Genomic DNA, 57345 nt, shown 5'->3' on the forward strand with positions numbered 1-57345 from the left:
CCTGCTGGAGGCCGGGTTCGAGACCGTGAGCGCGGACGGCAGCGCCGACATGCTCGCCGTCGCCTTCGAGAACGGCATGAAGAAGGAGCACATCCTCCGCGTCGTCCACGCCGACTGGCGCTGGCTCAACCGCGACGTGCACGGCGAGTACGACGCCATCGTCTGCCTCGGCAACTCCTTCACCCACCTCTTCTCCGAGCAGGACAGGCGAAAAGCACTCGCTGAGTTCTACGCGATGCTGAAGCACGACGGCATTCTCGTGCTCGATCAGCGCAACTACGACGCGATGCTGGACAACGGCTATTCCAGCAAGCACTCGTTCTACTACTGCGGCGAAGACGTCAAGGTGGAGCCCGCTTACCTCGACGACGGACTCTGCCGCATGCAGTACGACTTCAACGACGGTTCCACGTACTACCTCAACATGTATCCGCTGCGGAAGGACTACACCCGCAAGCTGATGTCCGAGGTGGGTTTCCAGCACATCGAGACCTACGGCGACTTCCAGGACACCTACCGCGAGGAAGAGCCGGACTTCTACATTCACGTCGCGGAGAAGGCGTACCGCCCCGGCGAGTACTCGGAATCCACGAACACGGCCCGGAGTTACTACAACTCGACGGACGCCGACACCTTCTACCACTCGGTCTGGGGCGGCGAAGACATTCACGTCGGCCTCTACAAGACCCCGGACGAGCCGATCGCGGACGCCAGCCGCCGCACCGTCGAGCAGATGGCGTCGAGGCTCGGGCTCACCGCCGACCACAAGGTGCTCGACCTCGGCGCCGGCTTCGGTGGCTCGGCGCGCTATCTCGCCAAGACCTTCGGCTGCCGCGTCGAGGCGCTCAACCTCAGCGAGGTGGAGAACGAGCGCAACCGCCAGTACACGGAGGCCGCCGGGCTCAGCCACCTCATCGACGTGACCGACGCCTCCTTCGAGTCGATCCCCTGCGCCGACTCCAGCGTCGACGTCATCTGGTCCCAGGACGCCTTCCTGCACAGCGGCAACCGCGTCAAGGTGATGGAGGAGATCGCCCGCGTGCTGAAGCCGGGCGGCCAGGTGGTCTTCACCGACCCGATGGCCTCCGACGGCGTCGACTCCAAAGCGCTCCAGCCGATCCTCGACCGCATCCACCTCTCGGACATGGGCTCCCCCGGCTTCTACAAGCGCGAGCTCACGAAGCTCGGCTTCCAGCCGGGCACCGGCGACGGCTTCGAGGAGCACCGCGAGCAACTCGCGACCCACTACGGCCGGGTGCACCAGGAGACGGAGAAGCAGGAGGCCGACGGGCTCGGGCAGAAGGTCAGCGCCGAGTACCTGGGGAACATGAAGAAGGGCCTTCAGCACTGGGTCGAAGGCGGCAGGGCGAAGAACCTCACCTGGGGCATCTTCCACTTCAAGCTGACCGACAAGTAACCGCGCAGCCGCGTGCGTTCGGCGGGCATCCCGTACGCGCGACCGGCTGAGCCCCGTACCGTGACGGGCCCGCACCCCGGGAGACCAGCCCCTCCCGACGGTGCGGGCCTGACGGCGCCCGCGCGCTCAGGCGCCCCAGCCGGGCTGCCCCGGCAGGTGCCCGTCGGCCCTGCGGATCGCGCCGCCGAGGTCGTACTCGCCGGTGCCGGGGATCCTGGGGCCCGGCGAGGGTCCCGCCGCCATCAGCCGGCCGAGGCCGCGGCGCGTCGCGGCGACGACCACGCGGTCGCCCGCCTTGAGCGGGTAGTCGGGAGAGAGCCGCCACTCCATGCCCGTACTGCCCTGCCCGAAGGGCCACTCCGCCTCGGGCGGCGACGCCTGCCCCCCGGTGTCGAGCGCCAGCACCCGCCACCCGCCACGGTGGAACGCCTGCGCGACGGTGCGCCCCTCCAACAGCGCGTTGTCGGCGACATCGAGCGCTGCGAAGACGAGGACCCGCCGCCCGACCTGGATCGCGCCGAGCACCTGCCGCCCCATCATCGCGCCGGCGAAGGCAGGCGCCGCCAGCGCGGAGACGCTGCGGCTCCGCGTCTGCGCCGTCGGGTAGGTGTCGTAGAGGGTGCGGTAGACGGTGGCGGCGAAGTCGTCGTCGAAGAGGCGCATCACCACGCGGAGTTCGGGCTTGACCTGGCGTGCGTAGAGCGACGCCTCCAGGTTGGTGCCGTCGCTGCTGGTGAGGGCGAGGAGGGCGCGGGCGCGCTTGATCTTCGCCGCCTCCAGCACCTCCCGTTCTGTGACGTCGGCGACGACGGTGGGCACGCGCTGCTCCCGCGCCCGGGCCATACCGCGCGCCTCCGGGTCGCGTTCGACGCAGACGACGGGGATCTCCAGCTCCAGCAGCCGGTCGAGGACGCGCGAGCCGACCTTGCCGAGCCCCAGCAGCACCACGTGCCCCGACATCCCGCGCGGCGGCGCCGGCATCTCGCTCGCCCTGCGGAAGGCCCCGTAGCTCTCCAGCACCACCGCCATGAGGAGCGGGAGTATCAGCATCCCCGCGAGAGCGGCGAGGAGTTGGAGGACCTGCTCGTCGTGGGGCTCGTCGACCTTCGGCTCGTTGATGGCGAAGAGGTCGAGGAGGGTGATGTACCCGGCCTTGAGGGGCGAGTCGTCGCTGAGGACCCAGTTCCACGCGGCGAGGACGAAGACGACGGCGGCGAGGACGAGGACCGAGTACCGCAGCCGCCGCGAGAAGAACTCCTTGAAGGCGAGGAGCCGCGGCAGCCTGGGCGCCCGCACCGGCTGCGGGCTCGACTGCCGGGTGATCGCCTCCAGCATCACGGCGCCCCGCTGCTGCGGCAGTCCGGCGAGGTCGGTCTCCGAGGGCAGCAGGAGCGGGCCCTCGTGGTCGGGGCCCTCCTCCTCGTCGACGTCGCCCTCGTCGGACGCCTCCGACTCCGGGAGCAGCGCGAGCGTGCAGAGCGGGTCGCGCGCGTCGGCGGTGCCGAGGGTGCGCTCCTTGGCACGCAGCAGCAGCCCCTCCGCCTGGACGATCTTGTCGCTGCCGACGACGGCCGCGGCGACGAGCGAGGGCGCCGCGGTGTCGGCATCGGAGAGGACGGTCGTCGAGGTGTCGACGGCCGTGGCGTCGAGGTGGGGGCTGCGGACCTCGACGGCGCGGTCGAGGAGGCTCTCCAGATAGCCGCCGAGCGTGCGGTTGAACATGCGTATGACGAGGCGTATTTCGGGGTTGACCCGGCGGGCGCGCAGCGCGATGTGGATGTTGAGCTGGTCGTCGCCCGAGGTGAGCGCGAGGGCGCTCGCCGACTCGACGCCGGCGCGGCGGAGCGCGTCGTCGTCGGGCACCCGTGACTCGACGGCCCGGACCGCGTGACCGGCGGGTACCGGGCGGCCGTTGGCGTCGCGCAGCGGCCGGTCGACGAGTTCGGCGATCTGCGGACCGTGGTCGCCGCCGCGCAGCGAGGGCAGGACGACGGTGACGCGCTGCCCGTAGACCGTCGCCAACTCCTTGACGAGCCGCAACGAGAGAGCGTTGTCCCCGCAGACCACCATATGTCCGGGCGGACTGCCTGCCCCTAGACTTCTGCCCATGGCCTCCACAGACCCCGCGCCGCCCTCTGGCATGACCGCTCCCATGAACATCTGTGTGTTCTGCTCCGCCGCAGAGCTCTCTGCTGTATACACCGAGCCTGCCCGGGAGTTCGCCGAGCTTATCGGCAAACGAGGTCACAACCTTGTGTGGGGCGGCTCCGACGTGGGCCTGATGAAGGTGATGGCGGACGGCGTGCAGTCGGCGGGGGGACGCCTCATAGGCGTCTCCGTCGAGTTCCTCCGCGAGACTGCGCGCGAGGACGCGGACGAGATGGTGGTCACCGCCGATCTCGGGGCGCGCAAGGCGGAGTTGCTCCGGCGGTCCGACGCCGTCGTCGTGATGGTCGGCGGCACGGGGACGCTCGACGAGGCCACCGAGATCCTGGAGCTTCGCAAGCACCGCCAGCACACCAAGCGCATCGTCGTCCTCAACACCGCGGGCTACTACGACGGCCTGCGGCAGCAGTTGGCGCGGATGGAGGCGGAGGGCTTCCTGCCGCTGCCCGCCTCCGAGCTGTGCACCTTCGCCGAGGACGGCGCCGAGACGCTCGACCTCCTCGAAGCCTGACGCCGCCCCTCCGGCTACCCCGCCGCGGCGGTGCTGCGGTCCGTCGCCGCGATCGTCGCGGAGCCGACGACGCGGGTGCCGTCGTAGAGCACGACGGCCTGCCCCGGCGCGACGCCGCGCACCGGTTCGGCGAACTCGATCCGCAACTCGCCCTCGGCGACCTCGGCCCGCACCTGCGTCTCGCCGCCGTGCGCCCGGAGTTGGGCGGTGTAGGTACCGGGCGCCGTGGGCGGGGCGCCGCACCAGCGGGGGCGGATCGCGCGGAGCGCGGTGACGTCGAGCGCCTCGGCGGGGCCGACGGTGACCGTGTTCTCCACCGGGGAGATGTCGAGGACGTACCGCGGCTTGCCGTCGGGCGCGGGGTGGCCGAGGCGGAGGCCCTTGCGCTGTCCGACGGTGAAGCCGTACGCGCCCTCGTGGGTGCCGAGCCGCTCGCCCGATTCGTCGAGGATCGCGCCTTCGGTGCGGCCGAGGCGGCGCTCCAGGAAGCCGCGGGTGTCGCCGTCGGCGATGAAGCAGATGTCGTGGCTGTCCGGCTTCTCGGCGACGGCGAGGCCGCGCCGCTCGGCCTCGGCGCGGATCTCCCCTTTGGTGGTGAGGGTGTCGCCGAGGGGGAACATCGCGTGCGCGAGCTGGCAGTCGTCGAGGACGCCGAGGACGTAGCTCTGGTCCTTCGCCGCGTCGCTGGCGCGGTGGAGCTCGCGGGTGCCGTCGGGGAGTTCGGTGACGGTGGCGTAGTGGCCCGTGCAGACGGCGTCGAAGCCGAGGGCGAGCGCCTTGTCGAGGAGCGCCGCGAACTTGATCTTCTCGTTGCACCGCAGGCACGGATTGGGGGTCCGTCCTGCCTCGTACTCCGCGACGAAGTCCTCCACGACGTCCTCGCGGAAGCGCTCGGCGAGGTCCCAGACGTAGAAGGGGATGCCGATGACGTCGGCGGCGCGGCGCGCGTCGTGGGAGTCCTCGACGGTGCAGCATCCGCGGGCGCCGGTGCGGAACGACTTCGGGTTCTCGGAGAGCGCCAGGTGGACGCCGGTGACGTCGTGCCCCGCCTCGGCGGCGCGGGCTGCGGCGACCGCCGAATCGACGCCGCCCGACATGGCGGCGAGCACCCGCAGCGGACGCCGGGGGGCTGGCCCCGGCTCGCCGGGGGCACTGGGAGCGGGGGCGGCCGCTCGGCCTGCTGCCTCGCGCTGGTGGGAGTTCGCGGCTGTCATAACGGCCCCAGCCTAGTCGGAACAGAGGACGGTCTCGAAGCCGTTGTTCATGCCGTGGACGATCAGCAGCGGCGCGGGCAGCGCGAGGAGCACAACCCGGCGGAAGGGTCGGACCGGGAGACCGGCGACCGCGGCGCGACGGGCGCCGAGGGGCGCGGGGGCAGAGCCGGCAGGCGCGCGGTGCTGCTCGGGGGCGGTGCCGCTGCTCTCGGTGGACTCGCGTACGTCTCCAAGGACGGCCTCGGCCGCCTGTGGTGGCGGATGCCCTCCCACATCAAGCCGCGCGAGGAGGGCGAGGTCGACGACGCACGCGCCGACTGGGACGGCGCCTCCCCGAGCAACTGGCGCCAAGCGAGCCGCCCCGACGACTACGGCATCGACCGCATCGTCGTCCACGTCGTCCAGGGCAGCTACGCCGTCGCCCTGAAGGTCTTCCGCGACCCGGCGCACGGGGCCGCCGCCCACTACGTCGTGCGCAAGGACGGCCACCTGGCGCAGGCGGTCCGCGAACTCGACGTCGCCTACCACGCGGGCAACCGCGACTACAACCAGCGCAGCATCGGCATCGAGCACGAGGGCTGGGTCGACCGCCCCGAATCCTTCACGGAGTCGATGTACCGCTCCTCCGCCCGCCTCGCGGCCGGCATCTGCCGCCGGTACGACATACCCGCCGACCGCCGGCACATCATCGGCCACATCGAGGTCCCCGGAGCCGACCACACCGACCCGGGCCCGCACTGGGACTGGGACCGCTATCTGCACATGATCGAGCAGGAGCTGCGGCGGGGGCGGTGACCGCCGCCGCGGGGCAGCGAACTCCGGTCCCGCGACAGGGGATTCGTCCGCGAGGAGTCGCCGTCGCCCGGGCACCCGTCGTCGGTGCGATCATGCCGATCGGCGCGACGGGGACGCGCCCGACGACCGGCTGGTCGAGCGCGCGGCCTCTGCCGACGAGCTCTCCTGCGGGGGCCCTCAGCTCAGCCCGGCGCTCCTCGCCCGCTCCACGACAGGGCCGATCGCGTCGGCGAGCGCGGCGACGTCCGCCTTGGTCGAGGTGTGGCCGAGCGAGAACCGGAGGGTGCCGCGGGCGAGTTCGGGGGTGCTGCCGGTGGCGAGGAGGACGTGGCTCGGCTGGGCGACGCCCGCGGTGCACGCGGAGCCCGTCGAGCATTCGATGCCGCGGGAGTCGAGGAGGAGGAGCAGCGAGTCGCCCTCGCAGCCGGGGAAGGAGAAGTGCGCGTTGGCGGGGAGGCGTCCTGCCGGGTCCGGGTCGCCGTTGAGGACCGCGTCGGGGACGGCGCTCTGCACCGCGTCGACGAGCGTGTCCCGCAGCTCCGTCACCTCCCGTGCGTGCTCCTCGCGGCGGCCGACGGCGTGGTGGACGGCCGTGGCGAAGGCGGCGACCGCGGGGGTGTCGAGGGTGCCCGAGCGGACCTGCCGTTCCTGGCCGCCGCCGTGGAGCAGCGGGACGGGTGCGTACGCGCGCTGGAGGAGCAGCGCGCCCGCGCCGTACGGGCCGCCGACCTTGTGGCCCGTGACCGTCATCGCGGCGAGCCCCGACTCGGCGAAGTCGACGGGCACCTGCCCGAGCGCCTGCACCGCGTCGGAGTGCATCGGCACCCCGAACTCCGCCGCCACGGCGGCGAGTTCGGGGACCGGGTTGACGGTGCCGATCTCGTTGTTCGCCCACATCACGCTGACGAGCGCGGCGCTCTCCCCGTGCTCGGTGAGGGCCGCCCTGAGATCCTCGGCGCGGGTGCGCCCGTACGCGTCGACGGGGAGCCACACGACGGAGGCGCCCTCGTGTGCCTCCAGCCACTCGACGGAGTCGAGGACGGCGTGGTGCTCGGCCGGGCTCGCGAGGATCGTCGTACGCCGCGGCTCCGCTTCCCTGCGGGACCAGTAGAACCCCTTTATCGCGAGGTTGTCCGCCTCCGTCCCGCCGGAGGTGAGCACCACCTCGCTGGGCCGGGCGCCGAGCGCCGAGGCGAGCTGCTCCCGCGCCTCCTCGACGGTACGGCGGGCTCTGCGCCCCGCCCCGTGCAGCGAGGAGGGGTTGCCGACGACCGCGAGCTGCGCGGTGAACGTCCGCACGGCCTCCGGGTGCATGGGCGTCGTGGCGGCGTGATCGAAGTAGGCAGTGTGGGCCATGGTTCCGCAATTCTACGGGGCCGCCGCGGCCAACGGTGGGGCGCGTGGTGGGGCGTGGGGGCGGGGTGGGGGTTGTGACGGAGTGCGGTGAGTGGGGGCGATGTGGTGGGGGGTGCGTGCTTGCTTCACGTGGCCGTGGTTGCGGCGCGGAAGCCGCACTCCTCCCGGCCCGATCAGCCGTACATCGCCAGGCGGTACAGAGTCGCGAGCTCGTCGTCGATGGGATGGGGATGCGGCTTGCCGGAGGAGTCGAGTCCGTTCCACCTCTGGAAGTTGATCGCGACCGCCATCTGTCGCTTGCCGTCGGCACGGGTCATGGCCAGCGTTCCACCACCCCAGACCGTGCCTCCGTGACCCCAGAAGACGCTCTGGCCGGGGCCCTCCATCGGGTGCAGGCCGAGTCCGTACTCGATCGTCCTTCCCTCTTGGGAGACGACCGGGACGGTGCGCTGCATCTGCGCCAGCGACGACGGGTTGACGATCTCCCCGGCCAGCAGCATGCCGTAGAAGCGGTTGAGATCCGCGACGGTCGATATCAGCGAAGCCGACGGCCCCACCCATGACATGTCGTAGACGCTGTAGTCGCGCGGCGGGTCGATCATGCCGAACCATGCCTCGTAGAGCCGCGAGTGCGGTCCGTTGACGTACGGGCCGACGGGGAATGCGGTGTCCCCGAGCTCGGCGCGCTCGATGACGTTCCGCGTGATGTACCGCTCGGCCGGAGCGCCGGTCACCTCTTCCAGCAGTTGGGCGAGGAGCAGGTAGTTGGTGTTGGTGTACACACCCGGAGTGCTGCCGGGGGCGCCGACGGCAGGTGCGGTGACGCCCATCTCGATCAGTTCGACGGGGTCGAACCGCGTGAGCCGGTGGTCGTCCAGGCTTTGGGGCCCGGTGTCCGCGAGGACGGGGAACGCCTTGAGGGACGGGTAGGCGTGAGGGAGGTATTCGGCGAGGCCGCTGGTGTGGTTGAGCAGCATGCGGACGGTGATCGCGTCACCGCGTTCTCCGGGAACGAGCCTCGGCAGGTACCGGCCGATCGGTGTGTCGAGACCGACCTGGCCCCCCTCGACCTGCCGGAGAATCGCGGCGGCGGTAAAGGTCTTGGTGACGCTGCCGACGCGGTGCCGCATGTCCGAGGTGACAGGGCGACCGGTGGCGATGTCGGCGACCCCGGCGGCGCCGTGCCAGACCTGGTCGTCGTCCCGCACCTCGGCGAACAGGCCCGGCATCCCGGCGCGGTGGACGTTCTCCATGGCGGCGTTCAGCTCAGCGGAATGCAGTGGGTTCCCCACGTCGTGCGTCCTCTCGTATGCGCCGGGGCGTGCTCCGTACAGCTCGCCTGACCCGGACAACGGGGCTCGAGGGGGACGCCGGTGCACCTGCTGCCAAGCCCCCTCGGCACACTCACGCACTCATTATGCACACAGTGCGTGCAACGCCAAGTGCATTGGTTAGACTGGGAGTTGACGAAAGGGGCAACATGGCAGGCCGAAGGCGCTGGTCGACCGAGGAGATCCTGGATGCGGCGGCGGAGCTGCTGCGCACGAGCGACGCCGAGTCGTTCAGCGTGCGCAAGCTGGCCGCTGCACTCGGGACCGATTCGTCCAGCTTGTACCGGCACTTCCGCAACAAGACGGAACTGCTGCGCGCGGTCGCCGACCGGATTCTTCTGGCCGCCATGGAGGGCCACACTTCCGAGGGCGACTGGAAACAGCGCATCACTTCCCTGGCCCTGCGCGTGAGAGAAGCCTTCGGACAGCAACCCCAACTCGCCACGATCTGGGGACTCTACGCGTCGAGCGGCACCGGTTCCCGGCTGGTCATGGAAGAGGTACTACAGGCACTGCGCGCTTCCGGACTGCCCGACGAGGAGGTCCCGGTGCACTATCACCGGATCGCGGTCCTCATCGCGGCGTTGATCGCCTCCGAGGCCGGGGCCGGCGCGGTCACCCCCGTCGAGCGCGAACAGGGCATGGAGCATTTCCGGGTGGCGGTGCTCGGCGCCGACCCCGAACTCTTCCCGTCCCTGGCCCACTTCGCCCGCGACATCCGCCCGCTCGGGGCGGACCGCCGCACCGCGTTCGAGGACATCCTCGCTGCCCAACTGGCCCACGTCGAGGCCACATTCCGCCCGAGCCGGCCGACCGACCCGGGGGCGTAGGCGAACACGACGACAGGCGCCGCATCCACCCGATGAGTCCGGGTACTCCGGCAGGCGTCGCCACCGCCGGCGCGAGCCGGCCCACGACAGACCGCGGGCGGCCGAGCCCAAGAAGCAACACGGGCGCGTGGTGGACAAAGCCGAGGAGCCGGGCCGGCCACCGACGTGGGCCAGGCGGCACCTGCTCAGTTCTCGGACGCCCCTCCGCCGGCGCCCCCGTTCAGCGAGCACTGCCCATGTTCCTGTCGGCTTCGGCGCCTTCGAGCATGAGCGTCACCTCATCGATACGACGGAAGCGGCCGTCGGGTGCGAACTCGCCGAACACGTAGACCTCCGTGCGCACGGTGCGGCCGTCCGCCTTGGTGAGGTGGACGGTGTGCCGGTCGGCGTAGTGAACGCCGTCGTACAACTCGTCGTGGACCTCGACGGAGCCTTCGGCCACGATGCCGCGCAGGTGGGCGATGTGCTCGAGGAAGGCGACGCGGTCGGTCCAGCGCCCGTCGGTGCGCTGACGGTAGTCGGGGGCGAAATGCCGGTCGGCAGCCTCGTGCAGGTCGAGTCCCGGCTTGAAGATCAGGTCGGTGAGTGCTGCGGCGATGTCGGTGCGGTGCATGGCGGACTTCCTCTCGTACGTTGCGTGCGCGGCGCACGCAACTGGACAGCATAATCCATACGCGTGCGCCGCGCACGCTAACCTGGGTCGATGGACACCGAGGTGGGACGTGACATCGCCGACGCCCTGGGCGTGCTGCTCAAACGCAGCACTCGGCAAGAACTGCACCGAGCCCTGACCGCCGGTATGGGCGAAGCCGTGGATGAGCTGACCTACCCGCTGCTCAGCGGCCTTGCGCGCACCGGCCCTTGCAGCGCGGCCGACCTGGCCCCTGAGGTGGGACTCGACCGGTCCGGCATCACCCGCCGGGCCTCCAGGCTGGAGGAAGCCGGGCTCGTGCGGCGCGAACCGGACCCCTCCGACCAGCGCGCCACCCTGCTCGCCCTCACCGACGCGGGAGAACGCACGGTGCAGGCGTTGCGCGAGCGCCTGTCCGCCCGTATCACCATGAGCCTCGCCTCGTGGCCGGCCGACGAGGCCGCAGCCTTCGCCAACTCCCTGCGCCGCTTCGTCACCGACGGCCCGTTCTCCCAGGCCCACCTGCGTTAGACGTCCTGGGCACAGCCCCGGGTCGCCGCAGCGGGAAGGTCAACGGACCGACCATCCGCCCAGCGCGCCAACGACCCCGTACGTTCACCGCCCGAGGGGCAGCCACCGATCAACTGCCCCACTGCTCGACCCGGTTCACCGCCTCCAGCCGCCTCCTTCCCGAGCGCCCTCCCACGAGCACGCCGGCAGCCGCGAAGCAGACCCGGCCCGCCTCACCCGCCGCCTCCACGTACCGGTCGACCGCGGCTCCGCGCGCGTGCGGGCCGAGCGGATCGAGTCCGACGGCGAGGAGCACCTGACCGAGACCGGCGAGCATGTGCAGGCGCCGAGCCGGCTGGTGGAGGCGCAAGGCGTGCGGGGTGCCGTCGAGGTGCACGAGCAAGAGGCCGCCGCCGTGGACGGTGAGCCGCGGACCGCTCTCCGGAAGGAGCGGCCCCGGCGGCGAGGCACCGAGGGCTTCGGCGACGCCGCGCATCCGCGCCTCGATCGTCGCGGCGTCCTCACCGGTGCGGCGGGCCGGCGGGTGGGTGATCAGCAGCGGCGCGAACTGCCGCCCGCCGGCGGTGAGATCGAGCCACAGGCGTACGTGGAGGGAGGCGATCAGCCCCGGTGTGGGCACGGGCGGCGCATGAGCGGTCACCTGGGACACCTCCGTCCGCCCCGGACGCTCGCCAGGGCTGCGGCGTACGCACCGTAGAGGTCGGCGGAGTCGGTGAGCCCGCGGAGGTCGCGGGGCGGCACGATCCACGACCTCGCATGGCAGGTGTGCGGCGCGATCACGCTCGGGTGCGGCACCTCGACGGTTTCCCCGGCGCCGAGTACGGCCGCGCCGGGGAGGTCGAAAACGGCGGCCGAGCCGGTCGGCACCAGGACGTCGACGCCGTACCGGGCGTGCAGCACCGGGCCCAACACGGCGCGCATGCACCGGAGTTGCCTCACCGTCTCCCAGCCCTCGGTCCTCGGGAGGCGAACGACGTCCCAGCCGACGCCGACCGGCAGCTCGGCCAGTCGGCCGTCCTCCCAGGCTGTCAGGGCGTCACGTACACCCGCCTGACAGACGCGAACCCAACTGACCGGCAAGAACACTTCGTGTGTAGAGGCGTCGGAGAGGCGTGCCCGACGAACGTGCTCGTCCGTCGTCCGACGGGGCTTCTGGGGGTTCTCAGGAGTCATGCCACTGTGCCCTGTTCGTACTCGCGCCGGTTGATGAGTCCTTGTGCGCGAGAGATATCCCGAGCTCGTCGTGGAGTTTCGCCGCGTCCGCAATCGTCATCACGAGCGCGCAGACTCCGATCGACACCCCGTCGTTCTGTAGTTCAAGCGGCAGCGCAAGCCGACCCGCTGCGGTACGCCGCAAGGCACCTGCCCGATGCAGCCGAAGTCCTTGTGCGGGATTGGCTGTGGCGGCGCGAACGCTCCGTCGCTGATGTCCCGTCACATGAGGACGGTAGAGCGCAAGGGAGAAGGCGACCCGGAACCGTCTTCCGGGTCGCCTCCGGCTCCGGGTACCGCGATCGAGCGGCGCCCCTGCTTACCCGAGCACGCCGACATGTTCGGCCAGCTCGTGCACCTCCCTCCGGGTCTGCGGACGCGGGCGCTTCAACAAGCCCTGCACCGCCTCCCGTACGAGGGGGAAGTACCGGATCTCCTCGGGCGACGCCTCCATGATCTGGCGCAGCATGTGCAGCGTGCCGAAATCGTCCCCGGTCAGCCTGTGCGCGTGCATCACCTCTACGAGGTACCTCGTGGTCCTCTCCAAGGGGAGGACGCCGCCGGGTTCGGGTACCTCCACGTCGTCGGCGAGGCGCAGCGCCTCGTGTGCGTCGCCCTCCTCTGCCGCGAGGTGGACGCCGTGCATCCGGACGTTGGTCGGGCCGAACGAAGTGTGGAAGTCGTTGCGGTCGGCGCCCAGTCGGCGGGCGATCTCCCGTGCCTGCGCGAGCAGGTCCCATGCGGTCGGGGCCTTGCTGTCCCGGACAGCCGCGATGACGCCCGCGAGGTGGAGGGCACCGTAAGCGCTCAGGTGCTCGGGGGCTGCGTCGTCGTCCGGGCGGCAGTGGTCGATGGTCCGGCGCGCGAGCTCGAGCGAGTCGCCGACCTCGCCGCTCGACGTGAGGATGCCGCACACGTTCCATGCGGCAGCGGCGACCAGTACCGGGTCCTCCGTCTCGTCGGCGATCTGCATCGCGCGGTCGGCCGCCCTCAACGACAGCGTGCGCTCACCGACGCGGCGCAGGAACACCTGGTGGAGATGGAGGAGCGAGACGAGCGCGCGCGTCGCCGTGCGTTCGCCGTCGCCGCTTGCCTGCCGCAGCGTCGCGTACGACTCCGCGAGGAGCCCGGGCAGCATCGCACCGACCGGACCGTAACGTTCCCTGTGGGTCTCGTAGACGCCCCACGCCTCGGTGACGCGTTCGTCGAGTTGATGGGGCGCCAGGGGCTCGCCGGGCAGGTCCGAACCGAGCGTCGACGGCGGGGCGTTGAGCGCGCGACGGATCGACGGGACCGAGTCGTGTTCGAGGCCGCCCGCGAGACTGAGGTCGATTGAAGGGCCGACGAGGTCGGCGACGTTGTCGATGTCGAGTTCGCGCGCGATCCTGATGAGCATCGAGAGCGAGTCGATCGCGATGACGTTGCGCTCGACCTTGCTCAGCCAGTCCTCCGACCGGCCGACGAGCCCCGCGACCGACGCCTGCGTGCGCCCGGCCTTGGTGCGGTAGTACCTGATCCGCTCCCCGGTCGTCATGGCAGTTGGATTGATCATCGCATCCCCTTGATGGGCGGAAGCACTCAACGCCCAGGGTAGGACGGCTGGTTGCCGCGCAGGTCGTGTCGCCTCACGCGGTGTCGCTCCCGGAAAAGCACCGACGGGCGCGGGCAGCGGACCGGCCTCCACCCCTTGCCCCCACCGCCCGAACCCTGTGAACTCCCCCCATGCCGCCCTCGGTCCTGTACCTGATCGCCTGCGCCGCCGCCCCCGCGCAGTACGTCGACGTCGGTGTACGTCGCGCCCAGGAAGCCGGTTGGGACGTGTGCCTCGTCCTGACGCCCTCCGCCGCGCGCTGGTGGGAGCATCGCCACGCGGAACTGGTGGAGTTGACGGGGCACCCTGTGCGGTCGCAGTACAAGCTGCCGTGGGAGTCCGACGTGTTGCCCCCTGCGGACGCCGTGCTCGTCGCTCCGCTCTCGTGCACCAGCCTCAACAAGTGGGCCGCAGGTATCGCCGACACCCTGGCGATCGGGCTCGTCTCCGAGGGGGTGCACATGGGGATTCCGGCCGCTGCCGTGCCGTACTTCAACCGGGCCCAAGCCGCTCAGCCGGCAGTGGGCAGGAGCGTCGACGTGCTGCGGGCACAGGGTGTCAACGTGCTGTACGGGGAAGGCGGTTACGCAGCGCACCCGCCCAGGCAGGGCGTCGCGGACGCCTTCCCCTGGGAGGCGGCGCTTGCGGCACTTCCGTCGTCAGGAGGCCCACGCCGGAAGTGACCAGCGCCCGCACGCGGCCGGTCAGAGCCCGTACGAGCGCGAAGCCCTCCCTCACCCCTGGTTGGCCGCCTGGAACATCCAGTGGTGCTTCTCCAACTCGCCGATGAGGGAGATGAACACGTCCTCCGTGACCGGGTCGACGGGCCCCACCTCGCGCATCCGGCCGCGGGCGCCGGAGACGCACTCGGTGAGGGCCGTGACCATCGCCTGCACGGCGTCGGAGTCGGCGAGCCAGCCCTCGGGGACGGTGCCGATGCCGCTGCCGATGGCGACCGTCTTGGAGCGGCCGTCGGGCGAGACGCCGAGGGCCGCCGCGCGTTCTGCGACGGTGTCCGAGTACTCGCGGGCCGTCTCCACGACCTCGTCGAGCTGGAGGTGGACCGAGCGGAACCGCGGTCCCGTCACGTTCCAGTGAATCTGCTTGGCCACGAGCGAGAGGTCGACGAGGTCGGTCAACTCGGCTTGCAGCGCCTCCCCCACGACCTTCAGCTCGTCGGCGGGAAGCGTGCTCTCGACGGGGTACGCCACTCCGGATCACCCTCTCCGGCTGCGGTCCGAGGCACCGGGGCGCCCGGCACCTGCTGCGTCACCCCTCCCACGCTACACGCGGCGGGACCCGGCGGCCCGTCGGCGGCGGGCGGCCCCGCTCACCTGCGACGGAGTGTGCGCGCCAGTTGTCGGGACTGGGCGACGAGCCGGTCCTTGGAGTCCCAGACCTCCGCGTCCTCCTCCAGGTAACCGCCCGCGAGGTTGCGGCTGCTGAGGGCGATCCGCACGGGCCCGGGGGCGGGCATCGCGCGTACGTGGACGGTGAGTTCGACGGTCGGCACCCAGCCCTGTACGCCGTAGTCGAAGGCGGTGGGCGGCAGTGCGTCGACGGCCATCAGCAGCGAGAGCGGGTCGTGGTCGCGCCCGTCGGCGAGGCCGAGCCAACCGCGGATCTCGCCGCGGCCGCTGGGTTCGCCGAGGGCCCAGCCGCAGGTGTGCGGGTCGAGACGGAGATCGAGGCGGTTGCCCATCTCCGGCTTGAGCTCCTCGGGGCTGTCGGCAGCCGAGAAGCACTCCGCCTGCTGCGGGATCGGGGGCGGTTCGGCCGTCGTCCCCACCTCGTCGGTGAGCGCGTCGAGGTCGCCGTAGGTGGCGAGGACGCGTATCCGCTCGGTCTCGCGGCCCTCGTCGTCGGTCTGGAAGACACCGGCGGACGCGGTCGAGGTGGTGTTGCCCGTGCGCGCCACGTCGGTGCGGATGCGCGCGGGGCCCGGGAGGGTCGCCGTGAGGTAGTGCGCGGTGACGGTGAACGGGTCGGGGTGCGGGAGGCTCTCGGCGAGGGCACGGCCGGCGACGGCGAGGACGTAGCCGCCGTTGAGTCCGTGGCCGATGCTCCAGCCCGCCGAGAGATCCACGTCGTGGACGCCGGGGCCGCCGCGGGTGACGGCGGTGTCCCGGTCGAACTCGTGGAGTGCGGTTTCTGCCATGGCGAAACCCTACCCGCCAGTAGCCGACGCACGCGCAGCCCCCGGTGCTCCCCCACTGCACGCCGGGGCGCACTGTCCGACCGCCCTGGGAACGACGTGCGCCCCTGTGTGCTCCGTGCGCCACACCGCGTCGCAACCGCTCCCGCTGCGAACGGCCAACACGCCCCTCCCGTACGTAACATGGGGCCGCGGCCCTCGGCCCGTGCCGGGCACGGGACCGCGAGGGAAGCGCGCGAGAGGGGATCTGCCATGCCCGCTGCCTCCACCGGCCCCCGGGCGCAGGACCGCACGCCGTCGGGCGGAACGGTCTCGCACGCGCCGGGTCGACTCGCCGGCGGATTCCCGGAGTTGGCCCTCCAGTGCATCGACGGCGCGTGGCGGCCGGGCAGCGGCTCCTGGGACCTCCTCGACTTCGACCCGTACACGGGCGAGCGCCTCGCCTCCGTCACCGTCGCCACCTCCCGCGAGGTCGACGCCGCCTACCGCGCCGCGGCCCGCGCCCAGCGCGAGTGGGCGCAGACCGCTCACCCGGAGCGCGCCCGCATCTTCACGCGCGCGGCGGACCTCCTCCAGCAGGAGCGCGGGCGGCTCACCGACCTCGTCGTCTCCGAGTCGGGCAGCACGGCGGCCGAGGCCGACGAGCAGTTCACAGCCGCCCGCGAACTCCTCACGCACGCAGCTCGGTTGACGGCACACCCGGAGCGCCGCGCCCTGCCGCCCGAGCCCGAAGGCGCGGCGCACGCACTCCACCGCAGGCCGGTCGGCGTCATCGGCGCGATCACCCCGTCCGACCTCCCGTTGACGGCCGCCGTGCGCACCGCCGGCTGCGCGCTGGCGCTGGGCAACGCCGTGGTGCTCAAGCCGCACCAGAGCACCCCGGTCGCGGGCGGCACCCTCCTCGCGGCGCTCCTGGAGGCGGCGGGACTCCCGCCGGGGCTGCTCAACATCGTGCTCACGGACGTCGCGGAGATCGGCGACGCGCTGCTGGAGCACCCGGTACTCCGGGCCGTCGCGTTCGCCGGTTCCGCCGCGGCGGGCCGGCGCATCGCCGCTGTCGCGGCCGCCCACCTCAAGCGCACGGTGCTCCAACTAAGGGGAAACGGCGCCTTCTTCGTCCTCGACGACGCCGACGTCGCGCTCGCCGTCGAGGACGCGGTACGGGACCGCTTCCTTCACCGCGGTACGGCGGCGGCCCGGGTCCTCGTCCACCGGTCGATCGAGCGCGCGTTCACGGCCAAGCTCGTCGCCCGTGTGCACGACCTGCGCGTCGGCGATCCGCACGACCCGCACACCGACCTCGGCCCCCTCGTCGACACCTCGCAAGCCGAAGCGGCCCCCGCCTTCACGGAGCAGGCCGTCGCCGCCGGAGCCGTCCCGCTCCTGCGGGGACGCGCCTCGGGCTGCCTCGTCCACCCCACGGTGCTCACCGCGCTGCCACCCGACTCGCCCGTCTTCCGCCAGGAGGTGCCGCGCCCCGTCCTAGCGGCCCTCCCCTTCGACGACGAGGAGCAGACGGCGTCCCTCATCGCCTCGGCCCCCACCGGCCCAGTCGGCGCCGTCCACACCGCAGAACCGCGCCGCGGCGAGCACCTCGCCCGGCTCCTCGGCACGGCGGAGTTCCACCTCAACGGTCCCCGCCCTCACGGGATTTGGCCCGCCTCGGAGGACGCGGAGACGGCGGCGGCGATGGTCCGCGGCTTCTCCGTCCAGCAGTGCGTCTCGGCGCGGGAGGGGGCGTCCGAGTAGAGCAGGTTTGGGGGATCGTCGTGTTGGTCGAATGGAGATGTGGGTGGTGTGCTGCCGTACGGCGCGTGTCACCTTGTGTCCCGGTAGGCGCCGGCGAGCGAGGCCAAAGCCACGACGAGCGCCGCCAGCCAGATGCTCTGGAGGGTGCTCCAGCTCGCATCCGTCGCCGCCCAGGCGGAGTTGTCCCCTGGTAGGAAGGCCGTGACGGTGAGAAGGACACCGAGAACGACCAAGCCGGCGGAGGCCGCATGGCGTTCGGCAACACGGCGCACCGCCCACGCCGCCCCCGCCATGCCGACGACGAAGAGGGTCGCCCCCTCGATGCCGGCGACAGCCCAGGAGACGTGACCGGGCCCCGCCAGCCACACGTCCGCCACCAGGTAGGCAAAGGTCCAGGAGAGCGCCGCAGGGACAACCGCCAGAGCGGTGCGCACCCACATGCGGAGCCAGCGGGGGACCGGGGCTGCGGCAGTGGTGTGCGCCATCTCGTCGGCGAGAGTGAACGCAGCAGCACCCCCCAGGAGCACTCCCGCGGCCCTCGTGAGGTTCTGGGACATCTGCGGATCAAGAGGATCATTCCCCGACATGGCGGCCAGCACCCAGGCGAGCAGCGGGATCAGTGGTGCGGACACCGCCAGAGGCGTCCACGAGACGGCACGAACCAGAGGCGGTACGAGGCGCCCTGCGGTGGCGATCCGATTCAACGACACGGTGGCCCCTCGCTCTTCGCCTGCGGTACGCCGTCGCTCTCCGCGCCAGCGTCGGCCTGCGGGTGCGAGCCGCTGGTGTCGGCGAGGCCGAGCAGCGAACGCGCTTGCTGCAAGTCGGTTTCCGGGCGGACGAGCGTCTTCCAGTGCGCGCCGATCCGTTCGCCGGCGTCTTCACGTCTCAAAAGCGTTCTGGCAACGCGACCGTCCTCCGCGCTGTAGCCGACATGCCCGAGAGCGGTGAGCCCCATCTCGTCGACGGTCGATTCCGGCTCGGGCGTGACCGTCTGGCCGGCCAGCCATAGCGCGACGACCGTGCGAGCCTGGCCGTCGCCGGCGCACGTGGTCGGGTCCGAGGACGTGTCCGAACCGTCGTCGAGCCCGGTGATCCGAGCCGCCAACTCGCCGGCGAGCATGCGCTGGTAGTCCTTCTCCACCTCGTCTCTGCCCCACTCGGTGCCGACGAGACCCCCGCCCTGTTGCGCGCCCGACATGGTGGTGCGGTACTGCTTCACCACGGGCACCGCGTCCCGCTCCGCAGCGGGAACCGCGGCGACGACCGGCTCCGCTGCCTCGGCCCAGAGCGGAACCCATGCGTCGAAGCCGGGCAGGTGACAGTAGCGCACTTCGGTGCGGTCCGTGCAGCTGAGCTCGGCGGCGTCCCCCTCGTGAGCGGCGGCATTGCCCGAGAGGAGCAGCGGCGCTGCCAGGGCAAGCGCCAGGGCCCCCGCCAACGCTCGGTACGCGTGCATCCCATGACGCAGCAGGGCGACCGCCGCAAGCAGCACGACGAGGGCAGCGAGATACACCGAGCGCGAGCCGGCCGGCCACTGCAGCACGTCACCAGCGAGCAGGGAGGTGATGGGCAACGGCCAAACCGTGGTGCCCTGGTCGACCGTGAGCGCGAGGAACACTACGAGTACTACCGGGACAGCGATGAGCGTGGGCATCCATCTTCCGAGCGTCACACCGAGCACAGTGAGCACTACGCTGCCCTCGACAACGGCGGGGATCTCCCAGACACTCATGCCACCGGCCACGGGCCCCGAGCCGAGGCGAAACAACACGTGGGCGCCAACGGTCACGGCGGTGAGGAGCGCCCCCGCGAGACCGCAGGCGATCGCCACGGCGAGGGTGCGGACCATGGCACCCGCCGGCAGAGCGGCGAGGGTCTGCGGCATCCCCCGACGCTGGTCGCGCACGGCACCGAGATTCGCCGTCACCATCACGGTGACCGCGATCAACAGAGCACCCGTTCCGGCGAGTTGCACCTCGTATTCGAGGTTGGCGACCATAGGCTGCCGAACGCTCAGCAGGACGGGGAGGGCGAACGCGACGGCAGCCGCGCCCCAGATGAAGGGGTTCTTCGCCAATCGAAGCAGTTCGGTCCGGGTCAACGAGGCGACCACGGCCCCGATCCGTGTTCGCCGCACCGCAGTGGACGATCCGCCGCTTTCGGAGACGACTACAGATGCCGCCTCGCCTTCGGCACCCGTCTCCGTCTCGGCGCTCACGACACCCCCGCCTGCGGAGCACGATCACCCAACAACAGCAGGTAGCCGTCCTCGACTTCGGGTTCCGCGCACTCCGCCTCGTCGGGGCGCTCGCCCAGAACACGGTATCGGCCGTCCGCAGTACGCCAGAAGAACCGTCCGCCCGGCGGCGCCTGGCGGGTCAGCCAGACCTGGTCCGCTGCATGCTGTGCGAGCCCCTGCGGCGTGCCGTCGAACAGAACACGTCCGCCGAAGAGTACGACGACGCGCTCGCACAACGCCGCCACGTCCTCAGTCTGGTGCGTGGAGAGCAGGACGGTGCGGGACTCGCCGAGCCGGGAGACGAGGGCCCGAAAGCGCATACGCTGCTCAGGATCGAGTCCGACCGTCGGCTCGTCGAGGATCATGAATTTCGGGTCACCGAGGAGGGCTTGGGCCAGCCCGAGGCGTTGCCGCATCCCTCCGGAAAGACGCTTCACCTTGGTGGTCGCCCGGTCGGTCAGGCCCACCTCCTCCAGAACTCTGCGTACCTGGACGTGGCGTTCGTCGCGGTCAGTGAACTCTTTGAGGATGGCAACGTAGTCGACGAGCTCGTAGGCAGTGAAGTGCGGGTAGTAACCCGGATTCTGTGGAAGGTAACCCAGGCGCCTACGGAGCTCCGTGCGCTGGTTACGGTCTGCCGGGTCGAGTCCAAGGGCGCGGAACCCGCCGTCGCTCGGTGACTGCGTTGTGGCGAGGCATCGCATGAGCGTGCTCTTGCCGGCACCATTGGGACCGAGCAACCCGGTCACGCCAGCGGTGAGTTCGAGGTCGATACTGTCGAGAACCTGTGCCGCGCCGTAGCTGACTGTGAGCGAAGTCAAGCGGACGCCCGCGTCTGCTGTGACCATGAGCTCCCTCCCCTGTAATCGATGTGGTGGCGGCGCAAAAATCCGACGAGCAGCAGCACTGCGGTGGCGACGCCGTATCCGGCCTGCAGAGGCGGCGCAAAGACCACTAGCTGCCCGGTGGCCAGGAGTTCACCCAGCACGACGCAGGCGATCCACAAGGCCGCTGTGCCTCCGGCCGCCACCGGCATGGGCCACCGCGTCGAGAACGCCAAGCAGGCGGCGGTCAACGACAGGGCAGGCAGTAGCCATACGGCGCCACTCAGCGGCGGTCCCGGTAGCAACGGTGTGACCAGGGCGGCCGGCACGAGGGCGACTCCGAGCACGGCCGCGGCACGCCAGAGCAGCAACCTGGGCCCGGAGAACGGAGTGGCGGCGAGCAGTTCGTGCGCCGGATCGCTTCGAGGCCCGTAGGCGAAAGCGATCCCACCGAGCGGGAGCACCGGTGCCGCAATGAGGAAAGGCAGCAGCGCCGTCTTGCCCGATCCGATGGCGTGCGCGGCCGCAACGGCGAACGCCAGCACCGCCGCAAGCCCGGTGAGCCAGGCACGACTGAGCGTGGGCGTCGCGGCGAGCAGGCGCGCCAGGTGGGATGGCACGCGGCAGGCTCTCAACAGACGTTCGAGGAGAGTCGGTGCCGGGCGCAACACCACGGCAAGAATGCCCTCCCAACTTTCCTCCATCCACTCCTCATTGACTGGGAAGACCTCCCGGCACATGGCGCACCGGTCCAGGTGCTGTTCGAGCAACTCGGCCTCGGCCGGGGTGACGTCCTGCTCCAGGTAACGGCGAAGCAGCTCCTTCGGCGCGTGCCGACCAGCTGTTGTCTCGCTCATGCAAGCTCCTCCCGCAGCCGCGCCTTCGCCCGCCGCATACGGGTCTTCACGGTGCCCTCGGGTATCTCCAGCCGGTGCGACGCCTCCCGGACCGTGAGTCCGTCCAAGACGCAGGACTGCACCACGGCACGGAGTTCAGGCGAGAGACGTGCCATCGCAGACCCTGCTTCGCCATGCTCCACGGCGCTCAACACAGCCTCTTCTGCGGAGCCCGTGACGGTGTCCGCCTCGACCGGCTCCCGCGGACCAGCTATCCATCGCGACCCCCTCTTCCTCAACGTGGACACCAGCCGGCGTCGAGCGATGGTCCACATCCAGGCGGCAACTCCGGCGTCCTCGGCTTCCCGGCTCCGCCTGTTAAAACGGGACGCACCCTTCCACACCGCGACAAAGGTGTCTTGGAGAGCCTCGTCGACAGCGTCGGCGTCACGGCAGGCGCGACGCAGGCGTGCCCTCAGCCAGGGCGCATGCCGACGGTGCAGTAAGCGCAGCGCGTCGGAGCTACCGGCGGCGACAGCCGCAACGAGCACCGCGTCATCCTCCCCGCGACCGCTCCGCGTTTCCTCCGCGGTCCCGGGTGCGGCGCGAGCCCGCGAGCGCCGCGGGTTTCCTGAGGGCCACATACTTTCTCTATCGCAGGGGGCAGGCGAAATGGTTCACGCGAAGGCTGCTGAGTTTCACCCGAGTTCGGGAAGTGGCCGGCCCTGCACGATCGCCGTGTGCAGCCGACGCAACGTGGGGCCGGGCACAGTGCCGAGTTCGTCGGCGAGCTGTCTGCTGAACGCGTGGTAAGACCGGAGGGCGTCGCTGGCGTATCCCTCGGTGTAGAGCGCGGCCACGAGTCGTGCCGTGACGGGCTCGGTGAGCGGCTCGGACTCGACGGTGCGCTCCAGAGCCTCCAGCGACCTGTTCGCCTGTCCCAGATCTCGCAAGCTATCAGCCCAGTCGAGTATCGCCCTTACCCGCTGCCGCCGGTACATCTCGCGTCGCCGCTCGGCCCAGGGGCCCGGCAGTCCGGAGAGGGCCTCACCGCGCCATAGACTCAACGCGTCCCGCAGAAGACGGACCCGCTCGTGAGCCTCCTGCTGTCCCGCCTCCTGCACCAACCGACGGAAGACCTGTGCGTCGACAGCCTCCGCAGGGGCGAGGAGCAGGTAGCAGCCGTCGCGGAAGAGCAGCCTGGGAGCGCCTGCATCGGCTTCCTGAGTAAGCAGGTTCCTGATACGGCTGATGTGGCTATGCAGCGTCCGCCTGGCGGTGGGCGGCGGGGACTCGCCCCAGATCCGACCGATCAGCTCGTCCGGGGTGGCCAGCCGACCGAGATCATCCAACAGGGCGGCCAGCAGCGTGCGTTGTTGCGGCCTCGCGTGCCGCGCCAGCGAACGGGACCCGGACCAGACCTCGACCGGCCCCAGAAGACCGAATCGCATGTTCCCCCTCCGTGAGAAGCTCCCGGGCTGGCAGAACCGCCCCCGAGCTCTCGTTTCCTCGTTTCTTCTCGTCCCCGCCGCGTGCCTGCAAGACCGATCGGTGCACCGGGAACGCGGACTCGGTGCTGTCGCTCGCTCACACGTCCATGACGACAAGATCCCGCCTGCAGGACGGCCAAGTATGTGCGGCTACGTCGACGCGGAGCTGCGGTGGTGCGTGGCGTTGAAAGTTTGCGGTCGCTTAGTGGATTTTGTGAAGGAGTCGTCAGCATAACGCCGTACCGGGCTCACATCTTCCGCCTCGTGATGACTCTGTTTCCTGATCCACGCAACCCCGAATCGTGGGCTAAAGCTGCGAGTTCGCCCAGGTCGGGCTACATCCGACCGGGCGGCAAGAATCTGTCAACAACCGCGCATACACCGAGCAGTCAGCATCGTGGGTCGCGCATGGGAGTGACAGAAGTGGCTGCGTGTCACAGCTGCCCACGCGTCTGCCGACGTACGGGGAGGGGAACAGGTGGACATCCGCTATCCGGCCTACTGTGCCGTCGATCCGCGCTACTACGACTCGCCGGAGCAGGCGGCCGACACCGCACAATTTGCGTCGCTCATATCCGTCCCTGACGGCTGGCAGCGCAGGGACAACGGCCGCTGGAGCTACTATCGGCCGGTCGACCACCTCGGCGCAGACCAGGGCTGGAAGATCCACGTGTCGGCCACTTTGGAAAATGCGACGGCCATCCTCGAACGGACTGCGCGGCACTGCTTCCGGCACGGCCTCGCCTTCAAGTTCCTGCGCTCCCGAGACGTCCTCTTCGAGCACAACTCCAAGTACGCTCCGAGGGGCGCCAGCGGCAAGTTCGTAGCGCTCTACCCAGGGGACACGCAGCAGTTGGAGGAAACCCTCAAGGAACTGGGCGAGGAGCTCACTGGGTTCGAAGGCCCGTACATCCTGAGCGACGTGCGCTGGCAGGACGGCCCACTCTACGTCCGCTACGGCAGTTTCACACCGCAGTACACCTACACCTCGAGCGGCATCCGGACCCCCGCCATCCGACGCCCGGACGGGAAGCTGGTGCCCGACAGCAGGGAGCCCCGTTTCACCCTGCCCGACTGGGTCGAAGTGCCAGAATTTCTACGCCGACCCACACGCCGACGCGTGTCCGCGAATGGCGGCGACGCTTTCCCCTACCAGGTACGCGCCCCACTGCACTTCTCCAACGGCGGCGGCGTCTACTCCGCACAACGCCGTTCCGACGGCGCCGAGTTGATTCTCAAGGAGGGGAGGCCTCACGCCGGGCTCGATCGCGGCGGAAGGGACGCCGTCGCCAGGGTCCGCAGCGAGGCCGCTGCGCTACGGGCCCTGGACAGCGTGCCCGGTGTCCCCGGCATCCACGGCCTCGACACCTACGGCGATCACGAATTCCTTGCCATGGATCGGGTCCCCGGCATCCCGATGCACTCCTGGCTCGCTATTCACTACCCGTTCACCTCGTGCGATCCAGCCGCCACCGTGTCGCAGGAGTACCACTGCCGAGTCCGTACCCTGCTCGCGAGGGTCGAGAGAATCATTACCGAGGTACATGCGCGGGGTTACGTTTTCCGTGACTTGCAGCCCAGCAACATCATGATCGACGACGAACTCGGCGTGTCCCTCGTCGACTTCGAGATGGCGATGCCGACGCAGGAGAGCGCCGCACGCACCCTGGCAACCCCGGGATTCGCCCCGCCCGGTCACCTCACAGGGGAAGCCGAGGACCTGTACGCACTCGCCGCCGTTCAGCTGTACCTCTACTTTCCCCTCAACAGCATCCTGGCGCTCTGCCCCCAGAAGGCGGGCGCCTTCATCACGGAGGCGGGTCGGCGCTTCGCCCTCAGCGAGGAGGAACTCGCCAGGATGGCACCGCTCTGCGGTGAGTGGACCGGGCCCGGCCCTTCCGGTCTCGCACCCATGACCAAAAACGTCTTTCCCAAAACAAGCGGCCCTTGGCAACCCGTCATCCGCGATCTGGCTACCTCCCTGCGCGGTGCCGCCACCCCTGAAAGGGAAGACCGCCTTTTCCCCGGGGACATCGGACAGTTTGAACATGGGGGCCATGGCTTCGCATTTGGCGCCGCCGGAGTCATTGACAGTCTCCGTGGCGCCGGAGAGGGCCGGCTGGAGGAATACGTCGAGTGGCTACTGGCACCGACCTACGGAAGACAGTCGTCGCCTCCCGGCCTCTACGATGGTCTTGCCGGAGTGAGTTACACCCTGGCGCAGCTCGGCGATACCGCCACAGCCCAGAAACTCCTGCTGCCCTGTTTAGAAGCCCGGGTACGAAGCAGCAAACTCTTCGACGGTCTTTCCGGCATCGGGCTCGTGAGCCTGCTTCTTCACCAACAGACAGGTGAACACGAATACTTAACATACGCGGACTGCTCCGCGGACGCGGTATGCGAAGCTGTCGAGCGGGGCAGCCTTGGGCTCGTTGACGAGTCACAGGACGGCGGCACCACGACAGAGGGGCCGAGCAACGCCGCAGAAGCTTTCTACGGCGGACTGCTGTACGGCTGGTCCGGACTTGCCCTCTTCCTCCTGCGCATGTATGAGTTCACGGGTCGGAGCAGGTACCTCGACCTCGCCCAACGCGCGGTCCACAGGGATCTCGACATGTGCGAGGCCTCGGCCCACGGCGCGGTGATGCTGCGGAACGAGGGGCGGCTGCTGCCCTATCTTGCCACCGGCAGCGCGGGCATCGCTCTCGTAAGTGACCTGTTGCTCGACCACCGCACCGACGCGCGCATCGCCGATATGCTCCCAGGCCTCGCCACCTCCGCCCGCACGGACTTCTGCATCGGGAGCGGACTGTTCAACGGCCGTGCCGGGTTGGTCGCCACGCTCCACCGCCTCGCTCCCAGACTGGGCCGCGAGGTGGTACAGCCGTACGTCGACAGCGGCCTGGCGGCACTCGATCTGCACGTACTCGCCGACGAGCACGGCCTGATCTTTCCCGGTGACCAGAACCTACGCGCATCCACTGATGTGGCGACGGGGTCCGCGGGCGTGCTGAGACTCGCGAGTTTCCTGGACGGGCGGTGTCCAGAAATACTTCCCTTCCTCGCCCGGAATATTTGCGACGACGCGGAAGCGGAGACGGGCTCGACGTCCCCAACGGGTGGACGTCGAGAGCACATCAAACACAGGGGGAGGTGACACAACCATGACCGACTTCATCCTTGATCTTCAGGGGATGAGCTCCGAGGACGTCGAGGTGGGCGAGCAACTCGCCAGCTCTTACACGACAGTTCTCTGCGGGCACAGCTGGACCAGCATCACCTGCTGACGGGGCTGAGTGAGGCCGGTGGCGTACCTGCGAGTGCGCTACCGGCTTCACGCTCGACAACACTTCCCTGCTAGCAACACCGACCCTGTCCCGCAGCACGGTGCCTGTAATTCCGTAGCACCTCGTCGGTCGAAATCCTCGCTGACAGCGACTGGGACGGTAGCTCAGCCGACCGCTGCTTCACTACCGTTCAGTCGCACGTTCAGGGACGCTCTCCTCCTTGTCGCCTCGCCTGCACACCCAACTCGGAACGTCCTTCGGGCGCGCCCTCCACACCGCAGAATCTCGCCTGGAGGTTCGGGATGACATGTCCTCCACGCCGCGCAGGACTGCGCGACTTCCTTCGGCACCTGCGCGGCCAGCGCGGCGCCCTTACGGCGGCCACGGGCCTGTCACTGCTCATGTCCGCCGCGTCGCTCGCCCAACCCGTCATGGTCGAGTCCTTGTTGACGCGTATGGCAGGTTCCGGTCCCGTGTTTGGCTCCGCGCTCCTGCTCGTCGGTCTTGTCGTCGCCGTGGCCGTGCTCACCGGCGGGCGCGACTATCTGCTGGAGCGAACAGCCGAACGCATAGTGCGGAAGCTTAGGGAACAACTCGTGGGACGGATGCTCAACCTCCCCGTCGGCGAATACGATCGGCGCCCGTCGGGAGATCTGCTCTCGCGGCTCGGCTCCGATACCGTGCTGGTGCATATGGTCGTCAGTTCTGGCCTAGTGGATCTCGCCTCCGGACTTCTCCTCATGATCGGGTCTGCCGTCGCCATGGCGGCGATGGACTTCCCACTCTTTCTCGTCGCCGCCGGCGGCATCGGCGTGGGCGCAGGCGGTGCGCTGTTGGTCGCCCGCGGCCTGCGACAACGCAGCGAAGACGTCCAGACCAGCATCGGAGCGTTGGTTGCGGCCAGCAGCAACGCACTCGCCGGCCTCCGCACGATCCGCGCCGCACGTGCCACGGAACAACAGTTGACGTACATCGGGCAGAGGACGGGGGACGCCTACCACGCCGGGCTCCGCCTCGCCCGGTTGAAATCGATCGTCAGTCCCCTCTCTGGCACTGCAGTGCAGGCGGCGTTTCTGGCGGTGCTCGCCGTAGGAGGCGCCAGAGTAGCGAGCGGTGCGATGGACTTCGCGCAGCTGATCTCGTTCGTGCTGTTCCTCTTCTTCCTGGTCTCCCCCGTCGGTCAGGCTTTTCGGGCTTATCTGAGCGTCCAGGAGGGCATGGGTGCCTGGCGCCGGATCGAAGAAATTCTCCGCATCCCATCGGAAACGGCACACGACAGACCCGCTATGGGAGCAGATAAGCAAGACGTAACTGTCTCCCGCCGGGAAGCGGCGGCCGCCAAATATCCTCGCAGGGCAGACGAGGACCGTGCGCACGCCCTTGAGTTTGACAGCGTGGACTTCCGCTATATCGGGGGCGAACCGGTTTTGCGTAATGTGAGCTTCCAAGTCCCGCTCGACGGCCTGACGGCGCTCGTGGGACCCTCCGGGTCGGGCAAGACTACGCTCCTGAGCCTTGTCGAACGGTTTTACGATGTCGAGCGCGGCACCCTGCGCATAGGCGGCTTGGACCTCAAGACAATTTCCCGGGACGCGCTTCGCTCCCAACTGGGCTATGTACAACAGGAGTCGCCGGCCCTCGCCGGGTCCCTCAGGGACAACCTGGTACTCCAAGCGCCGGACGCAACCGAGGAAAGCTTGCACGCCGCGCTGGCGCAGGTGCAGCTCACCGAGCTCGTCCGGCGCTCCCCCAACGGCCTGGACGCCCCGGTGGGCGAGGGCGGTGTGCTGCTGTCGGGCGGAGAACGTCAACGGCTCGCAATCGCCCGAGTATTGCTGGCCGCTCCACGCATACTCCTCCTCGACGAGCCAACCAGCAATCTCGATGCACGGAGTGAGGCAGCGTTCCGTGGCCTAATCGGAGAATTGACGAAGGCGCACACACTCCTCGTTGTCGCACACCGCCTCTCCACGGTCACCCATGCGGACCGCATCGTCGTCATGGATCGCGGCGAAGTCGCGGCGGTCGGCAGTCATGAGGAACTCCTCGAAATCTGCCCGCTCTACCGCGACCTCGCCACCGAACAGCTACTCGCCTAAGGCCTTGTTTGCGTTCACGCTCCACCGGCCTGACTGCATTTTTTGTCGAACGCCGGTGACGCACCTACGTTCCGCACGGTCGCTCTACACGCCCGTAGCCCACGCCATGCCCCGGCAGACAAAACCTGTCCCTCGAACCATCGACGTGGGCCTCTTACAACAAAGCCGACTATCCAAACGAACACGTAGTTCTTCCCTGATCCCTCATCCCCTCCCCCGCCGCCAGGCGCGCGGTGCACGCCAGTTGTAGTGGAGGGCGAGAAGCCGCAGGAGGAAGCCGAGAAGTGCGGCGAGGACCGTCGTGGCGGGGGTCAACGCGTTGCAGGCGAGGAGTACCGCGACGAGTCCGGCTCCGGCGAGCGCGGGGACGCCGTAGATCTCGCGGTCCCAACGGAGCAGCGAGGGGACCTCGTTGGCGAGGACGTCGCGGAGGACGCCGCCGCCCGCGGCCGTCGCGAGGCCGAGTGCCACGCAGGCCCCGAGTCCGAGTCCGTACTCGTGCGCCTTGAGGGTGCCCGTCACCGAGAAGAGGCCGAGTCCCGCCGCGTCGAAGACGCTGATCGCCTTGTTGATCCGCTCGATCTCGGGGTGGAGGAAGAAGACGAGCAGCGCGGCGAGGAGCGGTGAAAGGTAGTAGCCGGGCTCGGTGAAGGCAGGCGGTGGCACGTCGCCGATCACCAGATCGCGGAAGAGGCCGCCGCCGAGCCCCGTGATCTCGGCGAGGATCGCGATGCCGAAGACGTCGAGGTCGCGTCGGACGGCGAGGAGCGCCCCGGAGACGGCGAAGACGAAGATCCCGGCGAGGTCGAGCCAGTGCGGGAGGGAAGGGAGGAAGAGGTCCACGGGGCATGTCTACCGGGCTGCGCCGCACGCCGGTGCGGCGGCCGTCCCCGAGCGCAAGGCCGGGTGCCCGACGCGGGGTCAGGCACCCGGCTGCCCCTGGCCCGCGGCTCCTACACCCAGGACGGGAGCCGGGGTCAGCGGTTCACTTCTCCGGCGAGGAAGCTCCTTCGGAGCCGCCGTCCGCATCGCCGGGCTCGGTCGAACCGTCGTCCGCCGCAGCGGGCTTCGTCATCTCGATCCGCTCCCCGCCGGGCGCGGGTGCCTCCTTGAGGAGCGGCTCCGGGTGGAGGTCCTCGTGGTTCTCCGGGTGGTGGCAGGCGACCTCGTGACCGGTGCGCAGGGAGAGGAGCGGGGGCTCCTCCACGGTGCAGACCTGCGTCGCCTTCCAGCACCGGGTGTGGAACCGGCAGCCGGTGGGCGGGTCCATCGGCGACGGGACGTCGCCCTGGAGCAGGATGCGGTCGCGTCCGCCGCCGTCGGCCTTGCGGCGCGGGTCGGGCACGGGGACGGCGGAGAGCAGCGCCCGCGTGTACGGGTGCATCGGCGACTCGTAGAGCGACTTGCGGTCGGTCAACTCCACGACCTTGCCGAGGTACATGACCGCGATCCGGTCGGAGACGTGCCGGATCACCGAGAGGTCGTGAGCGATGATCACGTAGGTGAGGCCGAGCTCTTCCTGGAGGTCGTCGAGGAGGTTGACGACCTGCGCCTGGATGGAGACGTCGAGCGCCGAGACCGGCTCGTCGGCGACCACGAGCTTCGGGTTCAGCGCGAGGGCTCGGGCGATGCCGATGCGCTGGCGCTGGCCGCCGGAGAACTCGTGCGGATACCGGTTGTAGTGCTCCGGGTTGAGCCCGACGACACCGAGGAGCCGCTGCACCTCCTTCTTCACCCCGCCCTCGGGCTTCACACCCTGAAGGCGGAACGGCGCACTGACGATGGAGCCGACGGTGTGCCGCGGGTTGAGCGAGGAGTACGGGTCCTGGAAGATCATCTGGACGTCGCGCCGCAGCGGACGCATCCCGCTGACGCCCAGGTGCGTGATGTCGGTGCCCTGGAACTCGACGGTGCCCTCGGTCGGTTCGAGGAGCCGCGTGATCAGCCGGCCCATCGTGGACTTGCCGCAGCCCGACTCCCCGACGACGCCGAGGGTCTCCCCCGAGCGCACCTCGAAGTCGAGCCCGTCCACCGCCTTGACCGCGCCCACCTGCCGCTTGAACAGGCCCTTGGTGACGGGGAAGTGCTTCTTCAGACCGCTGACCTTGAGCAGCGTCTCGCCCGGCTCCGCCTCGGGCGCGACTTCGGCGGTGCCCGAAGCCTGCTGGGGGATCGTCATCGGCTAGTCCTCACTCGCAGCTCTGGCTGGTCCGACTCGGGGCGCCCGCGGCGGGGTCCGCCGGCTGAGGGGCACCGCGCCGCCGCCGTCCTCGGTGCGTCCGTCGTTCTCTTCGGGGCCTCCGGTGCGGCGGCCGTGCGCCGGGCGCCGGTCACAGCTTCGGCGCAATCTCTTCGTCCCAGATGCGGGTGCGGTCCTCCTGGGACATGTGGCAGGCGGAGTAGTGCCCGCCGCCGAGGTCGCGCAGTTCGGGCCGCTCCGTCCTGGTGACACCGCCCTTGGGGACGTCCGCGTAGGGGCAGCGCGGGTTGAAGGCGCAGCCGGAGGGGACGTTGATCAGGCTCGGCGGCGAGCCCTTCACCGGTACGAGGCGCTCGGTGCGCTCCCGGTCGATCCGCGGCATGGAGCCCAGGAGACCCCAGGTGTAGGGGTGTTGGGGCTCGTAGAAGACCTTCTCCGCCGTGCCGTACTCGACGCAGCGGCCGCCGTACATCACCAGGATGTCGTCGGAGAGCTCGGCGACGACGCCCAGGTCGTGGGTGATGATGACGACCGCGGAGCCGAACTCCTTCTGGAGGTCGCGGATGAGGTCGAGGATCTGCGCCTGCACGGTGACGTCGAGCGCGGTCGTCGGCTCGTCGGCGATGAGGAGTTCGGGGTTGTTCACCAGCGACATGGCGATCATCGCGCGCTGCCGCATGCCGCCGGAGAACTCGTGCGGGTAGCTGTCGACCCGCTTGTCGGGCTGCGGGATGCCGACACGGTCGAGGAGTTCGACAGCGCGGCGGCGCGCCTGTTTCTTCGTCACGGAGTGGTGGACCCGGTACGCCTCCACGATCTGGTTGCCGATCGTGAAGTAGGGGTGGAGCGCGGAGAGCGGGTCCTGGAAGATCATCGACATCTCGCGGCCGCGGAGCTTGCGCACCTCGTCCGGCTCCGCGCCGAGCAACTCCCTGCCGTCGAGCCAGATCTCACCGCTCAGGTGCGGGCGCTGCCGCCCGTACTGGCCGACGGTGTGCAGCCCCATGATGCCGAGCGAGGTGACCGACTTGCCGGAGCCCGACTCGCCGACGATTCCGAGCGTCTTGCCCTTCTCCAGCCGGAAGGAGAGGCCGTCGACGGACTTCACCCAGCCGTCCTGGGTGGGGAAGTGCACGTGCAGGTCGCGGACTTCGAGGAAGGACGAGGGGGGTGCGCTCGCCTTCGTCGTCTCCACCGGCTCGCCCGCCGCCGCCTCGACGCTCTGCGCGCCGGCGGCGGAGTCTGCTGCGTCGCTCATGCAAGCCTCACTCGGGGGTCGATCACGCCGTACAGGAGGTCCACGATCAGGTTGGCGAGGACGACGGCGGTGGCGGTGATGAGGGTGACGCCGAGGATCAGCGGCAGGTCACGCTCGTTGATCGCCTTCAGTACCGCCTGGCCGAGCCCAGGGACGCTGAAGGTGGTCTCGGTGAGGATCGCGCCGCCCATCAGGGCGCCGAGGTCGATACCGAGAAGGGTGAGAACGGGCGTCATCGTGGAGCGCATCGCGTGCTTGCCGATGACCACCGGTTCCTTGAGGCCCTTGGCTCGGGCGGTGCGGATGTAGTCCTCGCCCATCACCTCCAGCATCGTGGCTCTGGAGAGCCGTGCGTACATCGCACCGAAGAGGAAGGCGAGCGTGATCCACGGCAGCACCATGCCGCTGAACCACTGGGCCGCGTTCTCCTCGAAGGGGGTGAACGCGTTGTTCACCCAGCCCAGTTGGTAGGCGAAGAGCGCCAGCGAGATGAGTCCTGTGAAGTAGACGGGCAGCGAGACGCCGCCGAGCGCGACGGTCATCGCCGCCCGGTCCCAGAGCGACCCCCGCTTGAGCGCGGAGAGCACACCGATGGCGAGCCCGATGATCAGCCAGACCACGGCGGCGCCGAGGGCGAGGGTGAGGGTGACGGGCAGGCGGTCGGTGAGGACCGGCCAGATCTCCTGCTCGTTCCGGAACGAGTAGCCGAAGCAGGGCGCGGAGCAGTGGATCGTGTCACCGCCGCCCGTGTAGTCCCGGCCGACGAAGATGCCCTTGAAGAACTCGAGGAGCTGCAGGAGAACCGGGTCGGCGAGGCCCAGCTTCTCGCGGACGCCCTCGATCGCCTCCTTGTCGGCCTGCTTGCCGACGAACATCAGCGCCGGGTCGGTGCCCGTCCACTTCGGAATGAGGAAGAAGATGCAGAAGACCGCCAGAACAATGACGACCAGCATCACTGCGACGGCGAACAGCCGCCTGATGAGATATGTGAGCACTGCTCTCGGCCGCCTGCCGGCGGCCCGGCCTCCCCGGTCGGGGGAGCACCGGACCGCCGCGACGGCGGCCTTCACCTGCCCTTCGTGCCAGCGGCGGGTGACGCCGTCAGATGGTGATGTCGGTACGGGTCACTTCGGTCGTTCAGTCGGTCACTTGACGCCGATGTTGACGAAGTCGTACCAGCCGCTGAAGGCGTCGGCCGAGTAGACGTTCGTCAGCCGGTCCGAGCGCCACTGCACGACCTTGAGGTAGGTGAGGGGCATGTAGTAAGCGCCCTTCATGACCTCGTGGTTGATCTCGGCGTAGGTGTCGGCCGCCTTGTCGGGGTCCTCCTCGGCGATGGCCTTCGCGAACCCGTCGTCGATCTTCTTGTCGTCGATGAGCGCGTAGTTGTTGTTGCCGCTGTCGAGGATGTAGTCGCTGTGCCACAGCGGCAGGCCGTAGCCCTGGCCGCTGGGGAAGTCCGGGCCCCAGCCGTAGATGATGATGCCGTAGTTCTTGCGCTTGACCGTGTCGGGGACGCCGACGATGGAGGCGCCCTGCGCACCGTCGAACGCGTCGATCTCGACCTCGACGCCGATCTTCTTCAGCGACGCCTGGATCGCCTCGGAGGACTTCATGTCCGCCTTGTCGGTGTTGCGGACGGCGAGCGTGGTCTTGAAGCCGTTCGGCTTACCGCACTTCTTCAGCTCGTCCTTCGCCTTGGCGATGTCGGCCTTGCCGCCGTTCTTCGCCTGGCCGTACTGGTCCTCGCCCTTGTCGTAGCCGGGGACGACCGGGGGCAGCATGTTGGTGGCGATGTCGCCGCCGGCCGCCGGGCCGCCGCGCGCGGTCTGGACCGACTTGTGGTCGGTGCCGTAGATGACCGCCTTGCGGCAGTGGATGTCGTCGAAGGGCTTCACGCTCTTCGGGAAGACGGCGTAGGAGATGAACCCGGACTGCGGGTTGTCGACGTTGTCCTTGTTCTGGCTCAGCGCCTTCTGCCGGCCCTGGGCCTCCATGCCGCGCTGGTTGAGGTCGAGGTCGGCGTCGCCGTTGAGGAGGCGGTTGTCGCGCTCGTCGGGGTTGGTGAGCAGCGTCAGCTTGACCTGGTCGGGGAGCGCCTTGCGGAGCGGGTCGGAGCCGCGCTTCCACTCGGTGTTGCGGACCAGCGTCAGGCCCTTGTTGGGCGTGTAGTTCTTGAACTTGTACGGACCCGAGGAGAACGGCTTGAGGCCGTACTTCGACTTGGTGTCCTTGTCCTCGCGGACCGGCGCGTTGGTGGGCATGGCGAGCATCTGCTCGAAGTCACCGTTGCGCTCGGGGAGTTTGAAGACGATCGTCTTCTTGTCCGGCGTCTCGATCGCGTCGAGGCCGTCCTTGTCCTCGTACGGGCCCTTGTACTTGCTGTCGGGGTCGAGCACGTCCTTGATGTAGACGGGGCCGCCCGCGAGGGTCTTCTGCGCCCACTGCCGCTGGATGCCGTACTTGATGTCTTCGGAGGTGATCTCCTTGCCGTCCTCCCACGTCACGTCGTCCTTGAGCGTGTACGTGTAGGTCTTGCCGTCGTCGGAGATCTTCGCCGTCTCCTTGGCGAGGTCCGGCTTGAGCTCGATGCTCTTCTGGCCCGGCGCTCCCGTGTAGCTGACGAGGGTACGCGCGTAGTAGCGGGAGAAGGAGAACGCGAAGCCGTAGTACATCCTGGTGGTGTCCCAGGAGTCGGCGTCCTGGACGCCGACGTACTTGAGCGTGCCGCCCTTCTTGTCGGACGGGTTGGCGACCTTGTCGACGCCGGCGTTGTAGCCGGCCGCCTTGCCCTCGCCGTCCTCGCTTCCGCCACCGCCGCCGCAGGCTGCCGTGGCAACCAGGACCGCGGCTGTCAGCGCCGACATACCGGCCACTCTGCGCCTGGTTGAGCGTTGGGTTGTCACGATTGTGGTCCTCCGTGTAGATCGGCACCCGCTGGGACGGCGGGGCGGGGTCTCAAGTGGGGGGTCAGCGGGTCCCCTTGGGATCGAGCGCGTCGCGCACGCCGTCGCCGAAGAGGTTGAACGAGAGCACGGTGACGAAGATCGCGATACCGGGGATGATCATGTACGTCGGGTCGGTCTCGTAGAACGTGACGGCGTCGGAGAGCATCGAACCCCACGACGCCGTAGGGGGTTTGACGCCGACTCCGAGGAAGCTCAGCGCCGCCTCCGTGAGGATGTTGGTCGGGATCATCAGCGTCGCGTAGACGGTGATCGGCGCGATCAGGTTCGGCAGGAGCTCCTTGCGGAGGATGTAAGGACGCCCCGCGCCGAGGCTCCTCGCCGCCTCGATGTACTCGCGCTCGCGCAGCGAGAGCACCTGGCCGCGCACGATCCGGCCGATGTACGGCCAGCCGAAGAAGCCGATCACGATGATCATCACGAGCAGCCGGACGCCCGTGCCCTCCAGGCCCAGCATGTTGTTGGGCATGACGGAGATCAGCGAGATGATGAAGAGGAGCTGCGGGAAGGCGAGCAGCATGTCCATCACCCGGCTGATCACCGCGTCGAGCCAACCGCCGAAGTAGCCGGCGAGGGTGCCGAGGAGCGTCCCGAGGATCACCGCGACGACGGCGGAGAGGAAGCCGACGAGGAGCGAGACCCGCGCCCCGTAGACGATGCGGGCGAAGATGTCGCGGCCGCTCACCGGCTCGACGCCGAGGAGATGGTCGCCGCTGATCCCGCCGAACGAGCCGAGGGGGGTCTGGAAGAGCGGGTCGATCAGGTCCTCGTGGCGCTCGTCCGGCGACTGGCCGAGGAGCGCGGTGATCACGGGCGCGAAGACCGCGACGAGGATCAAGACGAGCACGATGACACCGCCGGTGAGCGCGACCTTGTCGCGCTTCAACCGCTCCCAGGCGATCCGCCCGGGCGAGCGTCCTTCGACGGCCTTGGCGGCTCCGTCACCGGTGACGGGTTCGACCGGAGCCGTCTCGGCTGCCGTGTCATGCAATGGTGCCGTCATCGTGGTGGGAACCCCTCTCGACTGGCGGTGACCAGCCCACGCCTGCCGCTGTGGCGGCTTGTTCGCAAGCAGTTCGTACAGAAGACCGATGGCCTCATCGCCGGGAGTCTTCATCGCGCCGGTGATCAGTCGCCAGACTTCCCCGCGAAAGGATGCGCAACTGTGATGTCGTTCGGCATCTTCCGTTATGCGGACGGAAGTTGGCGTTCTGCGGGGTTGTGCGCCCGCTTATGTCCCGGTTGGGAGCGCCCCGCGCCGCGCCTCTCCAGAGGGCTCCGCACGACCGAAAATCCCCTATTGCAAAGGGAATTGAATACGCCGGGCGGGAGTTTCCCCTCGCGCCCCGTAATGGGGACGGCGAACCCCCGCAACGCACCACGGAAACGCGGGCATCGAGCTCCGAGGGAGACCCGCGGCCCCGCGGGACACCCGTGGACGACCCCCGCCCCATCTGCCGCCCCCTGGGGGCACTTCGCGCTCACCCTCCTCGACTACCCCCGAGCCGAGCAGAGTTCACCTGCGGAACCCCCGCCGCACCGGCGCACGGACACCCTGGACGGCGCGCAACGGCGTCAGGCGCGCGGGCTGCCGTATCCGAACCCGGGCACGCTCCCCGGCACGGCGCCCGCGTGCACGTCGCGATCGAAGAATGGGCGGGAATTGCGGCGGAGCCACATGGCGACGGGATCGTAGTCGTCCGACATCGCGACGCTGGAGACCGGCAGCCCCTCGGGCGCCGCGGCCACCGACTGCCCCATCATCCGCCGGGCGCCCTCCACCGCCTGCGGGCTGTCGTCGTAGAGCTCCAGGCCGATCGCGAGGTAGGCGACGCCGAGCGCCGGCTGCACCCAGGCCCTGCGCAGGGAGCGCACGGCCGGCGTGTGGTGCGCGTTCTGGGTGAGGACGGCGTAGAACTGGGCGGCGTTCAGGGCAGGCTCGCTGATCCTGAGCGGGCCGGCCGGCAGGCGGTCGAGACCCGTCGCGATGCGCCGCAGGTCGAGCCAGGGGATGCCGAGACCGCCGCCGGGAGCGTGCGGATTCAGCCAGATCCCCCAGCGCTCGGGGAAGAGCGCCGCGGCAATCTCCTGCCCGGTGACGACCTCGTGCGCGCGGTCCCAGCCGGAGGCGGCGAGCTCCTGCGCCGAGGTGACGCAAGGCGCGTAACCGTACCCGGCGACCTCCATGTTGCCGTACTGCGCATCGGGGGAGCCGGCTCTGCCGTTCCAGAGCAGCATCCAGACCTGGCCGCGGGCGAGTGCGTTCAACAGCGCCTCGTAGGCGTCGTACCTGCCCGGCGAGACCTGACGCAGTAGTTGCTCGACGCTCTCACCCGCGCTCACCTGAGGCCGCCTTCCCGTCTTCCCCCGACACCGAGGTCGCCTGCCACCCGGGCACGCTTCGGCGCCCCCGCTCCATCCAACCAGCTTACGAGGCGGCCCAGTAGGCGTACGGCTACATGGGCGCCCCATCGAGCGACGCGTCCGGCCACGCCGCACCCTCACTGCGCGACGGGCAGCCCCTCGCGCGCGTAGAAGGGGCGCACGCACTGCCGCATCCACGCGACCATCGGGTCCTCGGCCGCGTCGAGGAAGACGAGCTGCACGGGCCACTTCACCGGCGCGCGACCCAGCGCGCGGCCGACACCCTCGTGCACCGCCTGCCGCGACGGGGCGTCGAGCGGGTCGAGTTCGACGCCGACGTAGAGAGCCGGCGGGTCCCCTTCGGCGCTCGCCAGCGCGCGCCGGGCCGAGCGCGCGGCGCCCACCTGCTGGAGCTCGTCACCTGCCGCGGAGAGGAAATCCAGCGGGTCGTCCTGCCAGTCGGGCTCGAAGAGGCGCATCCGCGCGCCCCTCGCCACGCCCGAAACTGCCTGCTCCGAGGGGGTGTTGGCGCACAGCTCGGCAACGACCTCGGGCGGCAGCGGGACGCCGACGGCGCCCCCCGGGTTGATGGCGATGCCCACCTGCGGCGGCAGCCCGCGCGCGAACTCCCTCGCCGGCGCAGCGGTGAACGACAGGTGCGCCCCCGCCACACGCAGGAACTCCTCCTGGGAGCTGAAGACCGGAACGTACGGTGCGCCGCCCAACTCGACCGTGGGCAGGTCGAGATGGGAGCTGTCGGGACCGCCGCCCTCGGGGAGCGGCACCCAGAGGCTGCTGCGCGCGAGCACCTCCAGCAGACGGGCGCCCGCCTGCTGGACGCCGAGGGAGGCGGCGAGGGTCTCCTCCAGCTCGTTGCTTGGCCAGCCGCCGCCCTGGCCGGGCTCCTCGGGCAGGCCGCCGGAGCCGTACTGCTGCGGAATGGTCATGGGAACACCCTAGAGGCTGCCGCCGACACCCCGCCCGGCCCACCCGGGGTCGCACACGGAACCCGCGCGAGGGACACACGGCCTCCGCGGCCGTCACCCTGCGGAGTCTTCCGGTTGCGCTCCGCATCGGGGGCGCCAAAGGTGGTTCCCGTCCCCTCGTCGTAGTAGGGCCACCGCGCCGGAGGCGCCGGGACGCACCGGCCGCGCAGCCGGTGGCGACGAAGGACCCACCCCGACAGACCCGAGGAACAGGTATGCGCCTCTCCAGAACCGTCGCGGCGGCGACCGCGGCAGCCGCCCTCGCGGGCTCCCTCGCACTCGCCGCCGGCACGGCCGCAGCCGGGCACGAGCCCGCGCCCCGCACCCCGAGCCACGCCGCCCCCGCACGCCCCCAACTCGCCCAGACGGCAGGCACGCTCCAGCGTGCGGACCAGGTGCTGCGCCCCGTCAGCGCGCTCCTCACCGAAGTGCTCCGCGACGGCGCCCGGCTCCCCGAGGCCCAGGCCGACCGCCGCGTCGCCGAAGCCGTCCGCGCCCTGGACACCGTCCGTACCGCCACCCCCGCGCGCGCCTCGGGACACCGCACGGCCGCCGACTCGGCCGCCCTCGTCCAGCGCGCCGCCGACCGGTTGGAGGAGCGCGTACGCGCCCTCGCCGACGCGGCGGGCACCGGCGACCGCGCCCGCGTCGACACGACTGCCGATGCCGCGCTCACCGGGTCCATGGACCTGCTCGCCGCGCTCGTCGCGGGAGGCAACCTGCCGACGGCACACATGCCGGGGCTGCCGACCCACACCGGGCCCAAGGCGCACGCGAAGGTGCCCACGGCGCCCGAACCACCCGCGAAGTCAGGCCCGTTGGGCGGCTGAGGCCCCGCTAGCCGACGGCCAGGCGGTCGGCGCGGTCAGCGGGGTCGAGCTCCGCCTCGCGGCGCCGCCCGAAGGCGAGCCTGCGCACGCACGCGGCGGCCCGGCGGTCGAGCAGCACGACGGAGACGCACGGCCACGGCATCCGCCCCCGCTCCGCCCCTGCTATCAGCCGCGCCACCGCCCTGCGGTGCCGGAGGAACGCGTACGCGGAGACGCGCCGCCCCCGGCCGGCCTGGCCTAAAAGCGCGTCGCCGGGATCGACGTCGAGGAGGAGCAGATGCATCCCGCGCCCGCCGCGCACCGCCGCCCTGGCGATCCAGCGGAGCACCCACGCCTGCGCCCCGCACGCGTGCACCACCGCGCCCGCCCCGGAGGCGAGTGCGCGGTGGAGCGCCGCGTAGTGCGCCAGGCGCACGAGCGGGCGGTAGAGCGCATAGGGGAGCCAACTCGGCACTCTGCGGGCCCAGTTCTCCCTGACGTCCTGAGAGTCGATGCGCACCAGGTGCCGTCCGGGGCGTACCGCCCGTCCGATCAGCGTGGACTTGCCGCTGCCCGGCAGCCCGGAGACGACGACGAGATCGCCGGCAGGGAAGCGGAGCGTCCTGCGCTCCGCCGAACCGCGCAGATCCCTGCAGCGGAGCTCGGCCCCCGCCGCTCCCGACGGAACCTCCGGAGACGCCGACGCCGCCCCACCGCCCGCCGGATGCCCGCTGCGCAGGCTCTCCACTGGTGCCCTCCCCGGGTGTGCTCGCGCACCGTGCGCGCCCCCGCGCTGTCGCTCAGCACGGTCAGAATGCCAAGGGAAGGTAATGTCCTTCAAGGCGATTGCCGGCCGACGGGGGGCAGCGGAGGGCGCGCTCACCGTGCGATGATGGCCGCCGCCAACTCCATACCGGCCGCATGAATCCGCGCGGGAGAGTTCCCGGGACAGAAGGCCCGGGGCGCCGAAGGAGCAAGATCCTCCCTTGAATCTCTCAGGCCCCGATACCGCGCGGGCCAGGCAGATCTGGAAAGCGAGCCCCCGCGGGCTCCACCCACGGTGCAAGCCGCGTCCCCGCTCGGGCCGCGGTGAAGCTCTCAGGTTCCGATGACAGATGGGGAGGACATCCGCGTCAGCACACCTACGGGAGCCCTTTCATGACCGAGCCCTCGGCACCCCCGCGCCGCACCGCCCTCGACGAGGTGCACCGCTCGCTCGGCGCCACCATGACCGACTTCGCCGGCTGGGAGATGCCGCTCCGCTACGCCAGCGAGCGCGAGGAGCACCAGGCGGTCCGCACCCGCGCGGGGCTCTTCGACCTCTCCCACATGGGCGAGTTCACCGTCTCGGGCCCCGCCGCCTGCGACCTCCTCGACTACGCCTTCATCGGCAACCTCGGTTCCCTCCGCACGGGCCGCGCCCGCTACACGATGCTCTGCGACGAGCGCGGCGGCATCCTCGACGACCTGATCGTCTACCGCACCGCTGAGGACCGCTACCTCGTCGTCGCCAACGCCGCCAACGCCGAGACGGTCCTCGCCGCGCTCCGCGAGCGCGCCACCGGCTTCGACGCGCAGGTCGCCGACGACCGCGACACCTACGCGCTCCTCGCCGTCCAGGGCCCGGCGGCGGCCGGCATCCTCGCCCGGCTCACCGACGCCGAGTTGGAAGGGCTCCGCTACTACGCAGGGCTCCCCGGCACCGTCGCCGGCGCGGAAGCGCTGATCGCACGCACGGGGTACACGGGCGAGGACGGCTTCGAGCTCTTCCTCGCCCCGGCCGGGGCACCCGCCGTCTGGCAGGCGCTCCTCGACGCGGGCGCCGAGGACGGCCTCACCCCGTGCGGCCTGAGCTGCCGCGACACCCTCCGCCTCGAAGCCGGCATGCCGCTCTACGGGCACGAACTCTCCACCGCGCTCACGCCGTTCGACGCCGGGCTAGGCCGGACGGTGAAGTTCGAGAAGCCGGGGAACGGGGGCGCGTTCGTCGGACGCGAGGCGCTCCAGGAGGCCGCGGCCCGTGCCGAGTCGGCGCCGCCGCGGGTGCTCGTCGGGCTCGTCGCGCAGGGGCGCCGGGTCCCGCGCGCCGGGTACGCGGTCGTCTCGTCCGACGGCACCGTGCTCGGCGAGGTCACCTCGGGCGCCCCGTCGCCGACGCTCGGGAAGCCGATCGCGATGGCGTACGTCGACGCCGAGCACGCGGTGCCCGGTACGGAGGGCGTCGCCGTCGACATCCGGGGCTCGCGCGAGCCGTACGACGTCGTGGCGCTCCCCTTCTACAAGCGCGAGCGCTGAGCGCGCTCCTGCCAACGGCCGCGCGGCGAGCGCCGCCGCGCTCCGGCGTGCACCGCCGGCGCCGCCACACGCCTGTGCACTGTGCGTCTCGTCCCATCTGCCAAGACCGCTTACTGTCCGGGTCCGTCGTCGAGGAGAATCAGACCATGAGCAACCCCCAGCAGCTTCGCTACAGCAAGGAGCACGAGTGGCTCTCCGAGCCGGTCGACGGCGTCGCGACCATCGGCATCACGGCGCACGCGGCCGACGCGCTCGGCGATGTCGTCTTCGTCCAGCTCCCCGACACCGGCGACACCGTGAGCGCCGGTGACACCTGTGGCGAGCTGGAGTCGACCAAGTCCGTCAGCGACCTTTACTCCCCCGTGAGCGGCGAGGTCACCGAGGTGAACCAGGACGTCGTGGACGACCCCGCGCTGGTCAACTCCGCCCCGTTCGAGGGCGGCTGGCTCTTCAAGGTGCGCCTCGACCCGTCCGGAGCCCCGGACGACCTGCTCAGCGCCGACGAGTACACGGCGTTCGCAGCGGGGAACTGACCACCGCCGCCAGCCGCGCGCACCCCGGGTTCAGCGCCGAGCGCGGGAGGGCTCGCGGACCCGCAGCGGACTGCCCGGCACGGGGCCCGCCGGCCCGCCGGCAGACCGCAGACTCACCCAGCCTCGCCACAGGGATGGATACATGTCGCTTCTCAACAGCTCGCTCCACGAGGTGGACCCGGACGTCGCCGCCGCCGTCGATCAGGAGCTCCACCGCCAGCAGTCGACCCTGGAGATGATCGCCTCCGAGAACTTCGCGCCGGTCGCGGCGATGGAGGCGCAGGGCTCCGTGCTCACCAACAAGTACGCGGAGGGCCTCCCCGGGCGCCGCTACTACGGCGGCTGCGAGTACGTCGACGTGGTGGAGAACCTCGCGCGCGACCGCGTCAAGGAGCTCTTCGGGGCCGAGGCCGCCAACGTGCAGCCGCACTCGGGCGCCCAGGCCAACGCGGCCGCGATGTTCGCGCTGCTGAAGCCGGGCGACACCATCATGGGGCTCGACCTCGCGCACGGCGGCCACCTCACCCACGGGATGAAGATCAACTTCTCGGGGAAGCTCTACAACGTCGTCGCCTACCAGGTCGACGAGCAGACCGGCCAGGTCGACATGGACGCGGTCGAGCGCCTCGCCAAGGAACACCGCCCGAAGATGATCGTCGCCGGCTGGTCCGCGTACCCGCGACAGCTCGACTTCGCGGCCTTCCGGCGGATCGCGGACGAGGTCGGCGCCCTCCTGATGGTCGACATGGCCCACTTCGCCGGCCTCGTCGCAGCCGGCCTCCACCCCTCCCCCGTGCCGTACGCGGACGTCGTCACCACCACGACGCACAAGACGCTCGGCGGGCCGAGGGGCGGCGTGATCCTCACCAAGAAGGAGCACGCCAAGAAGATCAACTCCGCGGTCTTCCCCGGCCAGCAGGGCGGGCCGCTGGAACACGTGATCGCGGCGAAGGCCGTCGCCTTCAAGATCGCGGCGTCCGAGGAGTTCAAGGAGCGGCAGCAGCGCACCGTGGCGGGCGCGAAGCTCCTCGCCGAGCGGCTGCTCAAGCAGGACGCCGTCGACGCGGGCGTCTCCGTCCTCTCGGGCGGCACCGACGTGCACCTCGTCCTCGTCGACCTGCGCAACAGCGAGCTCGACGGCCAGCAGGCCGAGGACCGCCTCCACGAGATCGGCATCACGGTCAACCGCAACGCAGTCCCCAACGACCCGCGCCCGCCGATGGTCACCTCGGGCCTGCGCGTCGGCACCCCGGCGCTCGCGACCCGCGGCTTCACCGAGGAGGACTTCCGCGAGGTCGCCGACGTCCTCGCCGAGGCCCTGCTGCCCGGCTTCGACGAGGCCACGTCGCGGTCGCTCGCGGCCCGAGTCAAGGCCCTCGCCGACAAGCACCCGCTCTACCCGGAGCTCGGCACCGCGAGCTGAGCACGCAAGCCCCGCGGGGCGCGCCGTCGACCACGGCGCGCCCCCGCCCGCACCACCGGGGGCCAACCCCGCGTTCGGACAAGGGAGTCCGCACCATGGCCATCTCCGTCTTCGACCTCTTCTCCATCGGCATCGGCCCGTCCAGCTCGCACACCGTCGGCCCGATGCGTGCCGCGCGGATGTTCGTCCGGCGGTTGAAGAACGAAGGGGCGCTGGCCCAGACCGCCTCCGTCCGCGCCGAGCTCTTCGGCTCCCTCGGCGCGACGGGTCACGGACACGGCACCCCCAAGGCCGTCCTCCTCGGCCTGGAGGGCGAGTCCCCGCGGACCGTCGACACCGCGGAAGCCGACCGCCGGATCGAGGAGATCCGCACCGCGGGCCGCCTCCGCCTCCTCGCCACCGAGATAGGCGACGCGCACACCGTCCCCTTCGACGAGCGCACCCAACTGATCCTGCACCGGCGCCGCTCACTGCCGTACCACGCCAACGGCATGACCCTCTTCGCCTACGACGCCGAGGGGGCGCCGCTCGTCGAGAAGACGTACTACTCGGTCGGCGGCGGCTTCGTCGTCGACGAGGACGCCGTGGGCGAGGACCGCATCAAGCTCGACGACACGGTGCTGCGCCACCCCTTCCGCACCGGCGACGAACTCCTGCGCCGCACACGGGAGACGGGCCTTTCGGTCTCGGCGCTGATGCTGGAGAACGAGCGCGCCTGGCGCACCGAGGCCGATGTACGCGCCGGCCTCCTGGAGATCTGGGAGGTGATGCGTGCGTGCGTCGCCCGCGGCCTCGACACGGAGGGCATCCTCCCCGGCGGCCTCAAGGTCCGCCGCCGCGCCGCCGTCTCGGCCCGCCAACTTCGCGCCCAGGGAAGCCCGCAGACCGCACCCGCGCACGCCACCGACTGGGTCACCCTCTACGCCATGGCCGTCAACGAGGAGAACGCCGCAGGCGGCCGCATCGTCACCGCACCGACCAACGGCGCCGCCGGCATCATCCCCGCCGTCCTCCACTACGCCCGCGACTTCGTCCCCGGCACCGACGACGATGCCGTCGTACGCTTCCTCCTCGCGGCCGGCGCCGTCGGCATGCTCTTCAAGGAGAACGCGTCGATCTCCGGCGCCGAGGTCGGCTGCCAGGGCGAGGTCGGCTCCGCCTGCTCCATGGCGGCGGGCGGCCTCGCCGAAGTCCTCGGCGGCACCCCCGAACAGGTCGAGAACGCCGCCGAGATCGGCATCGAGCACAACCTCGGCCTCACCTGCGACCCCGTCGGCGGCCTCGTCCAGATCCCCTGCATCGAACGCAACGGCATGGCGGCCGTCAAGGCCGTCACGGCGGCCCGCATGTCCCTGCGCGGCGACGGCCGCCATCACGTCTCCCTCGACAAGGCCATCAAGACGATGCGCGAGACGGGGGCCGACATGAAGGTCAAGTACAAGGAGACGGCCCGGGGCGGGCTCGCGGTGAACGTGGTGGAGTGCTGAGCGCAAGCGAACCGACCAGGTGATTGGTGTCGTTCAGCGCTGTCACGGGCTTGTTCTGCTGTACGGCGGGAGGTCCCTCGGGAGTCCCCGTGACGGAGCTGGAGGTTCCTGGTACGTCCGCTGGTGCGGAGACCGGTGATGTTGCCCTCCATCAGCCGCAGAGCATGGCGGCCCGGCTGGCCGGGTCGGCACGCAGAAGCGGTCAACGTCGCGGCCACGTACGTCAGATGCTCAACTGGCTGCTCAACGCATCGGTCTGTAGGATCTTTTGTCAATCGCCCAGGACATCCTCCGGGGCGCACGCACCATCTCTTGCGGTCGGACGACAGCGGCCGTCTGCGATCGGTAGCAGTGGTGATGTTGTTCTGCCGCTTGCCGCCACGGTCACAAAAGCTGGGCCCCGCGACAGGGCCGTCTCCACACCTCGCACAGGCGAAAGCGCGTACTCCGTCGCGCGTGCGCGCCAAGTACGAAGCAAGTAGAGGTGAAAGCACTTGCGCAGGTTCACACGCACAGCAGTAGTCGCTGCCGGGCTCCTGGCGTTCTCCGGCGTCGCCGCCGGAGCGGCCCAGGCCGTCCCCCCGCCGCCCCCGCCGAACCAGGAATTCATGGCGGGCGGCGTCGACTCCTGCGACGCCGGCATCAAGGAGATGCAGAACACCTGGCCCTCCCTGCCGGACGATCCGGACCGCTACACGTGCTACATGGACGGTGGGAACACCGCGATGATCTCCTACCAGTGACAGCCACACTCCGCTGACCAGCCCCTTCCCACCGGTTGCCGGCTGAGTGCACACACCGGGGAAGCGGAGCGACTGACCGCCGACGGGCGGAGCCGGTCACACGCTGATTCACGGAAGGCCGAAGGCGGCTCCCCGCCCCTTCACCGGGGCGGGGGAGCCGCCTTTCGCCGTCACCGGAAGCCGCGGCGTCACCCGGCGTCGCCGGGAACGGCAGCAAGGGCGGCGTGCCTCTTCCCAGAATCGAGCGGAGAACGCGGCCGGGGACAAACGGCGTCCCGATCGCTCGGTGTTTCAAGGCATCTGCTCGCGCTGCATGCCGACATCTCCAGCAACACCTGCCGCAGGAACTCGGCTTCGGACTCGGGCGTCACTTGCACCGTGGCGCGCACGTCGACGCACGTGCCTGCCTCCCGGCGAGTCTTGGCGCGGGTGCAGGGAAGCGCCCTCTGTGCTCACGGCCGGGCGTTGCGTTCGAGCATGCCGTCGATGGGGAACACCAGCAACTGCCCCGCTCACCACACGAATTGGCCAAGCCTCACTCACGAAAGCCACACACGCGGATATCACAGCGGTGGGTGACGAGCCATAGCACTGGGAACCGGAGCGAGATATTTTGGCAGGATAACGGTTTCGATGTGGCCGGGTGACACAGCAGTTGACTCCTTCGCAGCTCCGCGCCTTCGCGGCGACCGTACGTCTGGGCTCGGTCAAGGCTGCCGCGGCCGATCTCGGGGTGTCAGAGGCAGCCGTGTCGATGCATGTGGCGCACCTTCGCAAGGAGTTGGGCGACAAGCTGTTCTCGCGCACGAGTTCGGGGCTCGCGTTCACCCCGGGCGGTTTGCGGCTGGCAAGCCGCGCGGCGGAGATGCTGGGTCTCCAGGACCAGACGATCACGGAGGTGAGCCAGGCCGGTTCGGGGCGGCGGCTGCTGCGGGTGGCGGCTTCGAGTCTCTTCGCTGAGCACGCGGCGCCAGGACTGATCGAGCTGTTCGCCGGTCGCGCGGACGATCTGGACATCGAGTTGAGCGTGCACAACCCCGAGAAGTTCGACGCGCTGCTGACGAGCCGCGCCGTCGACGTGGCGATCGGACCTCGCCCGGCCACCGTGGATGCGTCGATGACCTGCACGCCGTTCCTCAACTACCAGGTGCTCGCCGTCGCAGGCTCCGACCACCCGCTCACCGCGGCCAGGTCCGTCGGCACCACCGAACTCCGCGAGCAGACGTGGCTGCTGGGGCCGTCGGCGGTCGGACGGCTGGGCATGGTGCCGCAGATTCTGCGCCGGCTCAACGTGCCCGAGCACCACCAGCGCATCTTCCAGAGCCACGCCGCCGCCGTCGAGGAGGCCAAGCGCGGCAAGGGCCTCGCGTTCGCCGTCGCGTTCGCCGTGACGAAGGACGTGGCCGACGGCGACCTGAAGCGGCTCGACGCCTCCTTCCAGCCGGCCCGCGGGGCGTGGAACATCCTCACTCTCGCCGAGCGCAACGGCCCGCCTGCGGCCGCCGAGTTGAGGCGGTTCGTCACCACACCGCGCGCCACCCAAGCGATGCTGCGCGGCACCGGCGTCACAGCCGGACGCTTCCGGCCCGCCGTCCATGTGACTCTCTGGAGCTGACGGGTCCCAGCGCCTCCCGCGCCCGGAGCCCACTGCCCCTCCGCCGCCGCGGACGCGCCGTCACATGCGCGGCGCTGGGTGCCGCTCCCGACGTGCACAGTGCGTGATCTGCGTGATCAGACCACGCAAGGACGCGAACGTGTCGCCGGGCACCAGCGCGTCGCAGTACGGCAACGCGGCGGCCATGGTCGTCGTGCGCGGCGCGAAACCGGGCGCCCCCGCACGGGGGTTGAGCCAGATCACCCGGTGGGCGCGGCGCCGCAGCCGCGCCATTGCGGCCGCCAGCCGCTCCGGTGGGTCCCCGTCCCAGCAGTCCGAGCCGACGACGACGACCGCACCGCGCAGCAGCCCGCCGTGGTGCGAGTCGAGCAGCGCGCGCAGGCTGCCCGCGATACGGGTACCGCCGAACCTGTCGGCGACCCGCCGCGACGCCTCCTCGATCGCCGCCTCCGCCGAACGCTGAGCGAGAACGGTGGTGAGCCGCGTCAACGAGGTGGCGAACGCGAAAACCTGGGCGTCGGCGGTGAGGGTCAGCGCCCGCATCAGGTGCAGGTACGCCACCGCCTGGGGCTGCATGGACCGGCTGACGTCGCACAGCATGACGACCCGGCGCGGCTGCGCGATCGCTCCGTTGCGCACCAGCACCACGGGCTCCCAGCCGGTGCGGCGGGAGCGTTCCACCGTCGCCCGCACGGCGATCCGCGCTCCCCGCTGCCGTACGGCGAAACGTCGCGAGCGGCGCGTCGGCCAGGTACGCAGCGCCGACTCCAGCCACTTCCCCAGCAGCCGCGTCTCGTACGGGCCCAGCTTCTCGAACGGGGTGTCCACGAGCCCCGCCACATCGCTGGGCAACCGTTCCGGCAGCGCCAGCGTGTGCTCGGTCGCCCCGTCGGCGGCGTCCACAGTCGTCGGCCGCGTCACCCAGGGCAGGCCCTGCCCCGCCTCCTCCTCGCGTGAACTGCCGGGCACCGGCGCGTGGTTATCGTCCCCGCGCGGCGCAGCGCCCGGCCCGTCGCGGCGGGCGTGCGGATCGAGGGGGAGGACGGCGCTGCCGAAAACCGCCTCGAACACCGCGTCGAACTCGGCCAGGTCGTCGTGGTTGCGCACCAGACAGATCCGCGCCGTCCAGTACAGCTCCGCGCGCGACCGGAGAGTCGTGCACACCAGGGCCCGTACGAAGTCGTCGACCAACGTGAGCCCCACCGGGACGCCGCGCGCACGCAACCGGTCCCCGAGCGCCACCGCGAACGCGGTCCGGTCGACGGCGGGCAGCAGCGCCCCGCCTCCCGGGCTCACAGAACGAAAACGAGAACGAGCACGACGATGAGCACCAGTACCACGACGCCCGCGGGGACCACCCGCTTGTACACCGACGCCCCAGCCAGCCCCATCAGATCGAGCGCCTCGGCCTCCCCCTCGTCGGCGGCCTTCGCCCCGGTTCCGCTCGGGGACCCGGCCGGCGAAGTACCCCGCACCTGGCTGCCCGCCTCCCTCGTCGGGACGGCCCCGGCGGACGCAGACGGCGGGGCGGACACGGGCTCCGCTTCTCCCGCGGTCGCCGGCTCCTCGACGGGCGCGGACGTGCGCTCGGGCGTCGTCCCGAGCGCCGCGGGGGTCGCTTCGGGCTCGGCCCCGGCGAGCCGGGCGCCGGACTCACGCGCGGGCGCCGAGACAACCTCCCTCGCTCGCTCCGCACCTGCCGAGGAGCCCGACGACTCCTGCGACTCCGCCGGCTGTGCCCCGACCGTCTCCTCCCCGGGTGCCGGCTCTTCGGGCGCGAGCAGCCGCTCTTCCAGGTTGGACACGAACTGCGCGAGCAGCTTCTCGGAGATCTCCTTGATCATGCCGCTGCCGAACTGCGCGAGCTTGCCGGTGATACTGAGGTCCGTGTGGACGGAGACCACCGTGCGGTCGTCTCCGTCGGGGCGGAGCCGCATGTCGATGGTGGCCGAGGCGTTGCCGCCACCCCGCGCGTCCTTCCCTTTGGCACCGACGACGGCGTGCCGTTCGGCCGCGTCGCGTTCCGCGAACCGGGCCGTGCCTGCGAACTGGCTGACGACCGGGCCGACCTTGACCTTCACCTTGCCGTTGTAGACGTCGCCGTCCGGCCCGTGCTCGACGCCGGTGAGCTGGGCGCCGGGCAGGCACGGTGCGAGACCCTCCAGATCGGTGAGGGCCGCCCAGGCCCCTTCCACCGGGGCGCGGACAGTGAACTCGTTGTCGATCTTCATGGCTTCCTCGCTTCCTCTGTGTGCGGCGCGTCCGACGCGTGCGGCTCCCCTTCGGGGGGACAGCCCAACTGCGTGAGTGCTTCGGTGAGGGCGACGTGGTCGTCCGGGCTCTTGGCGAGCGTGCTCAACGTGCGCAGCACGTCGCCGCGCACCAGCCGGTCGACCCGGAGCGCGGACAGCGCGGCGACCCAGTCGATGGCCTCGGCCATGCCCGGCGCCTTGTCCAGTTCGAGCGTGCGGGCGCGGCCCAGGAACTCGGCCGCCGAGGCGAGGAGTGGCGCGTCGGCGCCCGGCACCGAGCGACGCAGGATCTCCACCACGCGCTCCGGGCCGGGGAAATCGATCCAGTGGTACAGGCAGCGGCGGCGCAGCGCGTCGTGCAACTCCCGGCTGCGGTTGGAGGTGAGCACGACGACGGGCGCGTGCACGGCAGTGAAGGTGCCCAGTTCGGGAACGGTGATCGACGACTCGCCCAGGATCTCGAACAAGAGCGCCTCGAACTCGTCGTCTGCGCGGTCGATTTCGTCGACCAGCAGTACGGGCGGTACGGGCCCCGTGTGGCGGATCGCCCGCAGCAGGGGCCGGTCCTGGAGGAACTCCTCGGTGAACAGGTCCGCATCGGTGAGCGTTTCGCTGCGTGCCTCGGTGAGCCGGATCGCCAGCAGTTGCCGCTGGTGGTTCCACTCGTACAACGCCTCGCCCGCGGTGAGGCCCTCGTAGCACTGGAGTCGGATGAGCGGGGTGTCCAGCGCCGCGGCGAGCGCCTTGGCCAGGCTGGTCTTGCCCACTCCTGGCTCGCCCTCCAGCAGCAGGGGACGCTCCAGGGTGGTGGCGAGATAGAGCGCTGTCGCCGTGCCCTGGTCGACCAACTGCCCGACGGCGTCGAGTCGGCGGCTCACCTCGTCCGCGTCTTCGAACAGCGCGCTCACCACCGGTTCACCGTTGAGGTGCCGTACACGGACTAGTCCACCGCCCCTTCGGCTTCGGTGCTGGTGCTGGTGCTGGTGCTGGTTTTGGCGTAACGGTCCCGGCAGCCGGTGCCGCAGAACCAGACATCGGCGCCCTCCACGCTCAGATGCGGCGTGCCCGGGACGACGGTGACGGCCATCCCGCACACCGGGTCGGTCGCCTCCGACGGCAGACCGCCCACCTCCGTCCCCCCGCCCGGCGAGGGCGCAGCCGACCCGGCACGCAGGGCCGCGACCGACTCCGCCATGATGGACAGGGCGATCTCCGCCGGCGTACGGGCGCCGAGGTCGAAGCCCGCCGGCGTGCTGATCCGGGCGCGTTCCGCGTCGTCGAAGCCGAGTTCGTCCAGGAGGGCCGCTCCTCGACGGGGGCTGGCGACCAGCGCGATGTGGGGTACGCCCGCATCGAGCGCGGCCCGCAGCGCCGGGGCCTCGTCACGTCCGTGGCTGGCGATGATCACTGAGTCGGCGCGTTCGGTCAGCTCGCCCGGCGCCGCCCGGGTGGCGGCGTAGCCGAGTTGCCGGGCGAACGCGATCACCGCCTCGGCGATCGGCGTGCGGCCCACGACGCCGATCAGCGGGGGCGGAAGCCGGGGTTCGAGGAAGATCTCCAGCGCTCCCCCGGACAGACACGGGTTCACGACGACCCGCGCGCCCGGCGACTCCGGAAACGTCACCTCGCCCTCCGGCAGCACTCGCAGCAGTACGGGGCCGCCGTCGCGCAGGGTGCCCAGCGCCGCCGTGCGGACCGCGCCCTCCGCGCACACCCCTCCGACGAAGCCGTCGATCGAGCCGTCCTCGCTGACGATCGCCTGGTCTCCCGGCCGCGCCGAGGCGGGCGGCTGTGCCCGTACGACCGTCGCCCTCACGAACGAGCGCCGCCGGCCGTCGAGTTCACGGGCGCGTTCTGCCACCGTCACCATCTTGGGCACCTCCCCGACGTGAGCACTTGGAATGGACCCTTCACGACTCCGCACCGACGCCGGTGCCCCTCCCTCACAACCGCCCGGGAGGGGCCGGCATCGGCGCGCCTTGTCAGATGGGCGGGGTCGCGCTCCCCCGCATGGCCTCCCACACCCGGGACGGGGTCAGCGGCATGTCGGCGTGCCGGACGCCGTACGGCTTGAGCGCGTCCACCACCGCGTTGACCACGGCGGGCGGTGAGCCGACGGTCGCGGACTCCCCTACGCCCTTGGCACCGATGGGGTGGTGGGGCGAGGGCGTGACCGTGAACCCCGTTTCCCAGTCCGGCACTTCGAGCGCGGTCGGGATGAGGTAGTCCATCAGCGAGCCGCTGAGGCAGTTGCCCTCCTCGTCGAAGGAGATCATCTCCATCAGAGCCATCCCGACCCCGTCGGTGAGCCCCCCGTGCACCTGACCCTCGATGATCATGGGGTTGATGCGGGTGCCGCAGTCGTCCACGGCGACGAACCTCCGCACCTTCACCTGCGCGGTCCCCGGGTCGATGTCGACCACGCAGATGTACGCGCCGTGCGGGTAGGTGAGGTTCTCCGGGTTGTAGCAGATCTGCGCCTCGAGCCCGCCCTCGATGCCCTCGGGCAGGTCGCCGGCGCCGTGTGCGCGCATGGCGATGTCCTGGATCGTGACGGCTGCCGTGGGGTCGCCCGTGACGTGGAAGGAGCCCTTCGCCCACTCCACGTCGGTCACCGACACCTCCAGCATCCCGGAGGCGATGAGCCTGGCCTTGTCGCGGACTTTGCGGGCGACGAGCGCGGCCGCCGCGCCGGAGACAGGAGTCGAGCGGCTGCCGTAGGTGCCGAGCCCGAAGGGCGTCTGGTCGGTGTCGCCGTGCACCACGTCGATGTCCTGCGGCGGGATGCCCAGCTCCTGGGCGACGATCTGCGCGAACGTCGTCTCGTGCCCCTGGCCCTGGCTCTGCACCGACAGGCGCACCACGGCCTTGCCGGTGGGGTGGACGCGCAGTTCACAGCCGTCGGCCATGCCGAGGCCGAGGATGTCCATGTCCTTGCGCGGCCCGGCGCCCACCGCCTCGGTGAAGAACGCCACGCCGATACCCATGAGTTCGCCGCGTGCGCGCTTCTCCGCCTGTTCTGCGCGCAGTTCGTCGTAGTCCGCCAGCCGCTGGGCCAACTGCATGGTGGGTTCGTAGTCGCCCGAGTCGTAGACCCAGCCCGTCTTGGTCGTGTACGGGAACTGGTCGGGCTGGATGAAGTTGCGGGTGCGCAGCTCGACGGGGTCGGCGGAGAGCTCGTACGCCAGGCAGTCCACGAGCCGCTCGACCAGGTACACGGCCTCCGTGATCCGGAACGAGCACGCGTACGCGACGCCGCCGGGCGCCTTGTTGGTGTGCACGGCGGTCATCTTGCAGTGCGCGGCCTCGATGTCGTAGCTGCCGGTGAAGACCCCGAAGAAGCCCGCGGGGTACTTCACAGGCGCCGCCGTGCCGTTGAACGCGCCGTGGTCGGCGAGCACATGGGTACGGATGGCGAGGATCTTCCCTTCCGACGTAGCCGCGATCTCCCCGCGCATCACGTAGTCCCGCGCGAACCCGGTGCTGACCAGGTTCTCCGTGCGGTCCTCCATCCACTTGACCGGCTTGCCCGTGAGCAGCGAGCCGACGACGGAGCATACGTAACCGGGGTAGATCGGGACCTTGTTGCCGAAGCCGCCGCCGATGTCCGGGGAGATGACCCGGATCTTGTGTTCGGGCAGCCCCGCGACCATCGCGTACAGCGTGCGGTGCGCGTGCGGTGCCTGCGTGGTCGACCACAGCGTGAGCCGCCCGTCGACGGGGTCGAAGTCCGCGACCGAGCCGCAGGTCTCCATCGGTGCCGGGTGCACTCGCGGGTAGACGATGTCCTCGGAGACCACGACATCGGCCCGCGCGAACACCGCGTCCGTGGCCTCCGCGTCGCCGGTCTCCCAGTCGAAGCAGTGGTTGTCCCTCTTGCCCTCCAGATCGTCCCGGATGACGGGCGCGTCGGCGGCGAGCGCCGTGCGTACGTCCACCACCGGGTCGAGCGGCTCGTAGTCGACGTCGATCAGCTCCAGCGCGTCGCGCGCCGCGTACCGGTCCTCGGCGACGACGAAGGCGACCTCCTGCCCCTGGAAGCGGACCTTGTCGGTGGCGAGCACGGCCTGCACGTCGTTGGACAGCGTCGGCATCCACGCGAGGCCCTGGTCCGCCAGCATCGCGCCGGTGACCACCAGCTTCACCTTGGGGTGGGCATCGGCCAGGCTGGTGTCGACGGAGACGATGCGCGCATGTGCCATCGGCGCGCGAAGGATCGCCAGGTGCAGCATTCCGGGCAACTGCACGTCGTCCACGTAGCGGCCCTTGCCGCGCACGAACCGCGGGTCTTCCTTGCGCAGCATCCGCCCGTGGCCGCACGGCTTCTTGTCGTTGTCCTCGAAGGAGGTGACGACGTCGGGAGCGGTGGCCGTGGCGTCGGTGCTCAATGTCATGAGGCACCCCCCGCGCTCGCGGCGGCCGGTTCGGAGGCGGGGGCGTCCGGTGCGGGTGGCTCGGGGGCGCCGGCGGACTCGCCCTGCGAGGCTGTCGTACGCGAGCCCGACTCCTCGGCCGCCGCCCACTGCACGGACCGGACGATCGTCGCGTACCCGGTGCAGCGGCAGATCTGCCCGGACAGCGCCTCGCGGATCTGCGGCTCGGACGGCGCGGGGTTACCGTCCAGCAGCGCACGCGAGGTCATCAGCATCCCCGGTGTGCAGAAGCCGCACTGGAGCCCGTGGCACTCCATGAAACCCCGTTGTACGGCGTCGAGTTCACCGCCCTGCTCCAGTCCCTCGACGGTGGTGATGTCGTGGCCCCCGGCCATCGCCGCAAGGACGGTGCAGGACTTGACCGGCTCCCCGTCCATCTGCACGACGCACGTGCCGCAGTTGCTGGTGTCGCAGCCCCAGTGCGTGCCGGTCAGCGCGAGGTGGTCGCGCAGGAAGTGCACCAGCAGCAGCCGGCCCTCGATCTCCCGGCTGATCTCTTCGCCGTTGACGGTCATGGTGACCTGCATACTCACGCTCCCTCTCCGCCGGTTCCCTGCACCGCGCCCGGAGTTCCGGCGCCGGAGGCGCCGATCCGCGCCACGGACCTGCGCAGGGCCCGTACGGTCAGCTCCTTGGCGAGGTGCCTCTTGTACTCGGCGCTGCCCCTCCGGTCGGTGACCGGATCGCACGCCTCGGCGGCGAGGTCGCCGGCCCGCGCGAACAGCTCTTCCGTGGGCGCCTTGCCCCGCAGTTCCTCTCCGATACCGGGGATGCCCGCCGTGTTCGGACCGACGGCGGCCAGCCCGACCCGGGCGTCCGCGACGGCACCGTCACCGTCCAGCCAGACCGCCGCTCCCGCCGAGACGACCGCCCAGTCCCCGGCCCTGCGCTCCACCTTCTCGAACGCGCTCGACCCGTTCGGCCGGATCGGAAAGCGGACCTCGGTGAGCATCTCCGCGTCGCCGACCGCCGTCTCGTACGGGCCGCGGTGGAAGTCCTCCATGGACACGACGCGTTCACCCTCGCGGCCACGAATCACGCAGGACGCGTCCAGCGTGGTGCACACGGCGGAGAGGTCCTCCGACGGGTCCGCCTGGCACAGCGAACCGCCGAGCGTCCCCCGGTTCCGTACCGCCGGGTCGGCGATCACGCTTTCGGCGTCTCCGAACACCGGGAAGGCGGCGGCCAGTTCGGCGCTTTCCAGCAGTTCGCGGTGGCGCGTCATCGCGCCGATGCGCATCCGGCCCGGCTCGGTCACCACGTAACCCAGCTCGCCGTGCAGCTCGTTGATATCGATCAGGTACTCGAAGTTGGCCAGCCGGAGTTTCATCATCGGGATGAGGCTGTGCCCGCCGGCCACCAGCCGCGCCGTGTCCCCGAGGCTGTCCAACAGCCCGACCGCCTCGCCGACACTGCTCACCCGCTGGTACTCGAATGGCGCGGGAACCTGCATACGGGCATCTCCCTCTGCTGCGTACCGGCAACTGACTTCCAGTCACGCGGGGCTGTGGTTCCGCCCTGCGGCCTTGTACCGGGACATTGGGCTCCCGGTCGGCGCCAGTGTCAACAGAGAGTTAAGTGTTCGCTTAAGTAGCTCCCTCCCCTCTCGGGCCCACCCTCAGAGCGACCTAAGCGAACGGTTAATCGCCCGTTGACACCCGCGTCCGCCTCTTCGCATGCTCACCCTGAAAACCGGTTCCGGGGTGAGGAGCACACACGTGCGGGACATCGCCGAGGGCCTCGCCGCCTGGCAGGCGGACGGGACACGTTTCGCGCTGGCAACGGTCGTCGCCACCTGGCGCTCCGCACCCCGCGGGCCCGGAGCCTCGATGGCCGTCAACGAACACGGCGAGGTCCTCGGCAGCGTCTCCGGCGGGTGTGTCGAGGGTGCCGTCTACGAACTGGCCACCGAGGTCCTCGACACGGGACGCCCTGTACTGACGACCTACGGCGTCAGCGACGACGACGCCTTGGAAGCGGGGCTGACGTGCGGCGGCGTTCTCGACATCCTCGTACGCCCCGCAGGCCCCGGCCGCTTCCCCGCCCTTTCCCCGACGCTCGGGATGCTGGCCGCGGGCGACCCCGTCGCGCTCGCCACCGTCCTCCCGACCCCGGACGGAGAGACGGACACCGCCCGCACCGCGCCCTCGGACTCGGACTCGGACTCGGACTCGGACTCGGACCTGATGGTGACCCCGGGGACGAGGAGCGGCACCCTCGGCGACGACCGACTCGACGCCGTCGTGACCGACCGGGCCCGCGCGATGCTCGACCAGGGCACCTCAGCCGTTCTCCACACCGGATGCCGCGGCGCACCGGACGAGGACGAGGTGGCGGTCTTCGTCCAGTCCTTCGCACCACCGCCCCGTCTCCTGGTATTCGGCGCCATCGACTTCGCCGGCGCCGTCGCCCGCATCGGCAAGTTCCTCGGCTACCACGTGACCGTCTGCGACGCCCGCCCCGTCTTCGCCACCCGCCGCCGCTTCCCCGACGCCGACGAACTGGTCGTGTCCTGGCCGCACCGCTACCTCGACAGCATCGCCGTGGACAGGAGCACCGTGATCTGCGTGCTGACCCACGACCCGAAGTTCGACATCCCCCTGCTGGAGCGGGCTCTGCTCACCCCTGCCCGCTACATCGGTGCGATGGGCAGCCGCCGCACCCACGAGGACCGCCTCACCCGCCTCCGCGCGGCGGGTGTCACCGAAGCCGCCCTCGACCGCCTCGCCTCCCCCGTCGGCCTAGACCTGGGCGCCCGCACCCCCGAGGAGACAGCCGTCTCCATCATGGCCGAAATCATCGCCCTCCAACGAGGCGGCACCGCGCAACGCCTCACCACCACCCTGCAGCCCATCCACAACTGAGGCTTCTTCGCCCCGACTTGTCGGCACGGGCACGGTCCACCGGTACACCGACGAGACGTCGGACACGGGCAACTGCGTCTTCCAAGTCCCGTCTCACTCAGGGCCGGCCACCGCAATCGTCCGGCGGCCGGTGCGGTAAACCCGGCTCCCGTCGCAGACCTGCGGGGCGGCTGCCGTTCAGGGAGCAGCGGTGGTGACGTCCACGTCGGTGACGGCCGCGTCGGGGTGCCGCTCCCCCGTCAGCACCTGGTCCTGCCCGGTGTCGCCGAGGAGGTGGCGGCGGAAGAAGGCGCCGAGGTACGTGGCGGCCGCATGGCGCTGCTGCGGCTCGGTCAACTGCTTGGCCGACGCCGCACCCTCATGGTCCGTGCACTGCCCGGGGTGTCCTTCCACCGGCACGGAGTCGTCGGTGGCGGCGACCTGACGGCTCCGAGGCGACCACTGCGTGTTGAAGTAGTTGTGATTCGCCCCGTGGAGCGAGAACCGGTAGAAGCCGCCCCGGTTCCCCTCGCCCGCGTCGGCCGCGAACGAGAACGCCTCCCGGCCGACCTGCCCGTCGCATGTTCCACGGAAGACGGCGAAGGGCGTCTTGGTGATCGTGTAGTCGGACATGTTCTTCGTCATCATGTTGTAGGCCGGTGCCACAGCCGCGACCGCCTTGACGTCGACGCCCTCGGGCCACTGTCCCCGATGGCTGTCGGCCGCCTGCCAGGTGGCCCCGGCCCCCGCCCTGGAGTGCCCCATGATCCCCACGTCGCCCATGTCCACGTGGTGGGCGAAGCCGACGCGCCGCGCCGCTCCGGTCGTCGGGTCGACGAACTTCCCGGCGAGCTCGCCCTCGTTCTTGGAG

General features: G+C 70.4%; 51 protein-coding genes and 2 riboswitches (2 of these 53 running past the window's edge). Of the genes, 18 read left to right on the plus strand and 33 right to left on the minus strand.

Translation table 11 applies throughout. The features are described from left to right. A protein-coding gene (locus tag F603_RS0104535; protein ID WP_483855292.1) for a glycine/sarcosine N-methyltransferase crosses the window boundary here: on the plus strand, positions 1 to 1417 show its 3' portion. It extends 227 nt beyond the left edge of the window; only the last 1417 of its 1644 coding nucleotides appear in the window; the start codon falls outside the window, past its left edge; its stop codon occupies positions 1415 to 1417. Positions 1418 to 1543: 126 nt separating this feature from the next. Here the strand turns inward: F603_RS0104535 and F603_RS0104540 are convergent, their stop codons facing one another. Further along, entirely contained in the window at positions 1544 to 3487 is a 1944-nt protein-coding gene (locus F603_RS0104540; RefSeq protein WP_019544829.1) for an NAD-binding protein, read from the minus strand. Between the two features lie 82 nt (positions 3488 to 3569). Here F603_RS0104540 and F603_RS0104545 point away from each other — a divergent pair, with 82 nt between their 5' ends. Beyond that, a complete protein-coding gene (locus F603_RS0104545) occupies positions 3570 to 4094 on the plus strand; it encodes an LOG family protein (RefSeq protein ID WP_026328141.1) in 525 nt (174 codons plus the stop codon). Between the two features lie 14 nt (positions 4095 to 4108). Here F603_RS0104545 and mnmA read toward each other — a convergent pair whose 3' ends face one another. Beyond that, positions 4109 to 5203 (minus strand): tRNA 2-thiouridine(34) synthase MnmA, encoded by a 1095-nt coding sequence (gene mnmA, locus F603_RS0104550; RefSeq protein ID WP_019544831.1) that lies wholly within the window; start codon positions 5201 to 5203, stop codon positions 4109 to 4111. Between the two features lie 159 nt (positions 5204 to 5362). On the opposite strand from mnmA, the gene F603_RS0104555 reads away from it, so the two are divergent. Further along, a complete protein-coding gene (locus F603_RS0104555) occupies positions 5363 to 6103 on the plus strand; it encodes an N-acetylmuramoyl-L-alanine amidase (RefSeq protein ID WP_019544832.1) in 741 nt (246 codons plus the stop codon). Positions 6104 to 6280: 177 nt separating this feature from the next. Here F603_RS0104555 and F603_RS0104560 read toward each other — a convergent pair whose 3' ends face one another. Together F603_RS0104560 and F603_RS0104565 are read right to left on the minus strand one after the other, a co-directional pair. Beyond that, positions 6281 to 7459 (minus strand): cysteine desulfurase family protein, encoded by a 1179-nt coding sequence (locus F603_RS0104560; protein WP_019544833.1) that lies wholly within the window; start codon positions 7457 to 7459, stop codon positions 6281 to 6283. Between the two features lie 173 nt (positions 7460 to 7632). Continuing rightward, positions 7633 to 8712, minus strand: a complete 1080-nt coding sequence (locus F603_RS0104565; RefSeq protein WP_019544834.1) for a serine hydrolase domain-containing protein — start codon at positions 8710 to 8712, stop codon at positions 7633 to 7635. Between the two features lie 227 nt (positions 8713 to 8939). Here F603_RS0104565 and F603_RS31565 point away from each other — a divergent pair, with 227 nt between their 5' ends. Beyond that, a complete protein-coding gene (locus F603_RS31565; RefSeq protein WP_019544835.1) occupies positions 8940 to 9620 on the plus strand; it encodes a TetR/AcrR family transcriptional regulator in 681 nt (226 codons plus the stop codon). 220 nt (positions 9621 to 9840) lie between these two features. On the opposite strand, the gene F603_RS0104575 is transcribed toward F603_RS31565, so the two are convergent. Then, a complete protein-coding gene (locus tag F603_RS0104575) occupies positions 9841 to 10233 on the minus strand; it encodes a nuclear transport factor 2 family protein (RefSeq protein ID WP_019544836.1) in 393 nt (130 codons plus the stop codon). 90 nt (positions 10234 to 10323) lie between these two features. On the opposite strand from F603_RS0104575, the gene F603_RS0104580 reads away from it, so the two are divergent. Further along, entirely contained in the window at positions 10324 to 10782 is a 459-nt protein-coding gene (locus tag F603_RS0104580) for a MarR family winged helix-turn-helix transcriptional regulator (protein WP_019544837.1), read from the plus strand. Between the two features lie 109 nt (positions 10783 to 10891). On the opposite strand, the gene F603_RS0104585 is transcribed toward F603_RS0104580, so the two are convergent. The 3 genes from F603_RS0104585 to F603_RS0104595 all read right to left on the minus strand — a co-directional run bounded on the left by F603_RS0104585 (position 10892) and on the right by F603_RS0104595 (position 13546). After that, entirely contained in the window at positions 10892 to 11422 is a 531-nt protein-coding gene (locus tag F603_RS0104585) for a hypothetical protein (RefSeq protein WP_019544838.1), read from the minus strand. Then, positions 11419 to 11703: a hypothetical protein gene (locus tag F603_RS34605; RefSeq protein WP_106431252.1), complete on the minus strand. Its 285-nt coding sequence runs from the start codon at positions 11701 to 11703 to the stop codon at positions 11419 to 11421. The genes F603_RS0104585 and F603_RS34605 overlap by 4 nt, the downstream gene beginning before the upstream one ends. A 610-nt stretch (positions 11704 to 12313) precedes the next feature. After that, complete coding sequence (locus tag F603_RS0104595) at positions 12314 to 13546, minus strand: helix-turn-helix domain-containing protein (protein WP_245600684.1); 1233 nt, start codon at positions 13544 to 13546, stop codon at positions 12314 to 12316. Positions 13547 to 13716: 170 nt separating this feature from the next. On the opposite strand from F603_RS0104595, the gene F603_RS0104600 reads away from it, so the two are divergent. Further along, entirely contained in the window at positions 13717 to 14268 is a 552-nt protein-coding gene (locus tag F603_RS0104600) for a flavoprotein (RefSeq protein WP_019544841.1), read from the plus strand. Positions 14269 to 14319: 51 nt separating this feature from the next. Here the strand turns inward: F603_RS0104600 and F603_RS0104605 are convergent, their stop codons facing one another. Both F603_RS0104605 and F603_RS0104610 read right to left on the minus strand, forming a co-directional pair. Next, the gene (locus tag F603_RS0104605; RefSeq protein ID WP_019544842.1) at positions 14320 to 14796 is read right to left on the minus strand and encodes a Dps family protein; all 477 of its coding nucleotides are present in this window, start codon (positions 14794 to 14796) and stop codon (positions 14320 to 14322) included. A 119-nt stretch (positions 14797 to 14915) separates the two neighbouring features. Beyond that, positions 14916 to 15743: a thioesterase family protein gene (locus F603_RS0104610; RefSeq protein WP_019544843.1), complete on the minus strand. Its 828-nt coding sequence runs from the start codon at positions 15741 to 15743 to the stop codon at positions 14916 to 14918. A 249-nt stretch (positions 15744 to 15992) separates the two neighbouring features. Between F603_RS0104610 and F603_RS0104615 the strand changes: the two genes are divergently transcribed. Continuing rightward, positions 15993 to 17489: an aldehyde dehydrogenase family protein gene (locus F603_RS0104615; RefSeq protein ID WP_019544844.1), complete on the plus strand. Its 1497-nt coding sequence runs from the start codon at positions 15993 to 15995 to the stop codon at positions 17487 to 17489. Positions 17490 to 17557: 68 nt separating this feature from the next. On the opposite strand, the gene F603_RS0104620 is transcribed toward F603_RS0104615, so the two are convergent. The 6 genes from F603_RS0104620 to F603_RS0104645 all read right to left on the minus strand — a co-directional run bounded on the left by F603_RS0104620 (position 17558) and on the right by F603_RS0104645 (position 22842). Continuing rightward, positions 17558 to 18121 carry a hypothetical protein gene (locus F603_RS0104620; protein WP_026328145.1) on the minus strand — a complete coding sequence of 188 codons (564 nt, stop codon included), beginning with the start codon at positions 18119 to 18121 and terminating at the stop codon, positions 17558 to 17560. 68 nt (positions 18122 to 18189) lie between these two features. Continuing rightward, the gene (locus tag F603_RS0104625) at positions 18190 to 19710 is read right to left on the minus strand and encodes an ABC-2 transporter permease (RefSeq protein ID WP_158678607.1); all 1521 of its coding nucleotides are present in this window, start codon (positions 19708 to 19710) and stop codon (positions 18190 to 18192) included. Next, complete coding sequence (locus F603_RS0104630) at positions 19707 to 20579, minus strand: ABC transporter ATP-binding protein (RefSeq protein WP_019544847.1); 873 nt, start codon at positions 20577 to 20579, stop codon at positions 19707 to 19709. The genes F603_RS0104625 and F603_RS0104630 overlap by 4 nt, the downstream gene beginning before the upstream one ends. Continuing rightward, complete coding sequence (locus F603_RS31575; protein WP_019544848.1) at positions 20549 to 21412, minus strand: zf-HC2 domain-containing protein; 864 nt, start codon at positions 21410 to 21412, stop codon at positions 20549 to 20551. Before F603_RS31575 ends, F603_RS0104630 begins: the two co-directional genes overlap by 31 nt. Next, on the minus strand, positions 21409 to 21942 hold the full coding sequence (locus F603_RS0104640; RefSeq protein ID WP_019544849.1) for an RNA polymerase sigma factor: 534 nt from the start codon (positions 21940 to 21942) through the stop codon (positions 21409 to 21411). Before F603_RS0104640 ends, F603_RS31575 begins: the two co-directional genes overlap by 4 nt. A 147-nt stretch (positions 21943 to 22089) precedes the next feature. Then, a complete protein-coding gene (locus F603_RS0104645; protein WP_019544850.1) occupies positions 22090 to 22842 on the minus strand; it encodes an AfsR/SARP family transcriptional regulator in 753 nt (250 codons plus the stop codon). A 517-nt stretch (positions 22843 to 23359) separates the two neighbouring features. On the opposite strand from F603_RS0104645, the gene lanKC reads away from it, so the two are divergent. The 3 genes from lanKC to F603_RS0104660 all read left to right on the plus strand — a co-directional run bounded on the left by lanKC (position 23360) and on the right by F603_RS0104660 (position 28267). Beyond that, positions 23360 to 26038: a class III lanthionine synthetase LanKC gene (lanKC, locus tag F603_RS31580; RefSeq protein ID WP_019544851.1), complete on the plus strand. Its 2679-nt coding sequence runs from the start codon at positions 23360 to 23362 to the stop codon at positions 26036 to 26038. Between the two features lie 7 nt (positions 26039 to 26045). Beyond that, a complete protein-coding gene (locus F603_RS34610) occupies positions 26046 to 26168 on the plus strand; it encodes a SapB/AmfS family lanthipeptide (protein ID WP_019544852.1) in 123 nt (40 codons plus the stop codon). 302 nt (positions 26169 to 26470) lie between these two features. Continuing rightward, entirely contained in the window at positions 26471 to 28267 is a 1797-nt protein-coding gene (locus F603_RS0104660; RefSeq protein WP_019544853.1) for an ABC transporter ATP-binding protein, read from the plus strand. Positions 28268 to 28471: 204 nt separating this feature from the next. Here F603_RS0104660 and F603_RS0104665 read toward each other — a convergent pair whose 3' ends face one another. The 8 genes from F603_RS0104665 to F603_RS0104700 form a co-directional block, all read right to left on the minus strand. Further along, positions 28472 to 29110, minus strand: coding sequence for a trimeric intracellular cation channel family protein (locus F603_RS0104665; protein WP_019544854.1), 639 nt, complete (start codon positions 29108 to 29110; stop codon positions 28472 to 28474). 142 nt (positions 29111 to 29252) lie between these two features. Beyond that, positions 29253 to 30446 carry an ABC transporter ATP-binding protein gene (locus F603_RS0104670; protein WP_019544855.1) on the minus strand — a complete coding sequence of 398 codons (1194 nt, stop codon included), beginning with the start codon at positions 30444 to 30446 and terminating at the stop codon, positions 29253 to 29255. A gap of 151 nt (positions 30447 to 30597) precedes the next feature. After that, positions 30598 to 31725, minus strand: coding sequence for an ABC transporter ATP-binding protein (locus F603_RS0104675; RefSeq protein ID WP_019544856.1), 1128 nt, complete (start codon positions 31723 to 31725; stop codon positions 30598 to 30600). Continuing rightward, a complete protein-coding gene (locus F603_RS0104680) occupies positions 31722 to 32720 on the minus strand; it encodes an ABC transporter permease (protein WP_026328146.1) in 999 nt (332 codons plus the stop codon). The genes F603_RS0104675 and F603_RS0104680 overlap by 4 nt, the downstream gene beginning before the upstream one ends. 150 nt (positions 32721 to 32870) lie before the next feature. Continuing rightward, on the minus strand, positions 32871 to 34631 hold the full coding sequence (locus F603_RS0104685; RefSeq protein WP_026328147.1) for an ABC transporter substrate-binding protein: 1761 nt from the start codon (positions 34629 to 34631) through the stop codon (positions 32871 to 32873). 64 nt (positions 34632 to 34695) lie between these two features. Next, complete coding sequence (locus F603_RS0104690) at positions 34696 to 35694, minus strand: ABC transporter permease (protein WP_026328148.1); 999 nt, start codon at positions 35692 to 35694, stop codon at positions 34696 to 34698. Positions 35695 to 36266: 572 nt separating this feature from the next. Beyond that, positions 36267 to 37034: an enhanced serine sensitivity protein SseB C-terminal domain-containing protein gene (locus tag F603_RS0104695; RefSeq protein WP_019544860.1), complete on the minus strand. Its 768-nt coding sequence runs from the start codon at positions 37032 to 37034 to the stop codon at positions 36267 to 36269. 158 nt (positions 37035 to 37192) lie between these two features. Then, positions 37193 to 38002, minus strand: a complete 810-nt coding sequence (locus F603_RS0104700; protein ID WP_019544861.1) for an enhanced serine sensitivity protein SseB C-terminal domain-containing protein — start codon at positions 38000 to 38002, stop codon at positions 37193 to 37195. A 254-nt stretch (positions 38003 to 38256) separates the two neighbouring features. On the opposite strand from F603_RS0104700, the gene F603_RS0104705 reads away from it, so the two are divergent. Further along, on the plus strand, positions 38257 to 38871 hold the full coding sequence (locus F603_RS0104705; protein ID WP_019544862.1) for a hypothetical protein: 615 nt from the start codon (positions 38257 to 38259) through the stop codon (positions 38869 to 38871). A gap of 7 nt (positions 38872 to 38878) precedes the next feature. Here F603_RS0104705 and F603_RS0104710 read toward each other — a convergent pair whose 3' ends face one another. Beyond that, positions 38879 to 39598, minus strand: a complete 720-nt coding sequence (locus F603_RS0104710) for an AAA family ATPase (protein ID WP_019544863.1) — start codon at positions 39596 to 39598, stop codon at positions 38879 to 38881. Between the two features lie 174 nt (positions 39599 to 39772). Next, a riboswitch (glycine riboswitch) is annotated at positions 39773 to 39871 on the plus strand. Further along, a riboswitch (glycine riboswitch) is annotated at positions 39872 to 39975 on the plus strand. Positions 39976 to 40008: 33 nt separating this feature from the next. On the opposite strand from F603_RS0104710, the gene gcvT reads away from it, so the two are divergent. The 6 genes from gcvT (at position 40009) to F603_RS0104740 (ending at position 46946) form a co-directional block, all read left to right on the plus strand. Next, positions 40009 to 41145 (plus strand): glycine cleavage system aminomethyltransferase GcvT, encoded by a 1137-nt coding sequence (gene gcvT / locus F603_RS0104715; RefSeq protein WP_019544864.1) that lies wholly within the window; start codon positions 40009 to 40011, stop codon positions 41143 to 41145. Between the two features lie 146 nt (positions 41146 to 41291). Continuing rightward, on the plus strand, positions 41292 to 41678 hold the full coding sequence (gene gcvH, locus F603_RS0104720; RefSeq protein ID WP_019544865.1) for a glycine cleavage system protein GcvH: 387 nt from the start codon (positions 41292 to 41294) through the stop codon (positions 41676 to 41678). Between the two features lie 142 nt (positions 41679 to 41820). Beyond that, entirely contained in the window at positions 41821 to 43101 is a 1281-nt protein-coding gene (glyA, locus tag F603_RS0104725; protein WP_019544866.1) for a serine hydroxymethyltransferase, read from the plus strand. A 95-nt stretch (positions 43102 to 43196) separates the two neighbouring features. Beyond that, on the plus strand, positions 43197 to 44588 hold the full coding sequence (locus F603_RS0104730; protein WP_019544867.1) for an L-serine ammonia-lyase: 1392 nt from the start codon (positions 43197 to 43199) through the stop codon (positions 44586 to 44588). A 494-nt stretch (positions 44589 to 45082) separates the two neighbouring features. Continuing rightward, on the plus strand, positions 45083 to 45331 hold the full coding sequence (locus F603_RS0104735; RefSeq protein ID WP_019544868.1) for a hypothetical protein: 249 nt from the start codon (positions 45083 to 45085) through the stop codon (positions 45329 to 45331). Positions 45332 to 45974: 643 nt separating this feature from the next. Beyond that, positions 45975 to 46946 (plus strand): LysR family transcriptional regulator, encoded by a 972-nt coding sequence (locus F603_RS0104740; protein ID WP_019544869.1) that lies wholly within the window; start codon positions 45975 to 45977, stop codon positions 46944 to 46946. 60 nt (positions 46947 to 47006) lie between these two features. Here the strand turns inward: F603_RS0104740 and F603_RS0104745 are convergent, their stop codons facing one another. From F603_RS0104745 to F603_RS0104775, 7 genes are all read right to left on the minus strand, one after another. Further along, positions 47007 to 48242 (minus strand): vWA domain-containing protein, encoded by a 1236-nt coding sequence (locus F603_RS0104745; RefSeq protein ID WP_019544870.1) that lies wholly within the window; start codon positions 48240 to 48242, stop codon positions 47007 to 47009. Further along, positions 48239 to 49177: an SRPBCC family protein gene (locus F603_RS35725; protein ID WP_019544871.1), complete on the minus strand. Its 939-nt coding sequence runs from the start codon at positions 49175 to 49177 to the stop codon at positions 48239 to 48241. Before F603_RS35725 ends, F603_RS0104745 begins: the two co-directional genes overlap by 4 nt. After that, on the minus strand, positions 49174 to 50106 hold the full coding sequence (locus F603_RS0104755; protein WP_051096131.1) for an AAA family ATPase: 933 nt from the start codon (positions 50104 to 50106) through the stop codon (positions 49174 to 49176). The genes F603_RS35725 and F603_RS0104755 overlap by 4 nt, the downstream gene beginning before the upstream one ends. Before the next feature lie 32 nt (positions 50107 to 50138). After that, a complete protein-coding gene (locus F603_RS0104760; protein ID WP_019544873.1) occupies positions 50139 to 51068 on the minus strand; it encodes an XdhC family protein in 930 nt (309 codons plus the stop codon). Positions 51069 to 51180: 112 nt separating this feature from the next. Beyond that, positions 51181 to 53592 carry an aerobic carbon-monoxide dehydrogenase large subunit gene (locus F603_RS0104765; RefSeq protein WP_019544874.1) on the minus strand — a complete coding sequence of 804 codons (2412 nt, stop codon included), beginning with the start codon at positions 53590 to 53592 and terminating at the stop codon, positions 51181 to 51183. Continuing rightward, positions 53589 to 54158 carry a (2Fe-2S)-binding protein gene (locus tag F603_RS0104770; RefSeq protein ID WP_019544875.1) on the minus strand — a complete coding sequence of 190 codons (570 nt, stop codon included), beginning with the start codon at positions 54156 to 54158 and terminating at the stop codon, positions 53589 to 53591. Before F603_RS0104770 ends, F603_RS0104765 begins: the two co-directional genes overlap by 4 nt. A 2-nt stretch (positions 54159 to 54160) precedes the next feature. After that, positions 54161 to 55084: an FAD binding domain-containing protein gene (locus tag F603_RS0104775; protein WP_019544876.1), complete on the minus strand. Its 924-nt coding sequence runs from the start codon at positions 55082 to 55084 to the stop codon at positions 54161 to 54163. A 265-nt stretch (positions 55085 to 55349) separates the two neighbouring features. Here F603_RS0104775 and F603_RS0104780 point away from each other — a divergent pair, with 265 nt between their 5' ends. Then, entirely contained in the window at positions 55350 to 56495 is a 1146-nt protein-coding gene (locus F603_RS0104780; protein ID WP_019544877.1) for an XdhC family protein, read from the plus strand. A gap of 177 nt (positions 56496 to 56672) precedes the next feature. Here the strand turns inward: F603_RS0104780 and F603_RS0104785 are convergent, their stop codons facing one another. Further along, positions 56673 to 57345: the 3' portion of an alpha/beta hydrolase gene (locus F603_RS0104785; protein WP_019544878.1), read on the minus strand. It continues 605 nt past the right edge of the window; only the last 673 of its 1278 coding nucleotides appear in the window; its start codon lies off the right edge, out of view; its stop codon occupies positions 56673 to 56675.

The sequence above is a fragment of the Streptomyces sulphureus DSM 40104 genome (genome assembly GCF_000381025.1).
Lineage (GTDB): Bacteria > Actinomycetota > Actinomycetes > Streptomycetales > Streptomycetaceae > Streptomyces > Streptomyces sulphureus.

Coding starts and splice junctions, on each gene's coding strand:
- F603_RS0104630 (WP_019544847.1), bottom strand. CDS start 20,579: ATGGTCACAGCAGACGCGGGCGTCCGCTTGACTTCGCTCACAGTCAGC.
- F603_RS0104645 (WP_019544850.1), bottom strand. CDS start 22,842: ATGCGATTCGGTCTTCTGGGGCCGGTCGAGGTCTGGTCCGGGTCCCGT.
- F603_RS0104690 (WP_026328148.1), bottom strand. CDS start 35,694: ATGACGGCACCATTGCATGACACGGCAGCCGAGACGGCTCCGGTCGAA.
- F603_RS0104580 (WP_019544837.1), top strand. CDS start 10,324: ATGGACACCGAGGTGGGACGTGACATCGCCGACGCCCTGGGCGTGCTG.
- glyA (WP_019544866.1), top strand. CDS start 41,821: ATGTCGCTTCTCAACAGCTCGCTCCACGAGGTGGACCCGGACGTCGCC.
- F603_RS0104565 (WP_019544834.1), bottom strand. CDS start 8,712: ATGGAGAACGTCCACCGCGCCGGGATGCCGGGCCTGTTCGCCGAGGTG.
- F603_RS0104675 (WP_019544856.1), bottom strand. CDS start 31,725: ATGAGCGACGCAGCAGACTCCGCCGCCGGCGCGCAGAGCGTCGAGGCG.
- F603_RS0104760 (WP_019544873.1), bottom strand. CDS start 51,068: ATGGTGACGGTGGCAGAACGCGCCCGTGAACTCGACGGCCGGCGGCGC.
- F603_RS0104595 (WP_245600684.1), bottom strand. CDS start 13,546: ATGATCAATCCAACTGCCATGACGACCGGGGAGCGGATCAGGTACTAC.
- F603_RS31565 (WP_019544835.1), top strand. CDS start 8,940: ATGGCAGGCCGAAGGCGCTGGTCGACCGAGGAGATCCTGGATGCGGCG.
- F603_RS35725 (WP_019544871.1), bottom strand. CDS start 49,177: ATGAAGATCGACAACGAGTTCACTGTCCGCGCCCCGGTGGAAGGGGCC.
- F603_RS31575 (WP_019544848.1), bottom strand. CDS start 21,412: ATGAGCGAGACAACAGCTGGTCGGCACGCGCCGAAGGAGCTGCTTCGC.
- F603_RS0104540 (WP_019544829.1), bottom strand. CDS start 3,487: ATGGTGGTCTGCGGGGACAACGCTCTCTCGTTGCGGCTCGTCAAGGAG.
- F603_RS0104700 (WP_019544861.1), bottom strand. CDS start 38,002: ATGACCATTCCGCAGCAGTACGGCTCCGGCGGCCTGCCCGAGGAGCCC.
- F603_RS34605 (WP_106431252.1), bottom strand. CDS start 11,703: ATGCGCGCCGTGTTGGGCCCGGTGCTGCACGCCCGGTACGGCGTCGAC.
- F603_RS0104575 (WP_019544836.1), bottom strand. CDS start 10,233: ATGCACCGCACCGACATCGCCGCAGCACTCACCGACCTGATCTTCAAG.
- F603_RS0104730 (WP_019544867.1), top strand. CDS start 43,197: ATGGCCATCTCCGTCTTCGACCTCTTCTCCATCGGCATCGGCCCGTCC.
- F603_RS0104660 (WP_019544853.1), top strand. CDS start 26,471: ATGACATGTCCTCCACGCCGCGCAGGACTGCGCGACTTCCTTCGGCAC.
- F603_RS0104670 (WP_019544855.1), bottom strand. CDS start 30,446: ATGACGATCCCCCAGCAGGCTTCGGGCACCGCCGAAGTCGCGCCCGAG.
- gcvH (WP_019544865.1), top strand. CDS start 41,292: ATGAGCAACCCCCAGCAGCTTCGCTACAGCAAGGAGCACGAGTGGCTC.
- F603_RS0104770 (WP_019544875.1), bottom strand. CDS start 54,158: ATGCAGGTCACCATGACCGTCAACGGCGAAGAGATCAGCCGGGAGATC.
- F603_RS0104560 (WP_019544833.1), bottom strand. CDS start 7,459: ATGGCCCACACTGCCTACTTCGATCACGCCGCCACGACGCCCATGCAC.
- F603_RS34610 (WP_019544852.1), top strand. CDS start 26,046: ATGACCGACTTCATCCTTGATCTTCAGGGGATGAGCTCCGAGGACGTC.
- F603_RS0104545 (WP_026328141.1), top strand. CDS start 3,570: ATGAACATCTGTGTGTTCTGCTCCGCCGCAGAGCTCTCTGCTGTATAC.
- F603_RS0104775 (WP_019544876.1), bottom strand. CDS start 55,084: ATGCAGGTTCCCGCGCCATTCGAGTACCAGCGGGTGAGCAGTGTCGGC.
- gcvT (WP_019544864.1), top strand. CDS start 40,009: ATGACCGAGCCCTCGGCACCCCCGCGCCGCACCGCCCTCGACGAGGTG.
- F603_RS0104765 (WP_019544874.1), bottom strand. CDS start 53,592: ATGACATTGAGCACCGACGCCACGGCCACCGCTCCCGACGTCGTCACC.
- F603_RS0104610 (WP_019544843.1), bottom strand. CDS start 15,743: ATGGCAGAAACCGCACTCCACGAGTTCGACCGGGACACCGCCGTCACC.
- F603_RS0104705 (WP_019544862.1), top strand. CDS start 38,257: ATGCGCCTCTCCAGAACCGTCGCGGCGGCGACCGCGGCAGCCGCCCTC.
- F603_RS0104600 (WP_019544841.1), top strand. CDS start 13,717: ATGCCGCCCTCGGTCCTGTACCTGATCGCCTGCGCCGCCGCCCCCGCG.
- F603_RS0104615 (WP_019544844.1), top strand. CDS start 15,993: ATGCCCGCTGCCTCCACCGGCCCCCGGGCGCAGGACCGCACGCCGTCG.